This window comes from Sphingomonas sp. (genome assembly GCF_003248515.1).
GTDB lineage: Bacteria > Pseudomonadota > Alphaproteobacteria > Sphingomonadales > Sphingomonadaceae > Sphingomonas_I.
This window is the reverse complement of sequence record NZ_QFOB01000014.1, coordinates 56,337-97,583: the sequence shown is the minus strand read 5'-3', so window position 1 is coordinate 97,583 and position 41,247 is coordinate 56,337. Positions and strand designations below refer to the sequence as shown.

Here is a 41,247-nt window from a genome sequence, read left to right as displayed (position 1 = left end):
CGGCAAGACCTATACGTCCGACCATGCCGTCTATGCCGTGGGCGGCGCGCTCGCCAGCCTGACGCGCCTGCATGCCGATGGATCGCGCGATTATTACGAACAGCGCAATGCCGATGGCAGCATGCTGACCGATACCTATTCGGCCACGGGCATTCTGCTCCAGGAAATCCGCGTCGCGGCGGACGGCGGCCGCATCACCTATGTCTTCGACAGCACGGGCCGCCTCAGCCAGCGTCAGGACATCAGCGCCACCAGCGTCACCACCACCTGGGCCTATGACACGACCACCGGCACGGTGGCGACCAAGACGATCGCCAACCCCGACAGGAGCGGCATGGTCTGGCACTACAATATCACCGGCAAGACCTACACGTCGGATCAGATCGTCTATTCGGCCGGCGGCAGCCTCTACAGCGTCACGCGCCTCCATGCGGACGGATCGCGCGACTATTATGAGGTGCACAATTCCGACGGCAGCACCGTCATGGATTATTACAATGCCGCGGGCGTGATGGCGCAGGAGATCCGCATCGCGGCGAACGGCGCGCGCAGCACCTATGTCTTCGACAGCGCGGGCCGCGTCACCCAGCGGCAGGACATCAGCACCACCAACGTCACCACCACCTGGTCATACGACTCGGCCACGGGCACGGTGGCGACCAAGACGATCACCTATGCCGACAAGAGCGGCGACGTCTGGCATTATAACATCACCGGCAAGACCTACACGTCCGACCATTATGTCTATGGGGCGAACAACGCGTTCGTCAGCCTGACCCGGCTCCATGCGGACGGCACGCTCGACTATAACGAGCAGCGCAAAGCGGACGGCAGCACGGTGAAGGATTATTACAACGCCGCCGGCATCATCACCCAGAAGGTGCTCGTCTCGGCGTCCGGCGATACCGGCACGCGCTCCTATGACACGGCGGGCCGCCTGACGACGCAGGTCGATATCAGCGCCGCCAATGTCACCACGATCTGGACGTTCGATCCCGCGACCGGCGACATCAAGACGAAGACGGTCACCAATCCCGACAGGAGCGGCGAGCAATTTCACTACGGGATTACGGGGCAGACCTATGTCTCGGATCACTATGTGCTCTCGGCCGGCGGCGCGGTGCAGAGCCTGACGCGTTATCATGCGGACGGCACGCTGGATTATAACGAAGTCCACTATGCGAGCGGCGGCAAGACGCTCACTTATTATGACGCGGCCGGCAACAAGACGCTGGAGGCGACCACTGCGGCGGACGGCACCAAATCGTTCCACACCTATGCCGAGGTGACGGATCAGCAGACAGCCACGGCCAAACTCTTCGCCTACACCACGCTGTCGGGCAATCTGAAGATCTCCGGCACGCCCACCGTCAATCTGGTGGATGCCAGCGGCCATGTGATCGGCACGGTGGACGCGTCCCTCTATTCCATCGCCAACGGGACGCTGACGATCGATGCGCACGGGATTGCGGGCCAGCTCGCGATCGGCCAGCACGTCTATGTCGACGTGAGCTACAAGATCACGGATGGCACCAGCATCGCGCCCACCTCCACCTACAGCCTCCAGATCGACGGCACCTCGGCGTCGGGCACGTCGCTGAAGGATGGCAGCCTCAACGTGAGCGACGGAACGGATCAGTCCGCTTCGGTCGGCGTGACGGTCGAGACCATCTCCGGGACGGACGGGCACAATATCCTCGATGGTCGCGACGGCACGCATATCCTGATCGGCGGCAAGGGCGACGACATCTATTATGTGGATGACGCGAACACCAAGGTGATCGAGCTACAGGGCAGCGGCGAGGGTTATGACATCGTCTATTCCTCGGCGAGCTACGCGCTTTCGGGCACGTTCGTCGAGGAACTGCGCCTCTCCGGCAGCGCGAATATCAACGCCACCGGCAACAGCCAGGCCAATACGATCCGGGGCAATGCCGGCGACAACATCATCAACGGCATGGGCGGGGACGATATCCTGTTCGGCGGCGGCGGCAACGACACGTTCGTCTTCGCCAAGGCCGGAAAGGCCAGGATCGGGGATTTCGGCACGGGCGACTCGCTCGATCTGTCGGCCTTCCTCGGCGCGGGCAAGCAGGCCGTCGTCTCCCAGACCAGCGATGGCACGCTGGTGACGATCGACTCGGGCACGTCCATCCTGATCGAGGGGCTCGCCATGTCCCACCTGATCAAGGATAGCGCGGGCTTCCACTTCGGCTGATCCGCCAGGCCCCCGTCCGGTGCCTTTTGCAGGGCATCGGGCGGGGGGCGCGCGGCATCACGGTCCGCCCGATGGATGGGGCCGCCGCTCCCCGCGCAAGGGGCGCGCAATCTCCTGCGGCCGGAACGCTTCGACCCGTCCGGCCCGTCCAGCCGGTTGCATTGCAACGCAAGACGATGGCAGGCGTTGACCGGCGTTGCCGGGCGCGAGACCGGCTCGAGCAAAAGGCGTCTCCATGCGCGCGCAGCCCCGGTCCTCCCTTTCCAGAATGTGGCGACCGCGCCTGCTGGCGGTCGTTGCGCTCGCCTCGACCGCCCCCTTCCTGCTCGGGCCGGCCGGCCGATCCCAGACGACCTCCGCGACGAATGATGATCGCGCCGTCACGCGCTCGACCCCGCTCATCACCGGCGTGCAGCTCCATTTCGGCGCGATGATCCGCAAGGCCGGCTATCAGCCCGGCCCGACCGACACGGCCATGCGCACGCTGGATGCCGTTTCGGCGCGCGACAATCTCTCCTGGCCGGATCTGGCGCAGACACAGGGCAGCGGCATCGCCGCACGCCTGCCCGCCCTGTTCGACGTGACGCACCAGCGTGGCGCGGCCGCCCCCCCGCTGCTGACGCCGCATGGCGGCCTGCCGAACATCGATGGCGGCAACCTGCCCACCTCTCCCGGCGCGCTGCGGGCATTTTCGGCCTTCGTCGGCGATGCCGTGACCGCCTGGAAAGGCACGGGCGCGCTCGTGGAAATCTGGAACGAGTGGGACAAGGGCGTCCGCAAGGGCGATTATGGTACGCCGGAAAGCTATGTTGCGCTGGTGAAGGCGACGGCGCCCGCCATCCGGCGCGGCGCGCCCGATGCGAAGATCCTCGCGGGCGGGGCGGCGGACGATCGCGGGCAGCTGCGTTCCGAATGGACCAAGTCGATGATCGACGGCGGCGGGCTGGATTCGGCCGATGCGCTCTCGATCCATCTTTACGATCATTGCGCCGCGCAACTGCTGCCGCGCGCGACCGATGAGATGATGGCGCGGCTGGACGATATCCATGCCTATGCCGCCGCCCACGCGCCGGGCAAGTCGGACATCTATGTCAGCGAGTTCGGATGGCCGAGCAACAGCGGCCGCTGCGGCGTCGATGCGCAGGCCGTGGCGGAAAATGTCGCTCAATTCATTTTCGCGGCGTCCGCGCGGCCATGGATCCGGGGTGTCTGGTATTATGAACTGAAGGATAGCGGCCGCGATCCGGCCGAGATCGAGGACAATTTCGGCCTGCTGACCTATGATTATCGCCCGAAGCCCGCCTTCTGCGCCTATCAGGCGGCTGCGAAGCTGGTGCGCTCGGCCCGCCCCGTCCGTGTGGTTCGCGACGGGAGCGCGATGCGCGTCGACTTTGCCGGCGGCGACGGCACCGTCTCCGTCATCTGGCTGGCGGATCGCCGGCGGCCGATGCAGTTCAGCACAGACGCCGCCACCGCCCAGCCGGTCTGCGGCGCGGCGGCGGTCACCCGGCCGGGATGGGCGGATCTTTCCGCCCGCCCCATCATCCTGCGCAGCGGGGGGGCCGCGCCCCGGATCCAGTTCCGATCGGGCCCGCTTTCGTCCTGACGCAGCCAGCCCCCGGCCGGCCCGCGCGACCGATCAGACGGTGAAGCTCTCGCCGCAGCCGCAGCTGCCCTTGGCATTCGGATTCTGGAAGACGAAGCCGGCGGTGAAATCATCTTCCACCCAGTCCATCGTCGAACCGATCAGATAGAGCACCGATCCGCCATCCACGTAGAAATCCCCGCCGGGCGTCACGATCTTCTCGTCGAACGGATCGGCGGCAGTGACGTAATCGACCGAATAAGCGAGGCCCGAACAGCCGCGCCGCGGCGTGGAGAGCTTCACGCCGACGGCGCCCTCGGGAGCCTGCGCCATCAGCGCGGCGATACGCCCCTCGGCCGATGGCGTCAGGTTCAGGGCGGCAGGGCGGGCACGGACAGTGGTAGCCATCACAACATTCCCAGTTCGAGCTTGGCCTCGTCGGACATCTTCTGCGGATCCCACGGCGGATCCCAGACGAGATTCACTTCGGCAGAGCCGATCCCGGGCACCGCGCCGACGCGCAATTCCACCTCGCCCGGCATCGATTCCGCGACCGGGCAGTGCGGCGTCGTCAGCGTCATTGTCACCACCGCGTGCGAATCCGCGATGTCGACGCCGTAGATGAGGCCGAGATCGTAGATGTTCACCGGGATTTCGGGATCGAAGATCTCCTTGAGCGCATCGATCACGCCCTCATAGAGCGCGCCACCCGGCTCGCCGCCCGAAAGCGGCACGGGCTTTTCGGCCAGGAAACCCGACAGATAATCGCGCGGGCGCTCCGCAGCGGCCTCCACCGCATCTTCCACGCGCGCCTTGGGCGGCGGCGCCACGGCGCCCACCTCCTCGATCTCGATCCTGGAGCCCTCGTCACTCATCCGACGTCACTCATCCGAAAATCCGCCTTACCCGCTCGATACCCTTCACCAGCGCAGCCACGTCGCCCAGGCCATTATAGACGCCGAAGCTCGCGCGGGCCGTGGCCGGCACGCCCAGCGCCTCCATCAGCGGCTGCGCGCAATGATGGCCCGCGCGGATCGCCACCTGGCCCTCGTCCAAGATGGTGCCGATGTCGTGCGGATGCACCCCCTCGATCGCGAAAGAGACGATGCCGGCCGAATCCTCCGGCCCGAAAAGCGTCAGGCTGTTGATGTCCGCCAGCGCCGCGCGCGTGGCCGTCACCAGCGCCGTTTCGTGCGCGTGGATCGCATCCAGCCCGATGCCGTCGACATAATCGATCGCCGCATGCAGCCCCAACGCGCCCACGATATGCGGCGTGCCCGCCTCGAAACGAGTCGGTGGCGGCGCATAGGTCGTCTTCGCGAAGCTAACCTTGTCGATCATCGATCCGCCCCCCTGATAGGGCGGCATCGCCTCCAGCAGTTCCGGCCGCGCCCACAGCACGCCGATGCCGGTGGGGCCATAAAGCTTGTGGCCGGAGAAGACGTAGAAATCGCAGCCCAGATCGCGGACGTCGACGCCCAACCGCGCGACCGCCTGGCAACCATCCACCAGCAACTTCGCGCCCACCGCATGGGCCAGACCGGCCGCCCGCTTCACATCGAGCACCGAGCCCAGCACGTTCGAGACATGGGCGAGCGCCACCAGCTTGTGCTGCGGCGTCAGCATCGCCTCCACCGCATCCAGATCGATGCGATGATCGGCCGTCAGCGGCGCCACGTCGATCGCGATGCCGATCCGCTCGGCCACCATCTGCCACGGCACGATATTGGAATGATGCTCCAGCTGGCTCAGCAGGATGCGGTCGCCCGCCTTCAGCTGCGTACCCGCCCAGCATTGGGCGACCAGATTGATCGCCTCGGTCGCGCCCCGAACATAGACGATCTCGGCCGAAGAGCCCGCGCCGATGAACCGCGCCACCCGCTCGCGCGCGGCCTCATAGGCCAGCGTCATGTCCGCCGAGCGCTGATAGACGCCGCGATGCACGGTTGCGTAGGTTTCGCCATAAGCGCGCGCGATCGCATCGATCACGGGGCGCGGCTTCTGCGCGGTCGCCGCCGTATCGAGATAGGCCCAGCCCGCCGGGATGGCCGGGAAATCGGCCAGCACGTCCAGGGGCCGGATATCGGTCAGCACGCTCACAGCATCTTCTCCAGCGCGGCATCGATCGCCGCATCGAAGCGCGCCGCATCGGCCGAACCTTCGAACAGCCCGCCCACGAAGGCGCGCAGCAGGAGCGTCTTGGCCTCGGCCGGCGGCAAACCGCGCGCAGCGAGATAGAACATCGCCTCGCGGTCCAGTTCGCCCACGGTGGCGCCGTGCGCGCACTTCACATCGTCCGCGAAGATTTCCAGCTCGGGCTTCAGATTGGCGGTCGCGGTGCGATCCAGCAGCATCGCCTTGGCGGATTGCGTGGCATCCGTCTTCTGCGCGCCCCGCGCCACCGCCACCTTGCCGAGATAGGAGCCCACCGCCTTGCCGCCCAGCACCGCGCGCACCGTCTGTGCGCTGGTGGCGTTGGGCTCCGCATGCGTCACGCGCGTGACGATTTCGTGCGTGCGCGCGTCACCGCCCACGATCGCGCCGGTCAGTTCCAGATGCGCACCCTCGGCCAGCCGCGCCTTCACGAACACGCGGCCCAGCCGGCCGCCGGTGATGGCGACATGCACGGTCGCGGTGGCGCCCGCGCCGATCTCGATCTCATGATCCTCGACGATCACGGCATCGGCGGCGGCGTCGATCAGGATCGGCAGCGCGAGCGTCTCGCCCGGTGCCACGACATGGGCGTGAGTCGCGACCGGCCACACAGCCGCGACCGCCTCCAGATCGCTGTAGCGCCACGTCTCGTCGCGCCGGGTGGGCAGGGCTGTCACGCCGCAATATCCTTGTAGCCCTCGCGCTCCAGCTCCAGCGCGAGCTCCGGCCCGCCCGAGCGGACGATGCGCCCGCCGGCCAGAACATGCACGAAATCGGGCCGCACATAATCCAGCAGCCGCTGATAATGGGTGATGAGCAGCACGGCCTTGTCGGGCCGCCGCATGATCCGGTTGATGCCGTCGCCCACCGCCTTCAGCGCATCGATGTCGAGGCCGCTGTCCGTCTCGTCGAGGATGGCGAGCTTCGGATCGATAATCCCCATCTGCACCATTTCGGCGCGCTTCTTCTCGCCGCCCGAAAAACCGACATTGACGGGGCGCTTGAGCATCTCGGGATCCAGCCCGATGTCGCTCGCCTGCGCGCGCGCGATCTTGAGGAATTCGCCCCCCGAAAGCGGCGCCTCGCCCCGGCCCTTGCGCTGCGCATTCAGCGCCTCGCGCAGGAACTGGAGATTGGAGACGCCCGGAATCTCGACCGGATACTGGAAGCCCAGAAAGAGTCCGGCGGCGGCGCGCTCATGCGGCGCCAGTTCCAGCAGATCGACGCCGTCGAACGTGGCGGATCCTTCCGTCACCTCATAGCCCGGCCGCCCCGACAGGACATAACCGAGCGTGGACTTGCCCGCCCCGTTCGGCCCCATGATCGCATGCACCTCGCCCGCATTGAGCGAGAGCGAGAGGCCCTTGAGGATCTGTTTGCCGTCGACTTCGGCGTGGAGGTTTTCAATTTTGAGCATCGTCGTTTTCAACAATTATGAGATTAACCTTACTGTCGGCGAACCATTGGCCCTCGGCAGGCAGCGTCATGAGCGATCCATCTTTCTTCTGCCATGCCACATGCAGTTTCTTGCCCTCGGTTCGTTTCGACCAAGCATTTTCGACGGCAGCTGTCGTTTGCTCGAAAAGTGGGCTTTGCCTTTTCCACCACCTTTCAGGAAACGGCTTTCCGTTCCGACGGATTTTTCCGTCAGCATATTTTTGATCGCGCATAGAGCGACATTCGCCGGCCGCTTTATGCGTGACTAGTTGGGCATCTGGCTCAGGCGCCCGAGCGTTGATTTTGTCGACCATGCACTGTGCCAAAGACGTCGCTACCATCAACGAAGCTGTTTCCTTGATCATTATCGGCTCCGAGAGGATCGTGACGGCAACAAGGGCCAGCATCATTAGCCCACGCTCCCCTCAAGGCTGATCCCCAGCAGCTTCTGCGCCTCGACCGCGAATTCCATCGGCAGTTGCTGCAGCACTTCCTTGGCGAAGCCGTTGACGATCAGCGCCACCGCCGCTTCCTGATCCAGCCCGCGCTGCATCGCGTAGAAAAGCTGATCGTCGCTGATCTTGCTGGTCGTCGCCTCATGCTCGATCTGGGCCGAGGGATTGCGCACCTCGATGTAAGGCACGGTATGCGCGCCGCAGTCGGAGCCCAGCAGCAGGCTGTCGCACTGGGTGAAGTTGCGCACGCCCTCCGCCGTCGGCCCCACGCGAACGAGGCCGCGATAGGTATTCTCCGAGCGCCCCGCCGAAATGCCCTTCGACACGATCGTCGAGCGGCTACCCTTGCCGAGGTGGATCATCTTCGTGCCGGTATCGGCCTGCTGGCGATTATTCGTCACCGCAACCGAGTAGAACTCCCCGACGCTGTTTTCGCCCGCCAGCACGCAACTGGGATATTTCCAGGTGATCGCGCTGCCCGTCTCCACCTGCGTCCAGCTGACCTTGCTGTTCCTGCCCTGGCAGAGCGCGCGCTTGGTGACGAAATTGTAGATGCCGCCACGGCCTTCGCTGTCGCCCGGATACCAGTTCTGCACGGTCGAATATTTGATCTCGGCATCGTCGAGCGCGACCAGCTCCACCACGGCGGCGTGCAGCTGGTTCTCGTCGCGCATCGGCGCGGTGCAGCCTTCGAGATAGGAGACGTAGGCGCCCTTGTCGGCCACGATCAGCGTCCGCTCGAACTGACCCGTATTCGCCGCGTTGATGCGGAAATAGGTGGACAGCTCCATCGGGCAGCGAACCCCTGCGGGCACATAGACGAAGGTGCCGTCCGAGAAGACCGCCGCATTGAGCGCCGCGAAATAATTGTCCTGGATGGGCACCACCTTGCCCAGCCACTTGCGGACCAGATCGGGAAATTCCTTCAGCGCTTCCGAAATCGAGCGGAAGATGACGCCCGCCTGCTCCAGTTCCTTGCGGAAGGTGGTCGCGACCGAAACCGAATCGAACACGGCATCCACCGCGATCTTGCGCGCAGGCTCGCTCTCGACGCCCGCGAGCAGCTTCTGCTCCTCGATCGGGATGCCGAGCTTTTCATAGACGCGCAGGATTTCGGGATCGACCTCGTCGAGCGAGCCGAGCTTCGGCTTCTCTTTGGGCGCCGCATAATAATAAGCGTCCTGATAATCGATCGGCGGGATCGAGAGCTTGGCCCAGTCCGGCTGCTCCATCGTCAGCCACAGGCGATAGGCCTTCAGCCGATAATCCAGCATCCATTCCGGCTCGCCCTTCTTGGCCGAGATGAAGCGGACCGTGTCCTCGCTCAGGCCCTTGGGCGCGAATTCCTGCTCGATGTCGCTCGTGAAGCCCCATTCATAGGCCTTTTCGGCGGCGGCGATCGCATCGGCGTTCCTGGTGGCCATGTTACGCCTCCATCCCAAGGACCGCCGGGGCCGAACCCGCGGAAACACCGTCCTTCACCTCGAAGATGGGCAGCCCCTCGGCAAGCCCGTGGCGCACGGGCGTACAGGCCAGCGCCGCCAGGCTCACTTCATCCAGCGCCTTGCGCATCGCGACGTTCACAACCTCCCAGTGCGGCTTCACCTGACAATGGCGATCAAGCCCGCAATCCTGCTTTCCCTGCTCCACGCAGGCCGTCATCGCGATCGGGCCTTCCACCGCCTCGACAATGTCGGCCAGGCTGATCGCATGCGGCGGACGCGCGAGGCGGAAGCCCCCGCCCGTGCCGCGCGAGGAAACGAGCAGCCCCGCCGCCGAAAGCTTGCCCACCAGCTTCTGCGCGGTGGGCAGCGGCACGCCCGTTTCATCGGCCAGCAACGTGGCCGTCAGCCGCGCATCGCCGTGGCGCGCGGCGGCGGCCAGCATCACGACCGCATAATCGGCAAGGTTGGAAAGGCGCATAAGCTCCAATCGGAGTGATTCATTCCGATTGGGCACATAAGCGCGCGCGCGGCAGGGTCAAGCGCTGGAAACCGCTTATTTGGTGGGCCGCGTCGCGATCCAGGTGCCGCAGATCAGCGCGACCGAGAGCGGGATATAGCGCCAGTGATCGTGGAGAAAGAAAAAGCCCATCGCCGCGCTGATGGCGAGGCCGCCGATTCCGGCCATCTTGCCCCGCCGCGAAATCGCGCCGCGCTCCCGCCAGGCGATAATATGCGGGCCGAACTGCGGATGCTCGATCAGCCGCCTCTCCCACTCGGGATTGCTGCGCGCGAAGAAGAAGGCCGCCAGCAGCATGAAAGGTACGGTCGGCAGCAGCGGAAGGAAGATGCCGACGAAGCCGGTGGCGACCGACATTATGCCCAGCGCGAGATGGACAAACCGCATGCAGGAGGAAGTGGCAAGCGTGGCGCCGCTGCGCAACCCATGTCGTTCGCGCGCCGGAGGGGTTGGGGATGGCGCCTTCCTCCCCTAGACGCCTTTCGAAGCGCCGAAGGTCGCTGCCCACCCCGGCCCCTCCCGCACGCGGGAGGGGGGAGACTGTGATGCCCCTCTTCCCGCTCGTCCGCCCCCTGCTCTTCTCGCTCGATGCCGAGCGCGCGCACCGGATGACGATCACCGCGCTGAAGGCGCTGCCCGCCTTGCCGGCGACGGCCCGCGATCCGCGCCTCGCCACGCGCCTTGCCGGCCTCGATTTCCCGACGCCGGTCGGCCTCGCCGCCGGCGTCGACAAGGATGCCGAGGTGCCGGATGCCTTTCTGTCGCTGGGCTTCGGTTTCGTGGAGATCGGCACGCTCACGCCGCTGCCCCAGGCGGGTAATCCCCGGCCGCGCCTGTTCCGCCTTCCCGAGGACCGTGCCGTCATCAACCGGATGGGCTTCAACAACGGGGGCCAGGCCGATGCGCTCGCGCGGCTTTCAAAGCGCGCGCGCCGCGGCATCGTCGGCGTGAATGTGGGTGCCAACAAGGATGCGGCCGATCGCATCGCGGACTATGCGACAGGCGTGGCCGCCATGGCGCCCGTCGCCGATTATCTGACGATCAACATCTCCTCGCCCAATACGCCCGGGCTGCGCGCGCTACAGGAGGCGCAGGCGCTGGACGATTTGCTGGCGGGCGCGATCGCCGCGCGGCCGGCGGGCGGCCCACCCATCTTCCTCAAGGTCGCGCCCGATCTCGCGCCGGCCGATATCGACGCGATCGCGCGCGTCTGCCTCGATCGCGCGGTGGACGCGCTGATCGTCTCGAACACGACGATCGGCCGCGAGGGCCTGAGAAGCCCCCATGCTAAGGAGACGGGCGGCCTGTCCGGCGCGCCGCTCAAGGCGCTCGCGTTGGAACGGTTGCGCGATTTCCGGGTGGCGACCGGCGGCGCGCTGCCGCTGATCGCGGCGGGCGGCATCGCCAGCGGCGACGATGCCTATGCCCGCATTCGCGCGGGCGCGAGCCTCGTCCAACTCTATACCGCGCTCGTCTATGAAGGACCGCTGCTCGCCCGCCGGATCGCACGCGAGCTTTCCGCGCTGCTCGCGCGGGACGGCTTCGCAACGGTGGGAGACGCCGTGGGCGTCGCCTGAATCACTTGCCCCAGCGCCACCGCCAGCCGCCCTCGGTATGGCGCGCGACGATGGCGAGCAGAAGCGCCATGGCGATCGCCACGAAGGCGACGAACTGGATGTGCGTGATCGTGCCGCGCGCCTGCGCCGTCGTCAGGCCCGCGATCAGCGCGAGGAAGGCCACGATCGTCACCCAGCCCTCTATGCTGATCGGCCGGCCCGCGCCGATACCGAAGCGCTTCGCCGCGAACCATGGTTTGCGTGACAGGATCAGGTGGATCACGATGCGTCTCCTTCATCCTCTGCGGGCCCTTCAACCTGCGCACGATCGCGCGTGGCGGGCGGCCGCCCGCGTAGCCGCCTCTCGCCCGGTTCGATCCGGATGCCGCGCCTGGCCAGTGCCTCGCGCAGCAGAAATTCGATCTCGGCATTCACGCTCCTGAGATCGGCGGCCGCCGCCCGCTCGAGCGCGGCGAACAGGGCCGGCTCGATCCGGAGCGGAAACGCCTTTCTGGGCGGGGGCGCCATCCTATTGGTAAAGCGTGCCCGTGTTCACGATCGGCTGCGTATCGCGATCCGAACAGAGAACGACCATCAGATTGGAAACCATCGCCGCGCGACGCTCGTCATCCAGCTCCACCACCTCGCGCGAGGAAAGCTGCTCCAGCGCCAGCTCCACCATGCCGACCGCGCCTTCCACCACCTTCAGCCGCGCGGCGACCACCGCCTCCGCCTGCTGCCGCCGCAGCATCGCCCCCGCTATTTCCGGCGCATAGGCAAGGTGGGTGAGCCCGCATTCGTCCACGGTGATGCCGGCGACGGACAGCCGCGCGATCAGTTCCTCGCGCAGCTCGCGGTTGACGATCTCATGCTGGTTGCGCAGCGTGATCTCGGCCTCATCACCGTCATAGGCGTAGCGCGCGCCGATCGAGCGCACCGCAGCCTCGATCTGGACGAGCACGAACGCCTTGTAATCGTCGATATCGAACAGGGCCTGCGCGGTATCCACGACGCGCCAGACCACCTGGGCCGCAATCTCGATCGGGTTGCCGCGCAGATCATTCACCTTCAGCTTTTCCGACACCAGATTGTTGGCGCGCACCGAGATACGCTTGCGGATCAGCCAGGGCAGCACCCAGCGCAGCCCGGACTGCCGATCCGAGCCGCGATAATCGCCGAACAGGGTGATCGCCGCCGCCTGATTCGGCTGGAGCATGTAGAAACCGGCACCGATGCCGGCCGCAGCCAGGATCAGCAGCGCCGCCACAAGCGCCGGCACGGGCGAGAATGTGCGGCTCTCCACATCCACGAGCAGATAGAGCGCCGCCGCGACCAGCGCGGCGATCAGCCCGAGTATCATCAATCCGCTGGCCGATTGGGCAGGCGTTTCGCGACTGGCCGTAAGCTGCATCCGATTCCCTCCTCTGATTTAATTATGATATCATATTATCGCTCCACCACAAGGGGAGCGCGGCGGGGCGGACGGCGCCCTTCGCAAGCGCAAAAAAGGCACTAAGGTGTGGGAATGCGCATCTCCCTGCTGCCGGCCTTGGCCGCCGCCCTGCTCCTCGCCCCCGCCGCCCCCCTCGCCGCCCGAGCGGCACCGGCCAGGATCGAGCCCGGCATGGTCTCCTCCGCGGATCCGCGTGCCGCGGCGGCGGGCGCGGAGATATTGCGCGCGGGCGGCAGCGCGGCCGATGCGGCGGTGGCGATGATGCTGGCGCTCAGCGTGGTGGAGCCCGGCCATTCGGGGCTCGGCGGCGGCGGCTTCCTTGTCCATTACGATGCGGCGCACAAGGCCACGGCCAGCTATGACGGGCGCGAGGCCGCGCCGAAGGCGGCCGATCCTTACTGGTTCTACGGCGCCGATGGCCAGCCTCTCACCCACGCGCAGGCCGTGCCGGGGGGGCGCAGCGTCGGCGTGCCCGGCAGCCTTCGCCTGATGGCGGAAGCGCACGCCAAATATGGCAAACTGCCCTGGGCGCGCCTGTTCCAGCCTGCGATCCGCCTGGCGACCAATGGCTGGGAAATCACGCCGCGCTTCTACAATTTCATCGCGCGCCGCACGCCTGGCCTGCTGAACGGCTGGCCGGTCCAGTATCTCTACAATGCCGATGGCAGCGCCAAACCGATCGGCACGCTCCTGAAGAATCCGCAGCAGGCAGCGCTCCTCAGGGAGATTGCGGCGAAGGGGCCGAAAGCCTTCTATTCCGGCCCGGTCGCCAGGGCGATCGTCGCCACGGTGAACGATTCGCCGCGCAACCCCTCGAAAATGACGGAGGCGGATCTCGCCGCCTATCGCGCGAAGGCGCGCCCGCCCGTCTGCGGCACCTATCGCGCCTATCGCATCTGCGGGATGGGGCCGCCTTCGGGCGGCGGCGTGGCCGTGCTGCAGATCCTGAAGCAGCTCGAACGCTTCGACATGACGGCGCTGGGCAAGGACAATCCCATCGCCTGGCATCTCTTCGCCGAAAGCTCGCGCCTCGCTTATGCCGATCGCGACGCCTATCTGGGCGATCCAGATCATGTGCAGGTGCCCGTCGCGGGCCTGCTCGCGGCCAATTATATCGCCGGTCGATCGGCGCTGATTTCCGAAACGGGCAGCATGGCCAGCATCGCCCCCGGCAAGCCCGCTGGCGCCCCGCCGCGCAAGGCCGTGCCGCCGGGCCCCGAACATGGCACGACCGATCTGGTCGCCGTCGATCGCGCGGGCAATGTGGCGGAGGTGACGACCACGATCGAAAGCGTGTTCGGATCGGGCCTCACCACCAACGGCATCTTCCTGAACAATGAACTGACCGACTTCGACACCGTGCCCGCGCGTGATGGCGCGCTCGCGGCCAATAGCGTGGCCGGCGGCAAGAGGCCGCGCAGCTCCATGTCGCCCACCATCGTCTATAATCCCGATGGCAGCGTCCGCATCGCGATCGGTGCCGCCGGCGGATCGACGATCATCGCGCAGGTGGCCAAGGCGCTGATCGGCGTGCTGGACTGGCACATGAGCGCGCAGGACGCGATCGCGATGGGCCTGATCTTCTCCCCCGGCCAGACCGCCGTGGCCGAAAAGGCGACGCAGGCCGAGGCGATGGTGCCCGCTCTGCTCGCGCTGGGCGAGAAGATCGTCGTGGCGCCGCTTGGCCTGAAGGCCAATGCGATCGAGCGGGTGGACGGCCATTGGGTGGGTGCCGCCGATCCGCGCAGCGAAGGCGTTTCGCAAGGCGAGACCGGGGCGCCGATCGTGCCGAAAAAGGCCGTGGCGATCGATCGCCCGTCCGAATAAGGCCGCCCGCGCCACGCGAACACCTTTCGGCATCGATCGGCCGGGCCACTTTCCGCCAGGCCAGCCGAAGCCTGGTCCTGCCGGGAATGTCGAAACGGGGCGGCGATGACGGTGGATGGCGCACCGCCCTTTGTCCCTCGCCCTGCATCAGGCTATGGCGCGCGCAACAGAAGCGGCGCCCAGCCGTTCCGATGGAGTCAGGATGTCACTCGAGACCTTTCCCAATCTGGTGACGATGTTCTTCGCGCGCACCGCGGCCAAGCGCGACGCGCCCTTTCTGTGGCGCAAGGTGGATGGCGCGTGGCAATCCATCTCCTGGACGGAAACGGCGCGCCAGGTGGCCGCGCTGGCGCAGGCGCTGCGATCGATCGGGCTGAAGCCGGGCGATCGCGTGATGCTGGTATCGGAGAACCGGCCCGAATGGTGCATCGCCGATCTCGGCATCATGGCCGCCGGCTGCATCACCGTGCCGACCTATGTGACCAATACCGAGCGCGACCACGCGCATATCGTGGAAAATAGCGGCGCGCGGGCCGCGATCGTTTCCACCGCCAAGCTGGCGCGCACCTTGTTGCCGGCGCTGGCCCGCTCCTCCAGCTGCGACACGCTGGTGACGATGGAATCAGTGGGCCTGGGCCGTGTCGGCGCGATGCGCATCCAGCTTTGGGACGATCTGCTGGCGCAGCAGACGCCCGACATCGCCGCCTGCGCGGCCGGCGCGACCTTCGCCCGCGGCGATCTCGCCTGCATCATCTATACCAGCGGCACGGGCGGCGCGCCGCGCGGCGTGCGCCAGCATCATGGCGCGATCCTGCAGAATGTCGCCGGCTGTATGGCGATCATTGCCGAGGATTTCCGGATCGAGGAGGAGACCTTCCTGAGCCTGCTGCCGCTGAGCCACGCCTACGAACATTCGGGCGGCCAATATCTGCCGATCGGTGTGGGCGGGCAGATCTATTATGCGGAGGGGATCGACAAGCTCGCCGCCAATATCGAGGAGGTGCGCCCCACGATCATGATCGTCGTGCCGCGCCTGTTCGAGCTGCTTCGCGGCCGCATCCTGAAGGCGGTCGAGAAAGAGGGCGGCATCGGCAAATGGCTGCTCGACAAGGCGCTGGCACTGGGCGCCAGGGACAGGATCGGGCTGGCCGACAAACCCCTGGATCTGCTGCTGGGCGCCACGATCCGGCCCAAGATCGGCAAGCGCTTCGGCGGGCGGATGAAGGCGCTCGTCTCCGGCGGGGCGCCGCTCAATCCCGAAGTGGGCCAGTTCTTCCAGTCGCTCGGCCTCACCATCCTGCAGGGCTATGGCCAGACGGAGGCCGGCCCGGTCATTTCCTGCAACCGGCCGAAAGCCGGAATCGACCATGCCACCGTCGGCCCCCCGCTCGCCGGCACGGAGGTGCGTATCGCGGACGATGGCGAAATCCTCGTGCGGGGCGAATGCGTGATGGCCGGCTACTGGAATAACGAGGCCGAGAGCGCGCGCGTGCTGATCGATGGCTGGCTCCACACCGGCGACATCGGCGTGATCGACGATCGTGGCCGCATCCGCATCACCGATCGCAAGAAGGATCTGATCGTCAACGACAAGGGCGAGAATGTCGCCCCGCAGCGGATCGAGGGGATGCTATCGCTGGAGCCGGAGATCGGCCAGGCGATGGTGGTGGGCGATTGCCGCCCGCATCTGGTGGGCCTGATCGAACCGGATCTGCAATGGATGGCGGAATGGGCGGCGGCGAACAATGTGCCGCTCGTGGAGGCGCGCCACGCCGCCGCTCTGCACCGCGCGCTGATGGCGGCGGTCGACCGCGTCAATGCCGGCCTTTCCGTCACCGAAAAGGTGCGTCGTATCCTCGTGACCGACGAACCTTTCAGCATCGAGAATGGCGAGCTGACGCCCTCGCTCAAGATCCGCCGTCACGTGATCCGCGAGCGTTATGGCGCGCGGCTGGACGCGCTCTACAAGAATTGAGGCGTCACTTCGCCTTCATATAGGGCGTGAACGGGCCGAATACGCACTGGCCGAGCAGCATGCCGGTTTCCACGATGCGCACGCGATCGCCCGCGCACAGCTGGCCGTTGATCGAGGAGGTGACGAAGGTGCGCCCCTCGCGCAGCCAGGGGCAGCCGCCGGCATCGGTGCCGGCCGCCCGCAACGGGCCGACATACAGCGCCCGGGGCGTGCGATAGGCGAGCGCGCGGCCGTTGATCGCCTCCGGCAACACGATTCCTTCCGGCCGGATGCAGCGCACCGACGCGCCCGCCGCCTGCCCCTTCGTCAGGCGGGACAGCTTGGCCTCGGCCTGCGCGACATCGACCTGCGAAACATCGCCGGCGATGGCCGGCGCCGCGAGCAGGAACGAGGCGAGGAGGAGCGGACGCATCGTCATTTTGCTTTCTGATAAGCCGTGAAATCACCGAAGACGCAGCTTCCGCCCTCGATCCCGGTGATGAAATCGACGACGCGGGCGATGTCGCCCCGGCAAAGCTGGGTGGAAGGGGTGCGCGTCACGATCGACTTGAACGAATCGAGCGAGGGGCAGCCCCGATCGAAGCGGTTCACATAGAGGGTGCGGCCGCGCTTATAGACCATCCCGATCCCCTCGATCTTGGTCGATTCCATCGAGGGGGCGAGGGGCACGCAGCTGGTGGTCGCGCCGACCGTATAGCCCTTGAGCATTGCCTGCAGCTTCGCCTCGCCGGTCGGACGGGGCGCGGAGGCGGCCTGCGCGCCCGCGACGAGGCCGAACAGGACGAACGGGGCGATCCAGCGGGACATTTGCATCTCCTTCTGCCTCAACGCCCGCGTCTTCCCGGCGTTGCCAACGAACATGCCGATTCGACGGAATCACCCTATCACAGCCTTGGTTCCGGCGGCGAAATAAGAGCAACAACCCGTTGGCGAGCGGGAGCCGGAGCCGCCGCCAGCCCAAGCCGAGCAGCCGACGGATCTTGCCGGAAGTGCCATCCGCGCGCGCCTCCCGCCCACACTTCCGCACCCACTCCAAGGCAACTTTCTCGACGCTCGTCGCAACGGAAAACCGCGCCACGATCTTGGCCCGCTTCTTCTCGATGACGGGACCGGACCCGGAGGCGATGGCTTCCCTGCCTCACGCCATTGTTCGCGCGCGTCTGCAAGCAACGTGGCCTGCCAGGGCCGAGGTGCGGGTCTTCTCAGCCAGCCATATCGATAGCGGCACCGCCCCGGCTTGGATACGGTTCTCACCGTCGAATTGTCGGTGCGCGACGATCTGGAGCCACAGTGGCGGCTGGTGTCTGAGCGGGCCGAAGCGCTGGGCCAATCGAGGAACCTCAGCTGGGCTGACCGGGTGCGATTGGCGCCAACAAGGCTTGGCCAGTCCGGCGAACACAATCTCAGCTGGAAGCGCGGATCGATCCTGAACAAGGTTTCGGAGGAGCGCGCCAGCGCTGCGACGGCTATCGCACAAGCAGCGCGCGACGCCAGGATCGCCTTTGGCGACAAGGCCAAGGATCAACTCAGCGACGCGCTGGCAGCCGTCCAAACGACCGCTAACCGACTTGGCGTACGGGCGGACTTCGCCTTATGATCCAAGGATCGATTCGGCGGTGCGGGTGCGGGCAAGCCTGCCCCGCGGGTAGAAAGAGCTAACAGTGATCCCAGGCGGACTCACTCACCCTCACCTCACGCGTAGACCTCGAACGGCTAGTCGCCAGCCATCATGAAGATCGAGAGGTTTGCGATGGTGTCGAATGCCAACTTCCTGCAGGGCCGGGTTGCAGTCATCACGGGCGCCGCGAACGGCATCGGCCTTGCCCTGGCACTGGAGGCAGCACGTCGCGGGATGGACGTCACACTCGCCGACATCGGCGAGGACGCACTGAGGGACGCACAAGCGCAGGTCATGGCGCTTGGTGTCAGGACGATTGCGGTCAGGACGGATGTTCGCGACATCGAGCAGGTTAGCCGCCTCGAGCAGGAGACGATCGCACAGCTGGGTGAGCCCTGGCTGGTGTGCAACAATGCCGGTATCGCCAGGATCGCTCTCGCCTGGGAAACCAGCGAAGCGGACTGGCGCCGGAAGATCGACATCAACGTCTGGGGTGTCATCAACGGACTGCTGACGTTCCTGCCCGGCCTGCGCGAGCGCAAGTCGGGCTATGTGCTCAACACAGCATCAGTGGGCGGCCTCCTCAGCATGCCGGCCAACGCAGCCTATGTTGCCAGCAAGCATGCGGTCGTCGGCATGTCCGAGACCCTGTACCGCGAGCTTGAAGCTGACGGATCGGGGGTAGGGATATCCGTCCTTTGCCCGGCCCTCGTCCGGACCGCGATCGCCGGCACACGCGAGGTGGATGGCAAGCAGGTGTCGGTTCTCGATTCACCGGATGCCATGGATCCGGCGGACGTTGCTCGCGTAACGTTCGATGCGATCATCGGCGGCCAGTTCTGGATCCTAACCCATGCCGAGCATGTCGCACCGAAGATGCGCGCGCGCCTCGAGCAGATGATCGCGCAGCACAATCCGGACCACGCCAGCGTCGATCCTGCCATCGAGCTGACTGCGAGCAAGGCGACCGGCGTGGATTTCGTCCACGCCGGATGACGGTGGCTCGTTCGATCACAATCCCCAAGACACGTGCATCGGGCGAGATTACGGTGATCGCGCGGTGAGTAGCCAGGACCCCTCTCGTACGATCGGCAGGCGCGAACTGTTCGACCGTATATGGTCGAAGCCGATGACGACGAATGCCGAGGAACTCGGTACGAGCGCGCCACCGCTTGCGGTTCTTGCTAGGCGGCTGGCACTCCCTCTCCCCCGCTCGGGTCATTGGATGAAGAAGGACGTCGGCAGGGCGCCGGCCACACCGGAATATCCTGCCGATCCCGAACTGGACGAAAAGACCTATCCTCTTCCCCCGCCGAGCGTACGGCGCGATGCACGGCCGGCGCTGCCCAAGCCGCCACCTAAGGCGGAACGCCCGATCGAGCCGGGACCGACGCAACCGGCGGGAGTGGTGGCCGACGAAAGCCCCGCTGATGTCGGTGCTGTGTTGGAGACGGGCCCGGAAAAGACGACCGAGGGCAAGATTGTCGCGGCCACGCGCAAAGCCGTCGGGCGTAACCATTCCCTCGAGCGTGCAGCGACGGGCGGTCGCGGCAAGTTTCGATTGCTCGTCACCGCAGCGGCCGGCGAGCGAGCTTGCGCGATCCTCGACCGACTTGTGATCGGGGTCGAGGCAAAAGGATGGTCTATCGCGAATGCCGAGAAAGGTCTCGCGATCGTCGCTGATGGCGAGACCGTCGGGTTCATGATTGAGGAGCAACTCGACCGCGCGCCGCATGTCATTACCGCGGCGGAGATCCGGGCGAAGGCCGACTATGACAAACAGTGCGCCCTCGCCGACCGTGGGATCGGCTATCGTCCCTGGCGAGAGCCCGCGATCCCGGACTATGATTATGCGCCCAATGGCGAACTCACGCTGAAGTTCGACCACGATTATGATGCTGGCGGGACACGTCGCACCTTTTCGGACGGCAAGCGGCAACGCCTCGACGACCTCGTTCCGTCGATGATCGAGTCGCTCGAGCGATGGAGTTTAGCGGTCAAGGCAAAGCGCGAAGAGCGAGCCCAGTGGAAGCGCAACGCGGAGGAGCAGGAACGCCGTCGCAGAGATCACGAGCGGCAGGTTCGCATCGAAGGCTACCGCATCACGTTTCTGCAACGGCAAATCGAACGGCAGCGCGAGATAGACGGCCTATCGAGGCTCATCGAGAGATGGGAGCGAGCGAAGAACCGGACCTTAGGTTCAGCGAGTTGCTCGAGTTCGCTCGCACCTATCGCGATTGGCTCGATGCAAAGCTCGAACCGGCGGCTGTTGCGACGCGCATCGGCGCACTCAAGCTCATGGACGACGATATCTACATCTACGATCCCAAGAAGCTGGACTAAGGATCGTCTCGGTGTCGACCGCCTCTCGCCGCTATGACAGCCAGGGCCGGCGGTAGGGCTGTTCCTGCGAACTGCTCTATCGTGTGTCGATGCCTTCAAGCCTTTCTAGGCATGGACAAGGCCATGATCGATACTGGCGGCGAGCGCCCTTGCCTCGCTCATTTCTGCGCCAAGGCGTTCAGTATTGGTGTCATCGCCCTTACATGCGCGTCGATGCGCTCGAGTACCTTTTCCGGGACGACAGCACGTTCCGGCAAAGTCCACCAATGTTCGTTGATGCGAGCAACTGTTTCCACCACCGCCTGGAGAACAGCCGGTTCGGACAACCTTGCCCGGTTCGCCAGGGATCTCCACCGAGGCGCCGACATCGCCTTGAAGGAGCGCTCGCCGCCGAGCGACAGCGCCATTCCATCGGCAGGAATATAGGGCACCGTCGACAGCACGTCATAGATCGGAGCGAGCGTCGGATTGGCGCCATCGCCGCGATAGATGAGCGACCAGTTTTTCAGGTGCATATCGCCATTGCCAGTGACGACCGCGAGCGCCAGGCGGCGCACAAACTCGAGGGCAGCTGCAGGCGATACGGCAATATTTATGGCTCCGGCAATGTCGTGATAGGCGGCCCCGTCATATTTGCGCGAGGGATAGACGCCGAAGACCTGGGCAAAGTCCTCCATGTGGATTCTCTCTCCGCCGGGCTCGCGATCGAAGCGCCGAATGAGGAGCACCTTGCCTTCCGTGAGCGTGCCGAAATCTTCAGGGATGCCTTCGAAGTCCGATCTCTCGACCAGTTCGCGCTCGGGCACGTCCATGCCGATCGCAGCTGCCAGGGCAAGATTGGCAAACTCGTTTTCAGATACACTGGGAAACGCGGTGGATGGGAATTTCGCGATATATTGCCCTCGGCCGTCATCGAGCGGGACAGTAAGGCCACCTCCCTTGCCGGTGTTCTTCATCACCGATAATTTCATCTGCACACCGGCGAGGGAAAAGCGCGCCTTCGGCTGATGCTTGCTATCGTCCCGTGCGGCCAGGACCGTACCATCACTGGCGAGGGCGCGAACTGCTCCCGGCAGATCGGCGCCCAGTGCCGCCAGGAGGTCGAAATCGTTGCCTGGACGGACAGCACCCGCGTGATGCTTTTCCATCGCATCACGCAACTTGTCCTCCGGCAGCAGGTTCGCAAAGAATGCGGGCAACGCCCGGCCCACGGGCTTGGGATCTTTTCGCAGGCCCCCGGTCGCTCCGCGAAACGACAGACTGAGAACCGGAAAACCCCCGGACACGCGATATGCCTCGTCAAAACTGAAGGCATTGAAGTCGCCCGGTGTCCGGACGATTACGCCGACCTTCCGCTGATTGAGAAATATGTCGAGCGACTGGATCGCCTGTGCCGGGAGAGAGGTATTGGGCATCGCCATGATGGTTCGCCCTCAGTCAGGCTGCGGCACGAAGGCGGGCAGATCCTCATCGTCCTGGGGACGCAGCAGCGCCTGGACGGCAGGCACCATCGATTGTGGCACAAGCATCATCTCCAGGCCGAGCGCGCGGGAAACGTTCATCAGCGTGGTTGTACGGGCGGCTGCGGCCCCCGTTTCGATATCGCGATAGCGAGGACGGGATATGCCAGCCAGGTCGGCGACCTGCTCTTGCGTCAGACCCGCGTCCGATCTCGCCTGTCGAAGGCGATCGCCCAATTCCCTCAACACCACGAATGATCCCCATACGGCTCATATCACCCTCTAATGGTATGTTTACGTATCTCTCATGGCAAGTCATCAGATAGAAATGATCTTTATCCGTGTCATTCATACTGATGAAGATACGTTCTCGTATCCATTGGGTTCGGAGTGATGCGGGGAACGGGCTCAACTCCGGGATCGTCGGGATCTTTCGGCAATGGCCCCAAGCAAATCATTCTTCGTCGATGATTCGCGCACCCGGCTGACCCTTCAGATAGGTCCACAACCAGTTCAGCGCGACGGCGACCCTGCTGCGGGCACCGATGAGAAACAGGATGTGCACGAAACCCCATACCCACCAGGCAAAATAGCCCGTCAGCTTTATGCGCCCGAAGTCGGCGATCGCCGCTCGATGCCCGATCGTCGCGAGACTCCCCTGATGCTTGTAATCGAAGACCGCCGTCACCGGGCGACCTTCCCGACGTCCACGGATGACACCCGCAACATACTCGCCTTGTTGCTTGGCGGCCGGCGCGAGGCCCGGGACGGGCTTGCCGTCCACGCCCACGACGCTGGCCGTATCGCCGATCACGAAGATGTCGGGATCACCATCAATCGTGAGGTCGGGGAGGACATGCGCGCGGCCCGACCGGTCCGCATCCAGGCCCAGCCATATGGCTGCGGGCGAAGCCTGTAAGCCCGCCACTCGTCGTGACCGAAATAGGCATGGCTCACGCCCGTGGCGACGATGAGGGTATCGAAGGGGATCGACGTCCCGTCGTCGAGCATGACCGTGCGACCTTCGCGATCGACGGCGACGACCTCGCCCAGGACCACGCTGACGTCCCGGCGATCTTTCAGGATCTGGCGGATAGGCCAGGCGATCTCGGTCGGAGCGAGGATCGATGTCGCGGCCTGATAGAGAAGCGGCTGGAAGAGATGGTGGTTACGCCGGTCGACGAGCGTAATCGAGCAGGTCGAGCCCTTCAGCTTCTTTACCGCCTGCAGGCCGGCGAAGCCGGCGCCTATCACGACAACCCGATGATCGATCATGCCTCTCTCCGCGTCGGAAGGCGGCACTGTAGGTCGTCAGTCGACCGGGAGAGAGTTCGCAGGGGTGAGCGCGACGTTACCCCGGTTGGGGCTTATCGGCTTGCAGCTTTCGCAGCCAGGACCTGCCTGGCCATCCTCTGCTCGTCCAGAAATTGCCTCTGGCCGATCATCCTCCCGTCCACCCAGGCGGCGATGATGGCCATGGTGATATCGAAGCCCGCGGCAGCGCCTACGGGCCGCCCGGTCACCCGGGAAACCGTGCAGGTCATATTGCCGTCCGCACTCCCAAAAACCTCGAGATAGGGCTCATGGACGCGCGCATCCGGGTATAGCGCACAGAATTCCCGGGCCCTCTGCACGTGGCGCTGGCAACCATGCGGCACAGGGCTGTCATTCGCTACGGCCTGCAGGTCGGGATGCAGCAGGGCCGCATAGTCATCCCAACGGCGGTCGTTCCAGGCGTCGTCGACCGCTCGCAGGATGCGCTCGACCAGCAGTTCCGCCGTGCTGTGTTCAACATCGTCGGGCGCAACCAGGATGACCACGTCAAGAACATCGCCTTTCTGATGGATCCCACCGGTGCCTGGCGGCTCGCGCCAGCGTTCGATATCGCCTATGCCTACAATCCGGCCGGAGACTGGACCTCAAGACACCAGATGTCGCTGGCAGGCCTGCGTGATGATTTCACCCTCGAAAGCCTGATCGAAGGCGGCAGGTCAGCTGGTGTATCGGCGCGGACCGTCAGGTCGATGGTCAGCGAGGTCAGCGACGCAATCGGACAATGGCGTGCCATCGCGACCGATGTGGAAGTGCCACCCGACTTCATCGATGACATTGAAGCCCACCTTCGGCTCGACATTCGATAGTCCCGGGGTCTCCGTCCCGGGATCGCGGACATGGGACGACGGGAGATATATCCGCGACGCCCCGGTCCGGTCGTCCCCGCCAGCTCGCCACGCGTAACCGCCTCGCGGCTATCGCCATGTGCCCCTTGCGGGCGGGGGCGATAAGGATGACCGGGAACAGGCAAAGACATTCAGACCTGGGCTTCGGCGCCATCACCAGCCATCGTCATGCTGTTCCTTCGTCTGTCAGATGCATCGTCTCCCAGCGCTGCACGCTCGGACGTTCCATCATCCGGGCGTGCCAGGCGTGCAGGCCGGCAAGCTCGGCGGGGATTTCCAGTTCGACGATCCTGGCGAAAACCAAGCCGGCATATACCGTGATGTCCGCCATCGAGAAGGCGTCGCCCGCCACGAACGGCTGTGCCTTGAGGACGCCGTCGAAGTAGCGCGCGCCGCGCAGCGCCTTGTCGCGCATGCGCAGGCCCCATTCCTTATTCTGATATAGCTCGACCTCGGGCCCGAGCCCTGCTGTGGCATGATGGAAATAGACGCTGATCGCGTCGAGAAACTCGATCTCTGCGCGCTTGTTCATCATGTGGATCATGCCTTGGTCGCGCGGCGTCGTGCCGGTCAGCCGGGGGACGTCGCCAAGAGCGTCGAGATACTGCGTGATCGCGGTGCATTCGGCCAGATAGGAGCCGTCCTCGATCTGCAGCACGGGCAGCGTGCCGGAATAGTTCTTGGCAAGAAAGTCGGCTCGTTTGTGCTCGCCCTTCCAGAGGTCGACCGAGATGAAGCGGACGCGCGATGCCAGCCCGAGCTCGGCTACGGCGATACGCACACGCGAAGGATATGGGCCATTGTACCAGTCATAGATCGTCAGCATCGCCATCTCCGAGTCTACCTGCCACATGGTAGGCATCAGCGCGCCTAAGCCTTCCCATCCGGCCGGTCAACGTCTACCTGTCAAATGGTAGATGGCGGACAGGGGGAGACGATGAGTTCCAGCTCGAAAGAGGCGATCCTGGCCGCAGCACGCCGTGTTGCCCAGGCACGGGGCTATGGCGGCCTGAATTTCCGAGAACTCGCGGACGAGGTCGGGATCAAGCACGCGAGCATTTACTATCACTTTCCGGGCAAGGCTGATCTCGGGGTCGCGGTTGCCCGGCGCTACCGCGAAGACAACGCAGTGGCCCTGCAGGACCTCGCCGTCGAAACCGGCGATCCCGCCGTCAGCCTAAGACGCTATCCGGAGACGTTCCGAATGGCGCTGACGAACGACAATCGCATGTGCCTCGCGAGCTTCATGTCGGCTGAATATGACGACCTGCCCGAATCGATCAGGGGCGAGATCCAGGCTTTCGCGGACATCAACGTGACCTGGCTGGCCGATCGCCTGGTCGAAGCAGGGCTGGCGGACCCACAACAGTCACAAGATCGCGCGCGCGCGATCTTCGCAGCAGTCTCGGGCGCTCAGCTCATGGCGAGGAGCCGAGCCGATCTTTCACTCTTCGACCGGATCATCGAAAATTATCAATGCGCAGGGCTGCTTCCGATGTAGCAGCGAAACCGAGCGCGGCGGCCATCAATCGCGATAGGTGTAACTCCTGACCTCGGCGATCGACTGAAAAACGATGGCAGGATCAGCGTATCGGTCTCGGCCAGTTCGATGAGATAATCCTTGTCTCCGGCCGAGTGCCATCGGCGCTCGTCCTCCGAGAGGGGCCGCCTGACCTGCCGCAGCTTGATACGTGCCTGGATCTCGATCTTCTCGCGCCCGAGCGACGCGATGATCTCGCGGCGCTCATTCTCGGCGACGGTGATGCCCTGCGCCACGAGAGCCTTCAGGATAGCGTCGAGAATGCGGTGGCGTCGCCGCTCCATGGGTGAGAACGGGGCGGGCTTTGCGAGACGGCGGAGCCGGTAGTCATAGACCTCCTGTCGCCGCGCAACCTCCTTGTCCCGCCTGGAAATCCATCCCGCGACGATCGGGTGAGGCTGGACCAGCCGCTCGACCACGCGAACGTGCGGCACCTTCGCCGCCGCGATCTCCAACTGATCCTTCGTGCCGGGTGGAAGCGGATTGTTACCCAGAGAGGCAGCCAGAACGATCGTGTCGGCGATCCCGGGTCGCAGCGGCGGCAATTCGTCGATGATCACGGGCTTGCCCACGGCGAGCTTGTTCCAGTGGCCTTGCCGGGGCCGCGGCACGTCATGCCGCTTGCAGATCTTGGCAAGACCCTGGTCGGAAAGTCCGAACGAGCGCGCGAGCCGGTTCATCGGCGTCGCCCAGACCAGCGCGTAGAGCTCGGCTCTCGTCAATGTCGCCTTTTCCGGCATGATCGCGATCGTGTCGTTGCATTGAAATGGTCGGCCCGGTCTGTCGGGCCCGATTTCGGCTCGAGAGCCGTCGGCGCACCGGACATGGCCGGCCCTGGCGGGTCAGGCGTTCAAAGCGATGCCCGCGTGATGGCGGGGCTCGGTCGCCCCCGCCATCAAGCGGGAGAACGGACGGACATCGCTTCGAGATGGCCTCAGCGCATCGTCGGGATGACGAAACTCTGGTCGAGCACGGCCCCGCCAGACGGCCACCGCTGGGTCACCGTCTTGGTCCGGGTGTAGAAGCGGATCCCGTCCATGCCATATTGGTTGAGGTCACCGAACCCCGAACGCTTCCACCCGCCGAAGCTGTAATAGGACACCGGCACGGGAATCGGCACGTTGATGCCGACCATCCCGACCTCGACCTTCTGGGCAAATTCGCGCGCGAAATCGCCATTGCGCGTGAAGAGCGCCACACCGTTTCCGTACTGGTGACGCGTCGGATACGAGAGCGCCTCGTCGAAGGTCGCCGCCCGCAGGATCTGGAGTACCGGCCCGAAGATCTCGTCCTGATAGCTCTTCATGTCCGGCTTCACGTGGTCGATCAGGGTGGGCGCCAGGAAATAGCCGTCCTCATAGCCCTGCAACGCGAAGCCGCGACCGTCGATCACGATCTCGCTGCCTTCCTCGGCTGCCATCCGGATGTAATCCTCGATGCGCGCCTTGTGCTGCGCCGAGACCACGGGCCCGTAATGCGCCTCGGGATCGGTCGAGACGCCGACCCTGAGCTTCTCGATCTCCGTAACGAGCTTGTCGCGCAGCGCCTCGGCCGTGGCGTCGCCGACCGGCACCACGACGGGCAAGGCCATGCACCGCTCGCCCGCCGAGCCGTACGCCGCCCCGAGAATATCGGCGACCGCCTGGTCCATGTCGGCGTCCGGCATGACGATGCCATGATTCTTCGCCCCGCCCATGCACTGCATGCGCTTGCCGGCGGCGGCACCCCGGCCATAGACATACTGGGCGATGTCGGATGATCCGACGAAGCTCACCGCCTTGATGTCCGGATGATCGAGAATCGCATCGACGACTTCCTTGTCGCCGTGCACGACGTTCAACACGCCCGCCGGCAGGCCCGCCTCGATCAGGAGTTCGGCCAGGCGCACCGGCACGGAAGGATCACGCTCCGACGGCTTCAGGATGAACGCGTTGCCGCAGGCGATGGCGGGGGCCAGCATCCAGAGCGGGATCATCGCCGGAAAGTTGAAGGGTGTTATGCCGGCGCACACGCCCAGCGGCTGGCGCAGCGAGTAGACGTCGATGCCAGGGCCGGCGCCCTCGGTATATTCACCCTTCATCAGGTGCGGCACGCCGCAGGCGAATTCGACGACGTCGAGCCCGCGCTGGATATCACCCCGGGCGTCGGCGACGACCTTGCCATGCTCGGAGGCGAGCAGCTCGGCGAGCTCGTCCATATGCTTCTCGAGCAGTGCCTTGTAATTGAACATCACGCGTGCGCGTCGCTGGGGGTTCATCGCGGCCCAGGCCGGCTGGGCGGCCTTCGCCGAATCCACCGCGCGTGCCAGTACCGACGTATCGCCCAGCTGCACTTCGGCCTGAACTTCGCCGATCGTCGGCGCGAAGATCTGGCCCTTGCGATGTCCGCCCGGAGAGGTCTCGCCACCGATGAAATGGGTGATGCTGCGCATGTCGGGCTCTCCGGCTGGATTGTCTGATGCGGCCGGATCTAGTGTATGCATCACCGCGGATCGACGAGCGATTCTGCGCAATGGATGTGCATTTATGTCTACACCGGATTGGGACGATCTCCGTTTGTTCCTGGCGGTCGCAAGGACGGGGCGACTCGTCGGAGCAGCCCGGTTACTGGGTGTCGATCATACGACCGTGGCGCGCCGGATCGCCTCGCTGGAAGGAGCGATCGGCACGCGCCTGGTAGATCGCACGCCGCGTGGCACCTCATTGACGGCCGCGGGAATGGCCCTCGTCGATCATGCTGAGCGGATGGAGGCCGAGATACTCGCGGCCAGCGCTGCGATCGGCGGCGGAGACGCGCTGGTGTCCGGCACGGTCCGCCTCGTGACCCCCGAGGTTTTCGGCACCCATCTCGTCGCACCGTTCGTAGCCAGGCTGCATGCCCTCCACCCCGGGCTTCGACTGGAACTGACCCCCGAATATCGCCTGGTCCAGCTCACCAACAGAGAGGCGGATCTCGCCATCATGCTGAAGCCGCCGCCGCGCGGGCCGATCGTCGCGCGGAAACTGGCCGACTATCGGATCGGCCTCTATGCGTCCCGAACCTATCTTGCGAACTGCGGCCCGGTAACCGGGGTCGACGAACTCAGCAGCCACCCCTTCGTCTGGTACACCGACGAGATCCAGGCCTATCCCGAGCTCCAGTTTCTCGATGAGGTCTCCCGCGAGGCCGATCCGGTCTTTCGCTCGACATCCACCGCCGCGCAGCACGCCGCGATTGCGGGCGGCCTCGGCCTCGGCATGCTGCATGTGTTCGGAGCCGAGGATGACGACCGCCTCGTGCGCGTCCTGCCGCAGGAGATCGAGATCCGTCGCGCTTACTGGATTGCGATGCACGAGGACCAGCAACGACTGCCGCGTATCCGTGCGGTCATCGACTTTCTCACAAGCATGATTTCAGCGCGCGTCCTGCCTTTATGAAGGCCGCTTCCAGAAACAGAAAATTTATTCCAAATATGTTGAACATCGGAATTCATGTTCGTATACTCCATTCGAGAATGCGGCTTTGGCCAGCAGGATAACGAGGAGCGAGGGGATTCATGGGCAGCGTCGGATCGGAGACGGCTCCTCTGCACGGCAAGAGCGAGATCTTCTCAGCGTTCGACGATGCCGCGACCGTTTCTCCGTTCCGCCGGCGCGCGATGATCATGGTGGCGCTTGGTGAGTATCTGGACGGCTATGACCTGATCGCGATCGCGGGCGCCCTGCTTCAGCTCAACAGCCAGTTCGCGCTTACGCCGTCGCAGACCGGGCTGCTGGGTGCGGCCGCCTTCTTCGGTGCGGCGGTCGGCCTGCTCGGCGCGGGATCGATCGCCGACCGGATCGGGCGTCGTCGGATCTTCGTCCATAATTTCTGGCTGTTCGCGGTGCTGGCTTTGATCTCCGCCTTCATCACGGGATTCGGGCAGCTGTTCGTGATCCGCTTCCTTCTCGGCGTCGCCATCGGCGCAGACATCGCGATCAGTATTCCGTTTCTGGCCGAGATCGCGCCTCGCAAGAGCCGCGGCAAATGGGCGGGTGCGCTGCCCCAGATCGCCTGGACGCTCGGCGCGATCAGTTCGCTTGCCGTCGCGATGGCCCTGATCGCGACGGTGGGCGACCAGGCCTGGCGCTGGCTGTTTGGCCTCGGCACGGTTCCGGCATTGATCATTCTGGCCGGCCGTCACGGAATACCCGAGTCGCCGCATTGGCTACTCTCGCAAGGGCGCTACGCCGAGGCCGAAGAGGCGATGCGTGCGTTCGGCATGGACGTTTCGGCGAGCGCGAATGTTCCACCCGTATCCACCGATACAGCCGCGCCAGCACAAGTCGCGAAATCGCACGGCTCGTTCCTCGACATCTTTCGGGCGCCCTACACGCGCAAGGCCTGGCTCGTGATGATCGTGCTGGGTGTCGGCCCTCTCGTTGGCACTGCCGCGAGCGTCGCCGCGCCTTATGTCTTTCGGTTCGTCGGTCTGATGGGACCTTCTGCGGCATTGAGCGGCAGCATCTTGATCTGGGTCGGCGGGCTCGTCGGATCGCTGATAGCGCTCGTGACGGTCGAGCGGATGGGACGGATACTCTCGTCGGCCATTGCCTTCTTCGGCATGGCCATCTGCATCATCGCGCTGATCCTCTCGATCAACCTGCCCGCCCTGTTCGTGACGGCCTACGTCCTCTTCGGTGTCTGCGTCTGGTTCGGATCCTCGTCGAATTGGCTACTCCCCACGGAGTTGCTGCCGGCGCACCTGCGTGCGCGCGCCCAAGGCGTGGGCAGCGGCCTTTCCCGGGTGTCTGGTGGAATCACGACCTGGTTCATCCCGACCAGCATCGCCGCGATCGGCTTCGCGCCGACCTTCTCCATCCTGGCCGTGATGGGCGCCGGACTCGGCGTCTTCATCCTCGCTCATCTCTCGTACGAGACGAAGGGCATCAGTCTCGAAATCTGACTTCCGGCTTCCCTAGCCGCCACACGCGAAGGACTTGGAAAGGCGCTCCATGAAGACCGTATTCGTCCTGTTCGACTCCCTGAACCGGCACCTGCTCGGGTGCTACGGCGGAACCCGATTTCCCACGCCCAACTTCGACCGGCTGGCCGCACGCGCGCAAGTATTCGACAAGCACTACGTCGGCTCGTTGCCCTGCATGCCCGCAAGGCGCGACATGCAGACCGGCCGCCTGTCCTTCCTGCATCGCAGTTGGGGGCCTTTGGAACCGTTCGACAACAGCTTTCCCGAGATCCTCAAGCAGAACGGCGTCTACACGCACCTCGTCACCGACCATTATCATTATTGGGAGGATGGTGGCGCCACCTATCACAACCGCTACGGGAGCTACGAGTTCGTCCGCGGCCAGGAAGCCGATGCCTGGAAGGCGATGGTCCAACCGCCGTGGGAGCGCTTCAAGGAACTTTTCCATGCCTCCCAATATTCCGAGGAAGGCAAATACAAGCATTACATGATCAACCGCGAGTTCATTCGCGACGAGGCCGATTTTCCTTCGGTGCAGTGCTTCAAGCACGGCTACGAATTTCTCGACGCCAACCGCGACGCGGACAACTGGCTCCTTCAGATCGAGACCTTCGATCCGCACGAGCCGTTTTATGCTCCGGAGCGCTTCAAGCGGCCTTTCCAGACCGGGTACAACGGTCCGATCCTCGATTGGCCGCGCTACGGGAAGGTCGACGAACTCCCGGCCGAGGCAGACGAACTGCGCGCTAATTATTATGCGACCGTCTCGCTCTGCGATTTCCTGCTCGGCGAACTCCTCGACTATTTCGACGCGCACGACATGTGGAAGGACACTGCGCTGGTCGTGACGACCGATCACGGCTTCTTGCTCGGCGAGCACGACTTCTGGGCCAAGAACCGGATGAACATGTACGAGGAAATCGTCCATATTCCACTGTTCGTGCACGACCCGCGCGACCCCGGGCCACGTCGTGTCGCGAAGCTCACGCAGACGATGGACGTCGCGCCGACGTTCCTCGATCTGTTCGGTGTCGCGACGCCCTCCGAGATGGAAGGCAAGCCCCTCCTCGGTCCGGATGCCCGTCAAGCCGCAATCTTTGGATATTTCGGGGGCGCCGTAAACGTAACGGATGGACGTTATACCTATCACCGGTTCCCAGAGAACATTCCGGACCAGAAGATCTTCCAATATACTCTCATGCCGAACCATATGAACCGGCGGTTCACGGCCGAGGAACTTTCGACGGCGACCCTCCAGCCTCCATTCGGGTGGAGCAAGGAGACGCCGCTGTTGAAGATCCCGGTGATCGAACGTTCGCCGATGTATTTCAACTATGGGCCAGGCGCCCTGCTCGAGAAGGATACCCGGCTTTACGATCTGGCCGTCGACCCGGGTCAGGAAAAGCCGATCCGCGACGTTGCTGTCGAAGAGCGTCTCATCGCTGCCATGACCGACCTCATGAGCGCCAACGAGGCGCCACCGGAAGCCTTCGAACGCCTGCAGTTGGACAAGAGCTGATGGCCGCAGCCGCCGTCGAGAAGGATCGCAGCCCAGCCGATCGCTGACGTGGCGGCGTTGCACTCATCGGCCCTCGCCCGGCTGCTGGCGGGCCTTCGCCGTCAGCTTCGCGCGAGCGAGGCGGCTCTGATCGCGCTGGCGCTGGGGCTCGGCAGCATCGCCGGGCTGTTGACCTTGGCCCAGGGCGCCCTGGCTCACCGGATGCAACGCATCCTCTACGGCCTGGGCGGGGGAGATCGGTTGAGCGCGCAGAGCGAGATCGATCCGGGGCGTCTGGTCGCATTACCCCTCGGAGGCGCGATCCTGGGTTTGCTGATCTACCTCGCGCGTCGCCGCCGCCGTGCTCCGATCGACGTCGTCGAGGCCAACGCCCTACACGGCGGTGTCATTCCGTCGCGAGACAGCTTCGCTGTCTCGGCACAGACCATCATATCGAACGGCGTCGGCGCGTCCGTCGGCCTGGAAGCTGCCTACGCGCAACTCGCCGGCGGCCTCGCTTCGGTCGTTGGACAGTGGCTGCGGCTGCGGCGCAACGACTTGCGGATCCTCGTCGGTGCCTGCGCCGGCGCAGGCGTCGGGGCCGCGTTCGGGGCGCCCCTCACGGGCGCCTTCTATGCCTTCGAGATCGTCATCGGCGCCTATACGCCGGCCGCGATCGCACCGGTCGCGACGGCAGCGCTGGCCGCGGCCGTGACAGCGCGCGCGCTCGGCCTTCCCGCCTACCTGATCGTGTTGCCGACGGCCGACCCCATCGTCTCGTCGGATTATTTTCTCTTCGCGGCCCTGGGGCTCGTCTGCGCCATCGTCGGCATCGTGATCATGCAGGCCGTGACGCTCGTGGAGAGCCTGGTACGCCGCTCACCGATCCCCGACGTCGCCCGACCGTTCACGGGCGCGTTGCTGCTCGTTCCGATAGCGCTGATGACACCACAGGTTCTTTCGGCCGGACATGGTGCACTGCATCTCGACCTTACCACGAAGGTCAGCATCGGTTTCCTCGCGACCATTTTCGTCCTGAAGATCCTCGCTTCCGTTGTCTCGCTGGGCTTCGGCTTCCGCGGCGGACTGTTCTTCGCCTCGCTGTTCCTTGGTTCGATCACGGGCCAATGCTTTGCCTTCCTCGTCGAGGCGATTCCCGGCGCGTCACCGGTCAACGCTAGTGACGCGGCCTTGATCGGCATGGCCGCACTCGCGGTGGCGGTCGTCGGTGGGCCGCTGACGATGTCGATGCTGGTCCTCGAGGCCACGCACGACTTCGCGCTGACCAGCGTCGCGATCACTGCGTCGCTCTGCGCGAGCACGCTGGTGCGCGAGACGTTCGGCTTTTCCTTCTCGACCTGGCGCTTGCACACGCGCGGCGAGACGATCCGTAGCGCACGCGATGTGGGCTGGGTGCGAAACCTGACAGCCGGCAAGATGATGCGCCGCGACACACCCACCATCGAAGACACGGCGAACCTCGCGGAATTCCGAAGACGCTTCCCGCTCGGCTCGACGCGCATCGTCGTGGCGGTCGATGAGGCGGGCGCCTACGCCGGTATCGTCCGCGTGAGCGCCGCCTTCGCCGCAGACCGCGAGGAAGACGATAACGTATCGTGCATCGCACGATTGCAGGACACCGCGCTCGCTCCCGAACAGGACGTCTCGGCGATCATGCGCCTGTTCGAAGCCGAGGAGGCCGACGAACTCGCCGTCATCGATGGCAAGGGCGATCTGCTCGGTATCGTGAGCGAGAAGTATGTCCGGCGACGGTATACGGACGAGATCGAGAAAGCGCAGAAAGATCTGTTCGGTGACTGAGCCGGACCGACCGGATTTGCTCGGCACGCAGCATCGACCCTGGCGGAGACGACTCATCCAGGGTTTGGGGATCGGCCTGCTCATCCTGGCCGGGGTGATGGCAGGTGCGAGATTATCGCGGCCGGTCCGGACGGTCGAGCAGCGGGTGACCATGCCGATCCGCGAAGCCGTGAAACGGCTCACCCCGCTCGAACAGCTTTCCGACAACGCCGCCTCGGCTTGCCCCGCAATCGTGTCGCTGCGGTTCCGCGGTCTCGAGGGTCCGGCGCCGCAGGGCGTCGTCGTCAGTGCCGATGGCCAGGTCGTGACGACATACCCCGTCCCCGCCGAGGTCTCTTTCGAGGCTTGGCTGGATGGCCGAAAACTCAAGGGCCGCGTGGCAGCGCGGGATCCGCTGACGGGCATTTCGCTCCTGAAGCTGGACGGCGAAGGCCTCCCGGTCCTGGCGGTCGCCGAATCCGACATCGCTTCACCGGGTTCCTGGGGCTACACGCTCTCTTCGCCAAACAGCACCGGTTGCATCGTTGAGCCCGCGATCGTCGCGAGCGATTTCGCCACCGACGGCAATGGGCAGAGTTATTACCTGCGCGTCCACGGCACGGGGGAGCCCGTGCCCGCCGGCACCCCTTTCCTGTCCCCGGATGGCCGTATCACGGCCCTCGCGCTGCCGGCCATCGAACAAGGCGGGCGGCAGGATCGCTTCCTGCCTGCCGATCTCGTCAACATCGTCGTCGGTCGCCTGATGCGTGGCGGCAATGCGGCCACGAACGCCTTCGGCCTCATGGCCGAGGACCTGTCGCCGGTTCTGGCTGCCCGGCTCGGCGTAGATCGCGGGCGGGGCGCCGTGGTTGTGGCCGTCGCGAACGACTCGATCGCACACGCAGCAGGTCTGAGAGTCGGAGACGTGATCCTGTCCGCCGCCAACACGCCCATTTCAAGTTCGTCCGAGCTGGCGCGGACGCTCGGTGGCAACGATCCGATAGAGATGGCCGTCTCGCGCGGCCGGGAAAGGTCTCGCCTCACCGTGACCCTGGCACCCCGAATGCCCCGCAGATCTACAAAATTGGGTTCTTGATTTCTATTTTCCATATGTAGAGAATAATCATTCTATCACAAGGAAGGGAGAGGATATGGCGAAGGTCGCGCTGCTCGGTGCAGGTCGCATCGGAAAAATCCACGGCGCGAATGCGATCGCCCATCCGGCGCTCGAACTGGCACGGATCGTCGATCCCCACGCTCCCAATGCCGAAGCGGTCGCCGCAGAGACCGGTGCAACCGTCTCTTCCCTGGAAGAGGTCCTGGCGGACGCAAGCATCTCCGGTGTCATCGTGGCGAGTTCGACCGATACGCACCTCGAATATACGCTGCGTGCCGCCCGTGCCGGCAAGGCCGTATTCTGCGAGAAGCCGATCGACATGGATCACGGCCGGGCGGCTGCCGCGGCGTCCGAACTGGCGGGCGCACGGGTCTTCGTCGGCTTCAACCGTCGCTTCGACCCCAACTTTCGCGCTTTGAAGGACCGGCTGGATGACGGCGTGGCCGGCCCGCTGGAATCGCTCCAGATCACTAGCAACGATCCCGGGCCGCCACCGGTCAGCTACATCAAGGTGTCGGGCGGCCTGTTCAAGGACATGGCGATCCACGATTTCGACATCGCCCGCTGGCTGCTGGACGAAGAACCGAGCGAAGTGTTCGCGTGGGGAAGTTGCCTCGTCGATCCTGCGATCGGTGAAGCAGGCGACATCGACACGGCGCGCACCCTGCTGAAAACACCGTCGGGAAAATTGTGCGTCATCGCCAACAGCCGGCGTTCCGGCTTCGGATACGACCAGCGGATCGAGGCTTATGGCGGGGCCGGAATGATCCGTGCCGACAATATCTTGGAAAGCAGCGTGCAGGTCTGGGGCGAGGCGGGCGCCGCAGCGGATCGTTTCCAGAATTTCTTCCTCGATCGCTATGCGGCCGCCTATCGTGCCGAGATGGCGCATTTCGCGGACATCCTCGCCGGCAGGGCCGAGCCGCAGGCGACTTACGCGGACGGCGTCGCAGCACTCGCGCTCGCCGAGGCCGCTGCGGCCTCGCTCGCCAGCGGCACGCCGGTGACCCTGTGAGCCCCAGCCGTCGCCAGTTCCTCGCGTCGGCGTTGACCCTCGGCGCAGGCGCTGCGACGCCGGGGTATGCGCGGGCAGTGGAACTCCTCGCGCAGGGCCGTCCGAAGCCGGCGCGGCCCAATATTCTCCTGTTCCTGCCCGACCAGTGGCGACACGACTGGGTGAGTGGTCGGCCGGACTTGCCGCTCCGAACGCCGAACCTCGACCGGCTGAGCCGCCAGGGCGTTCGTTTCAATCGGGCGGTCTGCGCGTCGCCGATCTGCGCGCCATCTCGTGCCTGCCTGGCAGCCGGGCTGGAATATGACCACCAGCGCACCGCCAGCAACATCATGAATATGCCGGCGACCCAGCCTACCTTCTACGCGAAGTTGCGCGACGCCGGCTATCAGGTCCTCGGCTGCGGGAAGATGGATCTCGCCAAGACCGCGATGTGGTGGGGAGCCGACGGACGCTGGCGAACCAGGCTCTGGGGGTTCACCGACGGCATCAATAGCCCCGGCAAGATCGACCAGTTGACAGGCACGGAGATGAATGACGGTCAGCCGGCCGATCCTTATCTTCTTTATCTCAAGTCGAGAGGCCTGCTGGAAACGCATCTTGCCGATTATCGGAAACGCCACGAAGCCGACTACGGAAATACATGGCCGACACCGCTTCCGGACGATGCCTATGGCGATAATTGGGTCGCCCGGACGTGTCTCGAACTACTGGACAGGCATCGCGGCGCCCCCTGGTTCTGCCAGGTGAACTTCGAGGGGCCGCACGAGCCGGAAGACATAACCCGCACGATGGAAGCGAGCGTGCGGGGCCGCAAGATGCCGGCGGTGGTCGGGACGAACGAGTTCGACGCGACGAAGAATCAGGCCATCCGCCAGAACTACAGTGCGATGTGCGAGAATATCGATCGCCAGATCGGGGTGATTTGGGATCATCTCGTTGCCACCGGCGAGGCGGACAACACGATCGTGATCGTCTCGAGCGATCACGGCGAGATGCTCGGTGATCGCGGAAGATGGGGAAAGAGCGTGCCGTTCCATGCCTCGGTCGGCGTCCCGCTCGTCATGGCCGGCCCGGGCATCAAATCGGCCAAGAGCAGCGACGCCCTCGTCAGTCTCATCGATGTTGCCGCGACGGTCCTCGACCTGGCCGGCGCAGCGACGATGAAGATGGACGGACGGACGCTACGCCCCGTGCTCGAGGGCAAGGCAACCGACCATCGCCGGGTGCTGTATTCGGGCCTGGGTGGCTGGCGCATGGCCTGGGACGGCCAGACGAAATTGATCATCGGTTTCGACGACACCAACGGCGCCGACAACGACCAGAAGCGCTATCGCTACGAACCCGACATCCTTGCGCGCGTGCCGATCGTCTTCGATACGCAGGCCGATCCGCAGGAACTGTCCCCGCTGGGATCGCTACCTCCGGCAGCCTCGACCATGCTCCTTGATCTCAAGGCCGCGAGCTACCGCGCCTGATGCAAGAGATGCTCCCCTGAGACGGTGCAGGGGTCAGCGCGGCTCCAACCCTTTGATGGTCGCGAGAAACGAAAGGGTGCGCGCTAGTGTCAGGTCGTAAGGCGATCCTCCGATCAGGACATCGGGAATCGTCTTGTGGAAGAAGCCGTGTCTCTGTTCCGGATAGGCCTCGACGTCGCAGCGCCCGCCAGCTGCTCGATAGCGCACGCAGAAGGCGCGGATGGTCGCGATCGGCACATATTCATCCGCTTCGCCGTGCATGATGATCGCAGGCGGCATGTGGTCGAGCGGCTGCCGGGCGGGCGATATGGGTCGCGAGGCATTCATGCTGAGCGACAGGAATTCGGGCATCGCGCCCGGATCGATGGCCGGGTTGTAGAGGACGAGCGCCGCAGGGCGATGTCCGACATTCCTACGTATCGTCGTCATCAAGGCGAGCTGACCGCCGGCAGATCCTCCACCGAGCACGATCCGTCGCTGATCGACCCCGATCCCTGCCGCATGGGCGATGAGCCAGTCATAGGCCGCCCTGGCGTCCTTCATCGCCTCCATCGGACCGGTACGATCACGACAGAAGACGCGATAATCCGGAAGAATTACCACGTAGCCGCGGGCCGCGAGCGCCCGCGCGCGGGACGCGAAGGCGTCGACCGTCCCCGCGCGCCAGCCGCCGCCGAAGAACAGCATGACCGCAGGGCTCGGCCCCGTCGCGGCGGCGCCCGAAAAGACGTGCAGCATCAAGTCGCGCCCCGATGCATGGCGGAAGACATAGGCTTGCGATCCGTCGATATGGACGACCTGCGGCTTGACGCTCGTGCACGAAAAGCTCGCGGTCTCACCCCGCACCACCGGCGCACGCCCGAAGCTCTTGGCGCCCATGCCGATACAGACCAGAGCGACGATCAAGCCGGCCGCCTTCAGCCACTTGATGATCATCGACCGCATCCGCCCTGCCGGAGCATCAGCATTGCCGTAGCCAGCTTCGGTCCGAGCCGGCCTTGGGCAGCGGCCGACAGGTGGACATCATCGGCATTGTGCGGCAGCCCGCGCGCCGAAACCATGCCGACGCAAGCGATATGCGTCGCCTCCTGGTGTTCCTGCACCGACTGCCAGTAGGGGAAGAGTGCCGCGCGGGGCATCTTCCGGGGCTTGTCCGAGAGCCCAACGAAAACGACCGGAAGCCCGGGCGTACCGAGCTTCTCGCGAAAGCGCGCCACGATCCGCGCGAACGCCTCGCCCCAGCCGGCAGCCGTCGCTGCCGATCGCCCGTCCGCCTCGCCTTGGTACCAGAGCAGGCCGGCAACGCGACCACCCGCGATCGCAACCCGCGCCACGCACGAACCCAGCAGGGTTTCGCGCCCGCCGTCGATGTCCCATTCCGCCATCGCGCTGCCCCCTTTCGCGCAAGGTACGAGCACGACCGGCCGTGAGGCGGCAGCCGCCATCGCTCGCCCGAAGGACAGGCCAGGGCCGACGCCGACGATGGGATCGAGCGACACGTGATCCACCTGACCTGCCTGATAGTCGAGCGGGTCGACGGCTAGCCGCCATCGTTCGTCATTGCCGAAGAGCAGGACGTTGGGATCCGGCTGGCGCTCGGCGGCGGTCGTATCGCCGAGAAATCCGCGCCCGGACATGTTCGACTGCCCGGCAAGAAGATACACGTCATAGGCGCCCCGGGGCTTTTCGACATCGGGTTGGGGCGATCCCACGATCAAGGCATCGGCGGGCTCGCCGGGCGCCGTCTCGCGCGGTGGTGCCGCAGCGACGACGGTCAGCGCGGCGGCACCGAGCCACGCCTTACTTCGCGACGATCCAGGCATGGTCGGGATCGTTGGCGAAAACCCAGTTCTTGCGCGGGCCAGCCATGACGTTGAGATAATAAAGGTCGTAGCCGTGCGGTGCGCCGACCGGATGATAGCCACGCGGAACCATCACGACATCGCCGTCCTCGACGGCGATCGCCTGGTCGATCGAACGATCGTCGGTATAGACGCGCTGGAAGGCGAAGCCCTGCGGCGGCGACAGCCGGTGATAGTAGGTCTCCTCGAGGAAGGTCTCCTCGGGATAGGCGTCGCGATCGTGCTTGTGCGGTGGATAGCTCGACCAGTGCCCGCCCGGGGTGATCACCTCGACCACGAGCAGGCTCTGTGCCTCGGACTTGTCGTCCAGAATGTTTCGGACGAAGCGCGTGTTCGTGCCCTGGCCGCGCAATTCCTGCCCGACGTCTTCCGGCGATATGAGGCGGGGCGTGCCGCCGGGCCTGGCAGGCGCGGTGCATATCGCGATCTCGGCATCTGCGGATGCGACGACGGCGTACGCCGTATCGGCCGGAATGTAGACGGAGGTCGCCGGGGCCTCGAACACCGTGCTGCGCTGCCCAAGGTCGACGAAGAGTTCGTCCATTGCCGAGACGTCGACCGTCCCTGTCAGGATGACGATGCAAGCCTCCCGTGCGGGCTCACGATGCGCATAATGGTCGCCTTTCGCGAGTTTCACCACGCGAAATCCGACGTAGGTCCAGCCTGCGCTCTCGGGAGTGATGTCGAGGACGGTACCGTCTGCAGCTGGTGCGCCGCTGCGAACTCGAAGCGACATCAGGCGAACTCCGCCGCTGCCAGGGCCTTCAACGTATCAAGGCCTTTCTGGCCGTAGATGAAGGGATCCGCCAAGGCTGGATCCTGCTCGGCCTCGACCACGATCCAACCCGAATAGTCCATGTCGGCCAGTGCTTTGAAGAAAGGCGCATAGTCGTAATCGCCATCGCCTGGCACCGTGAACATGCCGCCGATCACGCCGTCGAGGAAGCTGGCGCCATCGCTGCGGAACCGTTCGAAACGGCTCCGCCGGATATCCTTGCAGTGCACGTGGTTCACCCGCTCCGGATACCGGCCGATGATCGCGAGTGGATCGTTGCCGCCACACAATGCGTGGCCGGTATCCAGGACAAGGCCTACATGGTCGCCCGTATGGGCGAAGAAGGCCTCGAGATCCTCGGGCCGCTCGACGACCGTACCGAGATGGTGATGGTAGGCGAACCGCATACCCCTCTCGTTCACGTGCGCCGCAACCGCGTCGAGCCGGCGGCCGAACTCCGGCCATTGCTCGGCGGTAAGCCGCGGCGGGGTGTCGATTCGCCCTCCCTTTCGATCGCCATGTACCGCGTTGCTCGTCTCGGCGAGGATGAAGACGGTCGAATCCATATAGTCGAGCAGGGCCAGGTGGTCTGCCATCGCCCGGATCTCCGCCTCGGCGTCACGCAACAGCAGGTTCGACGAATACCAGCCACCCACGATCTCCAGGCCGTGCGCCCGCATCAGCGGCGCCAGGACCTCGGGCTCGCGCGGGAACTTGTTGCCGAGCTCCACGCCATCGAAGCCGATCTTCTTGGCGTCGGTCAGGATCGTCTCGAGCGTGGTATCGCCCCCGAGCTCGGGCAGATCGTCGTTCGCCCAGGCGATAGGGCTGACACCCCAGCGGATCGTCATTCTCTCTCTCCATCAAGATATTGCTCGTAGCGACCACGCGCGGCGCGCACCTCGGCCCGCTCGGAGACCTCGGGAACCGCGACGTCCCACCAATGGCCGCCACCTTGGGTGGTGACCGCAGGATCCGTGTCGATCACGATCACGTA

The 41,247-nt window shown here is 65.0% G+C and carries 43 protein-coding genes and 1 pseudogene (1 of these 44 cut by a window edge); 17 read left to right on the top strand and 27 right to left on the bottom strand.

Annotated features, from left to right (window positions below; all coding sequences use genetic code 11):
• Positions 1–2,218 (top strand): annotated as a pseudogene (locus tag DI605_RS18570) (hypothetical protein); the annotation flags it as partial.
• 235 nt (positions 2,219–2,453) lie between these two features.
• Positions 2,454–3,824 (top strand): hypothetical protein, encoded by a 1,371-nt coding sequence (locus tag DI605_RS18565; protein WP_293976795.1) that lies wholly within the window; start codon positions 2,454–2,456, stop codon positions 3,822–3,824.
• Between the two features lie 33 nt (positions 3,825–3,857).
• Here the strand turns inward: DI605_RS18565 and DI605_RS18560 are convergent, their stop codons facing one another.
• From DI605_RS18560 to DI605_RS18520, 9 genes are all read right to left on the bottom strand, one after another.
• Positions 3,858–4,211: an iron-sulfur cluster assembly accessory protein gene (locus DI605_RS18560; protein ID WP_293976794.1), complete on the bottom strand. Its 354-nt coding sequence runs from the start codon at positions 4,209–4,211 to the stop codon at positions 3,858–3,860.
• Positions 4,211–4,678, bottom strand: a complete 468-nt coding sequence (locus DI605_RS18555; protein WP_293976793.1) for an SUF system Fe-S cluster assembly protein — start codon at positions 4,676–4,678, stop codon at positions 4,211–4,213. The genes DI605_RS18560 and DI605_RS18555 overlap by 1 nt, the downstream gene beginning before the upstream one ends.
• Positions 4,679–4,688: 10 nt before the next feature.
• Positions 4,689–5,903 (bottom strand): cysteine desulfurase, encoded by a 1,215-nt coding sequence (locus tag DI605_RS18550; RefSeq protein WP_293976792.1) that lies wholly within the window; start codon positions 5,901–5,903, stop codon positions 4,689–4,691.
• Complete coding sequence (locus tag DI605_RS18545) at positions 5,900–6,634, bottom strand: SufD family Fe-S cluster assembly protein (RefSeq protein WP_293976790.1); 735 nt, start codon at positions 6,632–6,634, stop codon at positions 5,900–5,902. The genes DI605_RS18550 and DI605_RS18545 overlap by 4 nt, the downstream gene beginning before the upstream one ends.
• The gene (gene sufC / locus DI605_RS18540) at positions 6,631–7,374 is read right to left on the bottom strand and encodes a Fe-S cluster assembly ATPase SufC (protein WP_293976788.1); all 744 of its coding nucleotides are present in this window, start codon (positions 7,372–7,374) and stop codon (positions 6,631–6,633) included. The genes DI605_RS18545 and sufC overlap by 4 nt, the downstream gene beginning before the upstream one ends.
• Entirely contained in the window at positions 7,361–7,804 is a 444-nt protein-coding gene (locus DI605_RS18535) for a hypothetical protein (RefSeq protein WP_293976786.1), read from the bottom strand. Before DI605_RS18535 ends, sufC begins: the two co-directional genes overlap by 14 nt.
• Complete coding sequence (sufB, locus tag DI605_RS18530; RefSeq protein WP_293976784.1) at positions 7,804–9,273, bottom strand: Fe-S cluster assembly protein SufB; 1,470 nt, start codon at positions 9,271–9,273, stop codon at positions 7,804–7,806. Before sufB ends, DI605_RS18535 begins: the two co-directional genes overlap by 1 nt.
• A 1-nt stretch (position 9,274) precedes the next feature.
• Positions 9,275–9,772, bottom strand: coding sequence for an SUF system Fe-S cluster assembly regulator (locus DI605_RS18525; RefSeq protein ID WP_293976782.1), 498 nt, complete (start codon positions 9,770–9,772; stop codon positions 9,275–9,277).
• Between the two features lie 75 nt (positions 9,773–9,847).
• A complete protein-coding gene (locus DI605_RS18520) occupies positions 9,848–10,198 on the bottom strand; it encodes a YbaN family protein (protein WP_293976799.1) in 351 nt (116 codons plus the stop codon).
• A gap of 158 nt (positions 10,199–10,356) precedes the next feature.
• Here DI605_RS18520 and DI605_RS18515 point away from each other — a divergent pair, with 158 nt between their 5' ends.
• A complete protein-coding gene (locus DI605_RS18515; protein ID WP_293976780.1) occupies positions 10,357–11,388 on the top strand; it encodes a quinone-dependent dihydroorotate dehydrogenase in 1,032 nt (343 codons plus the stop codon).
• Between the two features lies 1 nt (position 11,389).
• Here DI605_RS18515 and DI605_RS18510 read toward each other — a convergent pair whose 3' ends face one another.
• Genes DI605_RS18510 through DI605_RS18500 form a run of 3 tightly spaced genes read right to left on the bottom strand, consistent with a single transcriptional unit; the run spans position 11,390 to position 12,778 of the window.
• Positions 11,390–11,650: a hypothetical protein gene (locus DI605_RS18510; RefSeq protein ID WP_293976778.1), complete on the bottom strand. Its 261-nt coding sequence runs from the start codon at positions 11,648–11,650 to the stop codon at positions 11,390–11,392.
• Positions 11,647–11,895, bottom strand: a complete 249-nt coding sequence (locus DI605_RS18505) for a toxin-antitoxin system HicB family antitoxin (RefSeq protein ID WP_293976776.1) — start codon at positions 11,893–11,895, stop codon at positions 11,647–11,649. The genes DI605_RS18510 and DI605_RS18505 overlap by 4 nt, the downstream gene beginning before the upstream one ends.
• A 1-nt stretch (position 11,896) precedes the next feature.
• Positions 11,897–12,778 carry an SPFH domain-containing protein gene (locus tag DI605_RS18500; protein WP_293976774.1) on the bottom strand — a complete coding sequence of 294 codons (882 nt, stop codon included), beginning with the start codon at positions 12,776–12,778 and terminating at the stop codon, positions 11,897–11,899.
• 114 nt (positions 12,779–12,892) lie between these two features.
• Between DI605_RS18500 and ggt the strand changes: the two genes are divergently transcribed.
• A complete protein-coding gene (gene ggt, locus DI605_RS18495) occupies positions 12,893–14,647 on the top strand; it encodes a gamma-glutamyltransferase (protein WP_293976772.1) in 1,755 nt (584 codons plus the stop codon).
• Positions 14,648–14,849: 202 nt separating this feature from the next.
• Positions 14,850–16,622: a long-chain fatty acid--CoA ligase gene (locus DI605_RS18490; RefSeq protein ID WP_293976771.1), complete on the top strand. Its 1,773-nt coding sequence runs from the start codon at positions 14,850–14,852 to the stop codon at positions 16,620–16,622.
• Positions 16,623–16,626: 4 nt separating this feature from the next.
• Here DI605_RS18490 and DI605_RS18485 read toward each other — a convergent pair whose 3' ends face one another.
• The gene (locus DI605_RS18485; RefSeq protein ID WP_293976769.1) at positions 16,627–17,040 is read right to left on the bottom strand and encodes a hypothetical protein; all 414 of its coding nucleotides are present in this window, start codon (positions 17,038–17,040) and stop codon (positions 16,627–16,629) included.
• Positions 17,037–17,429: a hypothetical protein gene (locus DI605_RS18480; protein WP_293976767.1), complete on the bottom strand. Its 393-nt coding sequence runs from the start codon at positions 17,427–17,429 to the stop codon at positions 17,037–17,039. The genes DI605_RS18485 and DI605_RS18480 overlap by 4 nt, the downstream gene beginning before the upstream one ends.
• A gap of 430 nt (positions 17,430–17,859) precedes the next feature.
• Between DI605_RS18480 and DI605_RS18475 the strand changes: the two genes are divergently transcribed.
• The 3 genes from DI605_RS18475 to DI605_RS18465 all read left to right on the top strand — a co-directional run bounded on the left by DI605_RS18475 (position 17,860) and on the right by DI605_RS18465 (position 20,620).
• Complete coding sequence (locus DI605_RS18475) at positions 17,860–18,219, top strand: hypothetical protein (RefSeq protein WP_293976765.1); 360 nt, start codon at positions 17,860–17,862, stop codon at positions 18,217–18,219.
• A gap of 132 nt (positions 18,220–18,351) precedes the next feature.
• Positions 18,352–19,236 (top strand): SDR family NAD(P)-dependent oxidoreductase, encoded by an 885-nt coding sequence (locus tag DI605_RS18470; protein WP_293976763.1) that lies wholly within the window; start codon positions 18,352–18,354, stop codon positions 19,234–19,236.
• Positions 19,237–19,465: 229 nt separating this feature from the next.
• Complete coding sequence (locus DI605_RS18465) at positions 19,466–20,620, top strand: hypothetical protein (RefSeq protein WP_293976761.1); 1,155 nt, start codon at positions 19,466–19,468, stop codon at positions 20,618–20,620.
• A gap of 121 nt (positions 20,621–20,741) precedes the next feature.
• Here DI605_RS18465 and DI605_RS18460 read toward each other — a convergent pair whose 3' ends face one another.
• The 5 genes from DI605_RS18460 to DI605_RS21515 form a co-directional block, all read right to left on the bottom strand.
• The gene (locus DI605_RS18460) at positions 20,742–22,004 is read right to left on the bottom strand and encodes a type II toxin-antitoxin system HipA family toxin (protein ID WP_293976759.1); all 1,263 of its coding nucleotides are present in this window, start codon (positions 22,002–22,004) and stop codon (positions 20,742–20,744) included.
• Between the two features lie 12 nt (positions 22,005–22,016).
• The gene (locus DI605_RS18455) at positions 22,017–22,280 is read right to left on the bottom strand and encodes a helix-turn-helix transcriptional regulator (RefSeq protein WP_293976757.1); all 264 of its coding nucleotides are present in this window, start codon (positions 22,278–22,280) and stop codon (positions 22,017–22,019) included.
• A gap of 217 nt (positions 22,281–22,497) precedes the next feature.
• On the bottom strand, positions 22,498–22,857 hold the full coding sequence (locus tag DI605_RS18450) for a hypothetical protein (RefSeq protein ID WP_293976755.1): 360 nt from the start codon (positions 22,855–22,857) through the stop codon (positions 22,498–22,500).
• On the bottom strand, positions 22,854–23,318 hold the full coding sequence (locus tag DI605_RS18445) for an FAD-dependent oxidoreductase (RefSeq protein WP_293976754.1): 465 nt from the start codon (positions 23,316–23,318) through the stop codon (positions 22,854–22,856). The genes DI605_RS18450 and DI605_RS18445 overlap by 4 nt, the downstream gene beginning before the upstream one ends.
• Before the next feature lie 92 nt (positions 23,319–23,410).
• Positions 23,411–23,743 (bottom strand): hypothetical protein, encoded by a 333-nt coding sequence (locus tag DI605_RS21515; protein ID WP_367120072.1) that lies wholly within the window; start codon positions 23,741–23,743, stop codon positions 23,411–23,413.
• On the opposite strand from DI605_RS21515, the gene DI605_RS18440 reads away from it, so the two are divergent.
• Positions 23,678–24,184 (top strand): HipA domain-containing protein, encoded by a 507-nt coding sequence (locus DI605_RS18440; protein WP_293976752.1) that lies wholly within the window; start codon positions 23,678–23,680, stop codon positions 24,182–24,184. The two genes, DI605_RS21515 and DI605_RS18440, sit on opposite strands and share 66 nt — an antisense overlap.
• 205 nt (positions 24,185–24,389) lie before the next feature.
• On the opposite strand, the gene DI605_RS18435 is transcribed toward DI605_RS18440, so the two are convergent.
• Complete coding sequence (locus DI605_RS18435; protein WP_293976750.1) at positions 24,390–25,049, bottom strand: glutathione S-transferase; 660 nt, start codon at positions 25,047–25,049, stop codon at positions 24,390–24,392.
• A gap of 111 nt (positions 25,050–25,160) precedes the next feature.
• On the opposite strand from DI605_RS18435, the gene DI605_RS18430 reads away from it, so the two are divergent.
• Positions 25,161–25,724, top strand: coding sequence for a TetR/AcrR family transcriptional regulator (locus DI605_RS18430; RefSeq protein ID WP_293976748.1), 564 nt, complete (start codon positions 25,161–25,163; stop codon positions 25,722–25,724).
• On the opposite strand, the gene DI605_RS18425 is transcribed toward DI605_RS18430, so the two are convergent.
• Both DI605_RS18425 and DI605_RS18420 read right to left on the bottom strand, forming a co-directional pair.
• Positions 25,697–26,503 (bottom strand): hypothetical protein, encoded by an 807-nt coding sequence (locus DI605_RS18425; RefSeq protein WP_293976746.1) that lies wholly within the window; start codon positions 26,501–26,503, stop codon positions 25,697–25,699. The genes DI605_RS18430 and DI605_RS18425 overlap by 28 nt on opposite strands.
• 194 nt (positions 26,504–26,697) lie before the next feature.
• Positions 26,698–28,194 carry a CoA-acylating methylmalonate-semialdehyde dehydrogenase gene (locus tag DI605_RS18420; RefSeq protein WP_293976744.1) on the bottom strand — a complete coding sequence of 499 codons (1,497 nt, stop codon included), beginning with the start codon at positions 28,192–28,194 and terminating at the stop codon, positions 26,698–26,700.
• Between the two features lie 94 nt (positions 28,195–28,288).
• Here DI605_RS18420 and DI605_RS18415 point away from each other — a divergent pair, with 94 nt between their 5' ends.
• The 7 genes from DI605_RS18415 (at position 28,289) to DI605_RS18385 (ending at position 37,613) form a co-directional block, all read left to right on the top strand.
• The gene (locus tag DI605_RS18415) at positions 28,289–29,179 is read left to right on the top strand and encodes a LysR family transcriptional regulator (protein WP_293976798.1); all 891 of its coding nucleotides are present in this window, start codon (positions 28,289–28,291) and stop codon (positions 29,177–29,179) included.
• A gap of 119 nt (positions 29,180–29,298) precedes the next feature.
• Entirely contained in the window at positions 29,299–30,687 is a 1,389-nt protein-coding gene (locus DI605_RS18410) for an MFS transporter (RefSeq protein WP_293976742.1), read from the top strand.
• Positions 30,688–30,736: 49 nt separating this feature from the next.
• A complete protein-coding gene (locus DI605_RS18405; protein WP_293976740.1) occupies positions 30,737–32,227 on the top strand; it encodes a sulfatase in 1,491 nt (496 codons plus the stop codon).
• A gap of 48 nt (positions 32,228–32,275) precedes the next feature.
• The gene (locus DI605_RS18400; RefSeq protein WP_293976738.1) at positions 32,276–34,027 is read left to right on the top strand and encodes a chloride channel protein; all 1,752 of its coding nucleotides are present in this window, start codon (positions 32,276–32,278) and stop codon (positions 34,025–34,027) included.
• On the top strand, positions 34,020–35,102 hold the full coding sequence (locus DI605_RS18395; RefSeq protein WP_293976736.1) for a S1C family serine protease: 1,083 nt from the start codon (positions 34,020–34,022) through the stop codon (positions 35,100–35,102). Before DI605_RS18400 ends, DI605_RS18395 begins: the two co-directional genes overlap by 8 nt.
• Positions 35,103–35,157: 55 nt before the next feature.
• Positions 35,158–36,138, top strand: coding sequence for an inositol 2-dehydrogenase (gene iolG, locus DI605_RS18390; protein WP_293976734.1), 981 nt, complete (start codon positions 35,158–35,160; stop codon positions 36,136–36,138).
• Positions 36,139–36,215: 77 nt separating this feature from the next.
• On the top strand, positions 36,216–37,613 hold the full coding sequence (locus DI605_RS18385) for a sulfatase-like hydrolase/transferase (RefSeq protein ID WP_293976732.1): 1,398 nt from the start codon (positions 36,216–36,218) through the stop codon (positions 37,611–37,613).
• Positions 37,614–37,646: 33 nt separating this feature from the next.
• Here DI605_RS18385 and DI605_RS18380 read toward each other — a convergent pair whose 3' ends face one another.
• The 5 genes in view from DI605_RS18380 to iolD are tightly spaced (each overlapping or abutting the next) and all read right to left on the bottom strand, a layout consistent with a single transcriptional unit that may run on beyond the window.
• A complete protein-coding gene (locus DI605_RS18380) occupies positions 37,647–38,549 on the bottom strand; it encodes an alpha/beta hydrolase (RefSeq protein ID WP_293976731.1) in 903 nt (300 codons plus the stop codon).
• Positions 38,546–39,436: a sialate O-acetylesterase gene (locus DI605_RS18375; protein ID WP_293976729.1), complete on the bottom strand. Its 891-nt coding sequence runs from the start codon at positions 39,434–39,436 to the stop codon at positions 38,546–38,548. The genes DI605_RS18380 and DI605_RS18375 overlap by 4 nt, the downstream gene beginning before the upstream one ends.
• On the bottom strand, positions 39,414–40,211 hold the full coding sequence (iolB, locus tag DI605_RS18370) for a 5-deoxy-glucuronate isomerase (RefSeq protein WP_293976727.1): 798 nt from the start codon (positions 40,209–40,211) through the stop codon (positions 39,414–39,416). The genes DI605_RS18375 and iolB overlap by 23 nt, the downstream gene beginning before the upstream one ends.
• Positions 40,211–41,101, bottom strand: a complete 891-nt coding sequence (gene iolE, locus DI605_RS18365; RefSeq protein WP_293976725.1) for a myo-inosose-2 dehydratase — start codon at positions 41,099–41,101, stop codon at positions 40,211–40,213. The genes iolB and iolE overlap by 1 nt, the downstream gene beginning before the upstream one ends.
• Positions 41,098–41,247, bottom strand: the end of a protein-coding gene (gene iolD / locus DI605_RS18360) for a 3D-(3,5/4)-trihydroxycyclohexane-1,2-dione acylhydrolase (decyclizing) (RefSeq protein WP_293976723.1). 1,683 nt of this gene lie beyond the right edge of the window; the window shows 150 of its 1,833 coding nt (coding positions 1,684–1,833); its start codon lies beyond the right edge, outside the window — the gene reads right to left on this strand; the stop codon is at positions 41,098–41,100. The genes iolE and iolD overlap by 4 nt, the downstream gene beginning before the upstream one ends.

Excerpts from the sequence above, each read along its gene's own strand:
- DI605_RS18565 (WP_293976795.1), top strand. The coding sequence starts at position 2,454 with ATGCGCGCGCAGCCCCGGTCCTCCCTTTCCAGAATGTGGCGACCGCGC.
- DI605_RS18560 (WP_293976794.1), bottom strand. The coding sequence starts at position 4,211 with ATGGCTACCACTGTCCGTGCCCGCCCTGCCGCCCTGAACCTGACGCCA.
- DI605_RS18555 (WP_293976793.1), bottom strand. The coding sequence starts at position 4,678 with ATGAGTGACGAGGGCTCCAGGATCGAGATCGAGGAGGTGGGCGCCGTG.
- sufC (WP_293976788.1), bottom strand. The coding sequence starts at position 7,374 with ATGCTCAAAATTGAAAACCTCCACGCCGAAGTCGACGGCAAACAGATC.
- DI605_RS18535 (WP_293976786.1), bottom strand. The coding sequence starts at position 7,804 with ATGATGCTGGCCCTTGTTGCCGTCACGATCCTCTCGGAGCCGATAATG.
- sufB (WP_293976784.1), bottom strand. The coding sequence starts at position 9,273 with ATGGCCACCAGGAACGCCGATGCGATCGCCGCCGCCGAAAAGGCCTAT.
- DI605_RS18525 (WP_293976782.1), bottom strand. The coding sequence starts at position 9,772 with ATGCGCCTTTCCAACCTTGCCGATTATGCGGTCGTGATGCTGGCCGCC.
- DI605_RS18520 (WP_293976799.1), bottom strand. The coding sequence starts at position 10,198 with ATGCGGTTTGTCCATCTCGCGCTGGGCATAATGTCGGTCGCCACCGGC.
- DI605_RS18515 (WP_293976780.1), top strand. The coding sequence starts at position 10,357 with ATGCCCCTCTTCCCGCTCGTCCGCCCCCTGCTCTTCTCGCTCGATGCC.
- DI605_RS18505 (WP_293976776.1), bottom strand. The coding sequence starts at position 11,895 with ATGGCGCCCCCGCCCAGAAAGGCGTTTCCGCTCCGGATCGAGCCGGCC.
- DI605_RS18500 (WP_293976774.1), bottom strand. The coding sequence starts at position 12,778 with ATGCAGCTTACGGCCAGTCGCGAAACGCCTGCCCAATCGGCCAGCGGA.
- ggt (WP_293976772.1), top strand. The coding sequence starts at position 12,893 with ATGCGCATCTCCCTGCTGCCGGCCTTGGCCGCCGCCCTGCTCCTCGCC.
- DI605_RS18490 (WP_293976771.1), top strand. The coding sequence starts at position 14,850 with ATGTCACTCGAGACCTTTCCCAATCTGGTGACGATGTTCTTCGCGCGC.
- DI605_RS18485 (WP_293976769.1), bottom strand. The coding sequence starts at position 17,040 with ATGACGATGCGTCCGCTCCTCCTCGCCTCGTTCCTGCTCGCGGCGCCG.
- DI605_RS18480 (WP_293976767.1), bottom strand. The coding sequence starts at position 17,429 with ATGTCCCGCTGGATCGCCCCGTTCGTCCTGTTCGGCCTCGTCGCGGGC.
- DI605_RS18470 (WP_293976763.1), top strand. The coding sequence starts at position 18,352 with ATGAAGATCGAGAGGTTTGCGATGGTGTCGAATGCCAACTTCCTGCAG.
- DI605_RS18465 (WP_293976761.1), top strand. The coding sequence starts at position 19,466 with ATGAAGAAGGACGTCGGCAGGGCGCCGGCCACACCGGAATATCCTGCC.
- DI605_RS18460 (WP_293976759.1), bottom strand. The coding sequence starts at position 22,004 with ATGGCGATGCCCAATACCTCTCTCCCGGCACAGGCGATCCAGTCGCTC.
- DI605_RS18445 (WP_293976754.1), bottom strand. The coding sequence starts at position 23,318 with ATGATCGATCATCGGGTTGTCGTGATAGGCGCCGGCTTCGCCGGCCTG.
- DI605_RS18435 (WP_293976750.1), bottom strand. The coding sequence starts at position 25,049 with ATGCTGACGATCTATGACTGGTACAATGGCCCATATCCTTCGCGTGTG.
- DI605_RS18430 (WP_293976748.1), top strand. The coding sequence starts at position 25,161 with ATGAGTTCCAGCTCGAAAGAGGCGATCCTGGCCGCAGCACGCCGTGTT.
- DI605_RS18425 (WP_293976746.1), bottom strand. The coding sequence starts at position 26,503 with ATGCCGGAAAAGGCGACATTGACGAGAGCCGAGCTCTACGCGCTGGTC.
- DI605_RS18420 (WP_293976744.1), bottom strand. The coding sequence starts at position 28,194 with ATGCGCAGCATCACCCATTTCATCGGTGGCGAGACCTCTCCGGGCGGA.
- DI605_RS18415 (WP_293976798.1), top strand. The coding sequence starts at position 28,289 with ATGTCTACACCGGATTGGGACGATCTCCGTTTGTTCCTGGCGGTCGCA.
- DI605_RS18410 (WP_293976742.1), top strand. The coding sequence starts at position 29,299 with ATGGGCAGCGTCGGATCGGAGACGGCTCCTCTGCACGGCAAGAGCGAG.
- DI605_RS18405 (WP_293976740.1), top strand. The coding sequence starts at position 30,737 with ATGAAGACCGTATTCGTCCTGTTCGACTCCCTGAACCGGCACCTGCTC.
- iolG (WP_293976734.1), top strand. The coding sequence starts at position 35,158 with ATGGCGAAGGTCGCGCTGCTCGGTGCAGGTCGCATCGGAAAAATCCAC.
- DI605_RS18380 (WP_293976731.1), bottom strand. The coding sequence starts at position 38,549 with ATGATCATCAAGTGGCTGAAGGCGGCCGGCTTGATCGTCGCTCTGGTC.
- DI605_RS18375 (WP_293976729.1), bottom strand. The coding sequence starts at position 39,436 with ATGCCTGGATCGTCGCGAAGTAAGGCGTGGCTCGGTGCCGCCGCGCTG.
- iolB (WP_293976727.1), bottom strand. The coding sequence starts at position 40,211 with ATGTCGCTTCGAGTTCGCAGCGGCGCACCAGCTGCAGACGGTACCGTC.
- iolE (WP_293976725.1), bottom strand. The coding sequence starts at position 41,101 with ATGACGATCCGCTGGGGTGTCAGCCCTATCGCCTGGGCGAACGACGAT.